This window comes from Streptomyces sp. NPDC004658 (assembly GCF_040609555.1).
GTDB lineage: Bacteria > Actinomycetota > Actinomycetes > Streptomycetales > Streptomycetaceae > Streptomyces.
This window is the reverse complement of the sequence record NZ_JBEXKG010000031.1, coordinates 1-56562: the sequence shown is the minus strand read 5'-3', so window position 1 is coordinate 56562 and position 56562 is coordinate 1. Positions and strand designations below refer to the sequence as shown.

The 56562-nt window shown below is 71.9% G+C and carries 49 protein-coding genes and 2 pseudogenes (1 of these 51 only partly in view); 25 read left to right on the top strand and 26 right to left on the bottom strand.

From position 1 onward, the window contains the following. The 7 genes and pseudogenes from ABZV94_RS14160 to ABZV94_RS14130 form a co-directional block, all read left to right on the top strand. On the top strand, positions 1 to 881 hold the 3' portion of the coding sequence (locus ABZV94_RS14160; protein ID WP_356340525.1) for a PfkB family carbohydrate kinase. 277 nt of this gene lie to the left of the window's left edge; the window shows 881 of its 1158 coding nt (coding positions 278–1158); its start codon lies off the left edge, out of view; it ends in the stop codon at positions 879 to 881. Positions 882 to 1236: 355 nt separating this feature from the next. After that, positions 1237 to 2316 carry a PhoH family protein gene (locus ABZV94_RS14155; RefSeq protein WP_030657027.1) on the top strand — a complete coding sequence of 360 codons (1080 nt, stop codon included), beginning with the start codon at positions 1237 to 1239 and terminating at the stop codon, positions 2314 to 2316. A 12-nt stretch (positions 2317 to 2328) separates the two neighbouring features. Beyond that, positions 2329 to 2826 (top strand): rRNA maturation RNase YbeY, encoded by a 498-nt coding sequence (gene ybeY, locus ABZV94_RS14150; protein WP_030657030.1) that lies wholly within the window; start codon positions 2329 to 2331, stop codon positions 2824 to 2826. Between the two features lie 10 nt (positions 2827 to 2836). Further along, on the top strand, positions 2837 to 4135 hold the full coding sequence (locus ABZV94_RS14145; RefSeq protein ID WP_356340524.1) for a hemolysin family protein: 1299 nt from the start codon (positions 2837 to 2839) through the stop codon (positions 4133 to 4135). Next, positions 4132 to 4491: an MmcQ/YjbR family DNA-binding protein gene (locus tag ABZV94_RS14140; protein ID WP_356340522.1), complete on the top strand. Its 360-nt coding sequence runs from the start codon at positions 4132 to 4134 to the stop codon at positions 4489 to 4491. The genes ABZV94_RS14145 and ABZV94_RS14140 overlap by 4 nt, the downstream gene beginning before the upstream one ends. 47 nt (positions 4492 to 4538) lie before the next feature. Next, positions 4539 to 4892: a cytidine deaminase gene (locus ABZV94_RS14135; protein ID WP_356340521.1), complete on the top strand. Its 354-nt coding sequence runs from the start codon at positions 4539 to 4541 to the stop codon at positions 4890 to 4892. 196 nt (positions 4893 to 5088) lie between these two features. Further along, positions 5089 to 5196 (top strand): annotated as a pseudogene (locus ABZV94_RS14130) (DUF916 domain-containing protein); the annotation flags it as partial. Positions 5197 to 5218: 22 nt separating this feature from the next. Here the strand turns inward: ABZV94_RS14130 and ABZV94_RS14125 are convergent. The 3 genes and pseudogenes from ABZV94_RS14125 to ABZV94_RS14115 form a co-directional block, all read right to left on the bottom strand. Beyond that, positions 5219 to 5428 (bottom strand): annotated as a pseudogene (locus tag ABZV94_RS14125) (DUF916 domain-containing protein); the annotation flags it as partial. Between the two features lie 110 nt (positions 5429 to 5538). Further along, positions 5539 to 5877 carry a P-II family nitrogen regulator gene (locus ABZV94_RS14120; RefSeq protein ID WP_030657043.1) on the bottom strand — a complete coding sequence of 113 codons (339 nt, stop codon included), beginning with the start codon at positions 5875 to 5877 and terminating at the stop codon, positions 5539 to 5541. Positions 5878 to 5880: 3 nt separating this feature from the next. Further along, positions 5881 to 7188 carry an ammonium transporter gene (locus ABZV94_RS14115; RefSeq protein WP_356340520.1) on the bottom strand — a complete coding sequence of 436 codons (1308 nt, stop codon included), beginning with the start codon at positions 7186 to 7188 and terminating at the stop codon, positions 5881 to 5883. Between the two features lie 174 nt (positions 7189 to 7362). Between ABZV94_RS14115 and era the strand changes: the two genes are divergently transcribed. Beyond that, entirely contained in the window at positions 7363 to 8316 is a 954-nt protein-coding gene (era, locus tag ABZV94_RS14110; protein ID WP_356340518.1) for a GTPase Era, read from the top strand. A 9-nt stretch (positions 8317 to 8325) separates the two neighbouring features. Here era and ABZV94_RS14105 read toward each other — a convergent pair whose 3' ends face one another. The 3 genes from ABZV94_RS14105 to ABZV94_RS14095 are packed head-to-tail and all read right to left on the bottom strand — an operon-like array spanning position 8326 to position 11064. Continuing rightward, entirely contained in the window at positions 8326 to 9648 is a 1323-nt protein-coding gene (locus ABZV94_RS14105) for a GH1 family beta-glucosidase (RefSeq protein ID WP_356340517.1), read from the bottom strand. Positions 9649 to 9705: 57 nt separating this feature from the next. Beyond that, positions 9706 to 9972 (bottom strand): protealysin inhibitor emfourin, encoded by a 267-nt coding sequence (locus ABZV94_RS14100; protein ID WP_356340515.1) that lies wholly within the window; start codon positions 9970 to 9972, stop codon positions 9706 to 9708. Positions 9973 to 9993: 21 nt separating this feature from the next. After that, positions 9994 to 11064 (bottom strand): M4 family metallopeptidase, encoded by a 1071-nt coding sequence (locus ABZV94_RS14095; protein ID WP_356340514.1) that lies wholly within the window; start codon positions 11062 to 11064, stop codon positions 9994 to 9996. Between the two features lie 341 nt (positions 11065 to 11405). On the opposite strand from ABZV94_RS14095, the gene leuA reads away from it, so the two are divergent. The 3 genes from leuA to ABZV94_RS14080 all read left to right on the top strand — a co-directional run bounded on the left by leuA (position 11406) and on the right by ABZV94_RS14080 (position 15292). Further along, the gene (gene leuA / locus ABZV94_RS14090) at positions 11406 to 13127 is read left to right on the top strand and encodes a 2-isopropylmalate synthase (RefSeq protein ID WP_356340513.1); all 1722 of its coding nucleotides are present in this window, start codon (positions 11406 to 11408) and stop codon (positions 13125 to 13127) included. A 216-nt stretch (positions 13128 to 13343) separates the two neighbouring features. Continuing rightward, positions 13344 to 14039, top strand: coding sequence for a TerB family tellurite resistance protein (locus ABZV94_RS14085; protein WP_356340512.1), 696 nt, complete (start codon positions 13344 to 13346; stop codon positions 14037 to 14039). A gap of 50 nt (positions 14040 to 14089) precedes the next feature. Then, positions 14090 to 15292 carry a sialidase family protein gene (locus tag ABZV94_RS14080; RefSeq protein ID WP_356340511.1) on the top strand — a complete coding sequence of 401 codons (1203 nt, stop codon included), beginning with the start codon at positions 14090 to 14092 and terminating at the stop codon, positions 15290 to 15292. Positions 15293 to 15361: 69 nt separating this feature from the next. On the opposite strand, the gene ABZV94_RS14075 is transcribed toward ABZV94_RS14080, so the two are convergent. The 6 genes from ABZV94_RS14075 to ABZV94_RS14050 form a co-directional block, all read right to left on the bottom strand. Then, entirely contained in the window at positions 15362 to 16300 is a 939-nt protein-coding gene (locus tag ABZV94_RS14075; protein ID WP_356340510.1) for a dihydrodipicolinate synthase family protein, read from the bottom strand. Further along, complete coding sequence (locus tag ABZV94_RS14070; RefSeq protein ID WP_356340508.1) at positions 16301 to 17305, bottom strand: ABC transporter ATP-binding protein; 1005 nt, start codon at positions 17303 to 17305, stop codon at positions 16301 to 16303. It lies immediately after the preceding gene. Continuing rightward, positions 17302 to 19287, bottom strand: coding sequence for a dipeptide/oligopeptide/nickel ABC transporter permease/ATP-binding protein (locus tag ABZV94_RS14065; RefSeq protein WP_356340507.1), 1986 nt, complete (start codon positions 19285 to 19287; stop codon positions 17302 to 17304). The genes ABZV94_RS14070 and ABZV94_RS14065 overlap by 4 nt, the downstream gene beginning before the upstream one ends. Next, entirely contained in the window at positions 19284 to 20240 is a 957-nt protein-coding gene (locus ABZV94_RS14060; RefSeq protein ID WP_356340506.1) for an ABC transporter permease, read from the bottom strand. The genes ABZV94_RS14065 and ABZV94_RS14060 overlap by 4 nt, the downstream gene beginning before the upstream one ends. Before the next feature lie 4 nt (positions 20241 to 20244). Next, complete coding sequence (locus ABZV94_RS14055; protein WP_356340505.1) at positions 20245 to 21882, bottom strand: ABC transporter substrate-binding protein; 1638 nt, start codon at positions 21880 to 21882, stop codon at positions 20245 to 20247. 259 nt (positions 21883 to 22141) lie between these two features. Further along, positions 22142 to 22564, bottom strand: a complete 423-nt coding sequence (locus ABZV94_RS14050) for a MarR family transcriptional regulator (protein ID WP_356340504.1) — start codon at positions 22562 to 22564, stop codon at positions 22142 to 22144. 173 nt (positions 22565 to 22737) lie between these two features. Here ABZV94_RS14050 and ABZV94_RS14045 point away from each other — a divergent pair, with 173 nt between their 5' ends. The 3 genes from ABZV94_RS14045 (at position 22738) to ABZV94_RS14035 (ending at position 25919) form a co-directional block, all read left to right on the top strand. After that, positions 22738 to 24183, top strand: a complete 1446-nt coding sequence (locus ABZV94_RS14045; RefSeq protein ID WP_356340503.1) for an MFS transporter — start codon at positions 22738 to 22740, stop codon at positions 24181 to 24183. Positions 24184 to 24293: 110 nt separating this feature from the next. Next, positions 24294 to 25040 (top strand): DNA repair protein RecO, encoded by a 747-nt coding sequence (gene recO / locus ABZV94_RS14040; RefSeq protein ID WP_356340502.1) that lies wholly within the window; start codon positions 24294 to 24296, stop codon positions 25038 to 25040. A gap of 30 nt (positions 25041 to 25070) precedes the next feature. Continuing rightward, on the top strand, positions 25071 to 25919 hold the full coding sequence (locus ABZV94_RS14035; protein ID WP_356340500.1) for an isoprenyl transferase: 849 nt from the start codon (positions 25071 to 25073) through the stop codon (positions 25917 to 25919). 85 nt (positions 25920 to 26004) lie between these two features. Here ABZV94_RS14035 and ABZV94_RS14030 read toward each other — a convergent pair whose 3' ends face one another. The 4 genes from ABZV94_RS14030 to ABZV94_RS14015 are packed head-to-tail and all read right to left on the bottom strand — an operon-like array spanning position 26005 to position 29148. Continuing rightward, entirely contained in the window at positions 26005 to 26424 is a 420-nt protein-coding gene (locus ABZV94_RS14030; RefSeq protein WP_356340499.1) for a transcriptional repressor, read from the bottom strand. A gap of 59 nt (positions 26425 to 26483) precedes the next feature. Next, positions 26484 to 27386: a metal ABC transporter permease gene (locus ABZV94_RS14025; RefSeq protein WP_356340497.1), complete on the bottom strand. Its 903-nt coding sequence runs from the start codon at positions 27384 to 27386 to the stop codon at positions 26484 to 26486. Next, on the bottom strand, positions 27386 to 28156 hold the full coding sequence (locus tag ABZV94_RS14020) for a metal ABC transporter ATP-binding protein (RefSeq protein WP_356340496.1): 771 nt from the start codon (positions 28154 to 28156) through the stop codon (positions 27386 to 27388). Before ABZV94_RS14020 ends, ABZV94_RS14025 begins: the two co-directional genes overlap by 1 nt. Before the next feature lie 11 nt (positions 28157 to 28167). Then, positions 28168 to 29148 carry a metal ABC transporter substrate-binding protein gene (locus ABZV94_RS14015; RefSeq protein WP_356340495.1) on the bottom strand — a complete coding sequence of 327 codons (981 nt, stop codon included), beginning with the start codon at positions 29146 to 29148 and terminating at the stop codon, positions 28168 to 28170. Positions 29149 to 29308: 160 nt separating this feature from the next. On the opposite strand from ABZV94_RS14015, the gene ABZV94_RS14010 reads away from it, so the two are divergent. Next, on the top strand, positions 29309 to 30691 hold the full coding sequence (locus ABZV94_RS14010; RefSeq protein ID WP_030652477.1) for a glycine--tRNA ligase: 1383 nt from the start codon (positions 29309 to 29311) through the stop codon (positions 30689 to 30691). A 67-nt stretch (positions 30692 to 30758) separates the two neighbouring features. Here ABZV94_RS14010 and ABZV94_RS14005 read toward each other — a convergent pair whose 3' ends face one another. Together ABZV94_RS14005 and ABZV94_RS14000 are read right to left on the bottom strand one after the other, a co-directional pair. Further along, positions 30759 to 31811, bottom strand: coding sequence for a chitinase (locus ABZV94_RS14005; protein WP_356340493.1), 1053 nt, complete (start codon positions 31809 to 31811; stop codon positions 30759 to 30761). Between the two features lie 113 nt (positions 31812 to 31924). Further along, complete coding sequence (locus ABZV94_RS14000) at positions 31925 to 33352, bottom strand: MFS transporter (RefSeq protein WP_356340492.1); 1428 nt, start codon at positions 33350 to 33352, stop codon at positions 31925 to 31927. 179 nt (positions 33353 to 33531) lie between these two features. Between ABZV94_RS14000 and ABZV94_RS13995 the strand changes: the two genes are divergently transcribed. After that, positions 33532 to 34404, top strand: coding sequence for a helix-turn-helix transcriptional regulator (locus ABZV94_RS13995; protein ID WP_356340490.1), 873 nt, complete (start codon positions 33532 to 33534; stop codon positions 34402 to 34404). A gap of 118 nt (positions 34405 to 34522) precedes the next feature. Here the strand turns inward: ABZV94_RS13995 and ABZV94_RS13990 are convergent, their stop codons facing one another. Then, positions 34523 to 35974: an MFS transporter gene (locus tag ABZV94_RS13990; RefSeq protein WP_356340489.1), complete on the bottom strand. Its 1452-nt coding sequence runs from the start codon at positions 35972 to 35974 to the stop codon at positions 34523 to 34525. Positions 35975 to 36148: 174 nt separating this feature from the next. Here ABZV94_RS13990 and dusB point away from each other — a divergent pair, with 174 nt between their 5' ends. Further along, positions 36149 to 37279: a tRNA dihydrouridine synthase DusB gene (gene dusB / locus ABZV94_RS13985; RefSeq protein WP_356340488.1), complete on the top strand. Its 1131-nt coding sequence runs from the start codon at positions 36149 to 36151 to the stop codon at positions 37277 to 37279. A gap of 63 nt (positions 37280 to 37342) precedes the next feature. On the opposite strand, the gene ABZV94_RS13980 is transcribed toward dusB, so the two are convergent. From ABZV94_RS13980 to ABZV94_RS13970, 3 genes are all read right to left on the bottom strand, one after another. Then, entirely contained in the window at positions 37343 to 38911 is a 1569-nt protein-coding gene (locus ABZV94_RS13980; protein ID WP_356340536.1) for a CDP-alcohol phosphatidyltransferase, read from the bottom strand. A 357-nt stretch (positions 38912 to 39268) separates the two neighbouring features. Then, complete coding sequence (locus tag ABZV94_RS13975; protein WP_356340487.1) at positions 39269 to 41206, bottom strand: glycogen debranching N-terminal domain-containing protein; 1938 nt, start codon at positions 41204 to 41206, stop codon at positions 39269 to 39271. After that, positions 41203 to 42825, bottom strand: coding sequence for a hypothetical protein (locus ABZV94_RS13970; protein WP_356340485.1), 1623 nt, complete (start codon positions 42823 to 42825; stop codon positions 41203 to 41205). Before ABZV94_RS13970 ends, ABZV94_RS13975 begins: the two co-directional genes overlap by 4 nt. 120 nt (positions 42826 to 42945) lie before the next feature. Between ABZV94_RS13970 and ABZV94_RS13965 the strand changes: the two genes are divergently transcribed. Together ABZV94_RS13965 and ppdK are read left to right on the top strand one after the other, a co-directional pair. Continuing rightward, complete coding sequence (locus ABZV94_RS13965; RefSeq protein WP_356340484.1) at positions 42946 to 44166, top strand: ROK family protein; 1221 nt, start codon at positions 42946 to 42948, stop codon at positions 44164 to 44166. A gap of 418 nt (positions 44167 to 44584) precedes the next feature. Next, entirely contained in the window at positions 44585 to 47305 is a 2721-nt protein-coding gene (gene ppdK, locus ABZV94_RS13960; protein WP_356340482.1) for a pyruvate, phosphate dikinase, read from the top strand. A gap of 187 nt (positions 47306 to 47492) precedes the next feature. Here ppdK and ABZV94_RS13955 read toward each other — a convergent pair whose 3' ends face one another. Further along, complete coding sequence (locus tag ABZV94_RS13955; protein WP_356340481.1) at positions 47493 to 47948, bottom strand: hypothetical protein; 456 nt, start codon at positions 47946 to 47948, stop codon at positions 47493 to 47495. 474 nt (positions 47949 to 48422) lie between these two features. On the opposite strand from ABZV94_RS13955, the gene ABZV94_RS13950 reads away from it, so the two are divergent. Then, a complete protein-coding gene (locus ABZV94_RS13950) occupies positions 48423 to 49190 on the top strand; it encodes a dienelactone hydrolase family protein (RefSeq protein WP_356340480.1) in 768 nt (255 codons plus the stop codon). Positions 49191 to 49273: 83 nt separating this feature from the next. On the opposite strand, the gene ABZV94_RS13945 is transcribed toward ABZV94_RS13950, so the two are convergent. Beyond that, the gene (locus ABZV94_RS13945) at positions 49274 to 50224 is read right to left on the bottom strand and encodes a zinc metalloprotease (protein ID WP_356340478.1); all 951 of its coding nucleotides are present in this window, start codon (positions 50222 to 50224) and stop codon (positions 49274 to 49276) included. Between the two features lie 159 nt (positions 50225 to 50383). On the opposite strand from ABZV94_RS13945, the gene ABZV94_RS13940 reads away from it, so the two are divergent. From ABZV94_RS13940 to ABZV94_RS13925, 4 genes are all read left to right on the top strand, one after another. After that, positions 50384 to 50707: a hypothetical protein gene (locus ABZV94_RS13940; RefSeq protein ID WP_356340477.1), complete on the top strand. Its 324-nt coding sequence runs from the start codon at positions 50384 to 50386 to the stop codon at positions 50705 to 50707. 85 nt (positions 50708 to 50792) lie between these two features. Next, entirely contained in the window at positions 50793 to 52043 is a 1251-nt protein-coding gene (locus ABZV94_RS13935; RefSeq protein ID WP_356340476.1) for a sugar ABC transporter substrate-binding protein, read from the top strand. Then, the gene (locus ABZV94_RS13930) at positions 52040 to 52942 is read left to right on the top strand and encodes a sugar ABC transporter permease (protein WP_356340474.1); all 903 of its coding nucleotides are present in this window, start codon (positions 52040 to 52042) and stop codon (positions 52940 to 52942) included. The genes ABZV94_RS13935 and ABZV94_RS13930 overlap by 4 nt, the downstream gene beginning before the upstream one ends. Continuing rightward, positions 52935 to 53768 (top strand): carbohydrate ABC transporter permease, encoded by an 834-nt coding sequence (locus tag ABZV94_RS13925; RefSeq protein WP_356340473.1) that lies wholly within the window; start codon positions 52935 to 52937, stop codon positions 53766 to 53768. The genes ABZV94_RS13930 and ABZV94_RS13925 overlap by 8 nt, the downstream gene beginning before the upstream one ends. A gap of 13 nt (positions 53769 to 53781) precedes the next feature. On the opposite strand, the gene ABZV94_RS13920 is transcribed toward ABZV94_RS13925, so the two are convergent. Together ABZV94_RS13920 and ABZV94_RS13915 are read right to left on the bottom strand one after the other, a co-directional pair. Continuing rightward, positions 53782 to 54549 carry a glucose 1-dehydrogenase gene (locus ABZV94_RS13920; RefSeq protein ID WP_356340472.1) on the bottom strand — a complete coding sequence of 256 codons (768 nt, stop codon included), beginning with the start codon at positions 54547 to 54549 and terminating at the stop codon, positions 53782 to 53784. 75 nt (positions 54550 to 54624) lie between these two features. After that, positions 54625 to 55209, bottom strand: coding sequence for a helix-turn-helix domain-containing protein (locus tag ABZV94_RS13915; protein WP_356340470.1), 585 nt, complete (start codon positions 55207 to 55209; stop codon positions 54625 to 54627). A gap of 105 nt (positions 55210 to 55314) precedes the next feature. Between ABZV94_RS13915 and ABZV94_RS13910 the strand changes: the two genes are divergently transcribed. Continuing rightward, the gene (locus tag ABZV94_RS13910) at positions 55315 to 56298 is read left to right on the top strand and encodes an NADPH:quinone reductase (RefSeq protein ID WP_356340469.1); all 984 of its coding nucleotides are present in this window, start codon (positions 55315 to 55317) and stop codon (positions 56296 to 56298) included. Positions 56299 to 56562 lie beyond the last annotated feature (264 nt).

Here is a 56562-nt window from a genome sequence, read left to right as displayed (position 1 = left end):
CCCTCGCGGCGGCCTTCGGCGACGACCACTACGGCGAGTACTGCTGGGACGCGCTGGAGCAGGGCGAGGGCATCGACCTGTCCGCCTCGCAGACCGTGCCCGGCTGGCACTCGCCGGTGACCGTCTCCATGGCCTACGAGGGCGAGCGGACCATGGTCTCCCACGGGCACGAGCCGCCCGCGGAGGCCGTGCTCCTCCAGGAGGGCGCCACCGCCCGGCCGCCCCGCGCGCGGGCCGCCGTCGCCTCCCTCACGCCCGGCCGCAGCGCGCCCTGGATCGCGCACGCCGCGCGCGCGGGCACCCGCATCTTCGCCGACGTCGGCTGGGACGAGACCGGCGCGTGGGACCTGTCCGGGCTGGCCGACCTGGAGCACTGCGAGGCCTTCCTGCCCAACGCGGAGGAGGCCAAGCGGTACACCGGCACCGACTGCCCGCGGCTCGCCGCGCACGCCCTGACCGAGTACGTGCCGGTCGCCGTGGTCACGCTGGGCTCGGACGGTGCCTACGCGGTGGACCGGCGGACCGGGGAGACGGCGGAGGTGCCGGCGATCGAGGTGGAGGCGCTGGATCCGACCGGGGCGGGGGACGTGTTCGTCGCCGGGTTCGTGACCGGGTCCCTGGCGGGATGGCCGCTGGCCGACCGGCTGGCCTTCGCCGGGCTCACGGCCGCGCTGTCGGTGCAGGAGTTCGGGGGGTCCCTGTCGGCGCCGGGGTGGTCGGAGATCGGGGCGTGGTGGCGGCGCGTGCAGTCCCTGCCGGGGCAGTCGCCCGCGGCGCTTCGGCGGTACGAGTTCCTGGAGGGCCTGGTGCCGGAGGAACTGGACCGGCCGTGGCCGCTGCGGCGGGCGGTGCCGACCATCGGCTTCCGCCGCTCCGGCTGACGCGGGGGGCTCCGCCGGGCCCGCGGTTTCCCACCCGCCACCCGACTCGGCCGGCGAGGAGGCGGCCCGGGGGCGGTGGCTCGGTCGGCTGGGAGGCGTGCGGGGGTGCCGCTCGGCCGGGGGGGGCGGCCCAGGCTTACGGGGGGTGACGTGGGCGGCTGGGAGACGGTTGGCGGGGTGCCGCTCGGTCGGCTGGGTAGCGGGCGAGGGTGTGGTTCTGGTGGGAAGCGAGGGAAACGGTCGTATGAAAAGCCCTACGGCGTTGTCAGCCCCCCGTCGTACTCTGGACAGTGCGAGGCCGCCGTCAGCTGCGCGGCCGTGACGAGGAGGAAGCGCAGGCCTTCAGAGCCGGCCCATGACACAGACACCCACAGCTCACACCCCCGCGCAGGAGCAGGCGAGAGCGCAGTTCACCGTCCCCGCCCAGCACCCCATGGTGACCGTGCTGGGTTCCGGCGACTCCCTCCTGCGTGTGATCGAGAGGGCCTTCCCGGCGGCCGACATCCACGTCCGGGGCAATGAGATCAGCGCGGTCGGCGACCCGGTCGACGTCGCCCTCATCTCGCGCGTGTTCGAAGAGATGATGCTGGTGCTCCGCACCGGGCAGCCGATGACGGAGGACGCAGTGGAACGCTCGATCGCCATGCTGAAGGCGAGCGAGGCAGGGACGAGCGACGGCCTGGAGACCCCGGCCGAGGTGCTGACGCAGAACATCCTGTCCTCGCGCGGCCGGACGATCCGCCCCAAGACCCTCAACCAGAAGCGGTACGTCGACGCGATCGACAAGCACACGATCGTCTTCGGCATCGGCCCCGCCGGTACCGGCAAGACCTACCTGGCCATGGCCAAGGCCGTGCAGGCCCTGCAGTCCAAGCAGGTCAACCGGATCATCCTGACCCGTCCGGCGGTGGAGGCGGGCGAGCGGCTCGGCTTCCTGCCCGGCACGCTCTACGAGAAGATCGACCCGTACCTGCGCCCGCTGTACGACGCGCTGCACGACATGATCGACCCGGACTCGATCCCGCGGCTGATGGCCGCCGGGACGATCGAGGTCGCGCCGCTCGCCTACATGCGCGGTCGCACGCTCAACGACGCCTTCATCATCCTGGACGAGGCCCAGAACACGAGCCCCGAGCAGATGAAGATGTTCCTCACCCGCCTCGGCTTCGACTCGAAGATCGTGATCACGGGTGACGTGACCCAGGTCGACCTGCCGAACGGGCAGAAGTCGGGCCTCAGGCAGGTGCAGGAGATCCTGGAGGGCGTGGAGGACGTCCACTTCTCCCGGCTGTCGTCCCACGATGTCGTACGGCACAAGCTGGTGGGCCGTATCGTCGACGCGTACGAGAAGTACGACAGCAAGTACGGCACCGAGAACGGCGCGCCCAAGGGCGTCCGTGGCAAGTCCGGCGCCAAGGGCACCAAGGGGAAGTAGACCAGCACGACCATGTCGATCGACGTCAACAACGAGTCCGGCACCGAGGTAGACGAGCAGGCGATCCTCGACATCGCCCGCTACGCGCTCGCGCGGATGCGCATCCACCCCCTCTCCGAGCTCTCGGTGATCGTCGTGGACGCCGACGCCATGGAGCAGCTGCACATCCAGTGGATGGACCTGCCCGGCCCCACCGATGTCATGTCCTTCCCGATGGACGAGCTGCGCCCGCCGTCCAAGGACGACGACGAGCCGCCGCAGGGGCTGCTCGGCGACATCGTGCTGTGCCCGGAGGTGGCCGCGAAGCAGGGGGCGGAGGCTCCGACGCAGCACTCCATGGACGAGGAGCTCCAGCTGCTCACCGTCCACGGGGTGCTGCACCTGCTCGGGTACGACCACGAGGAGCCCGACGAGAAGGCCGAGATGTTCGGGCTCCAGGCCGCCATCGTGGACGGGTGGCGGGCCGAGCGCGGTCTGACCGGGCCGTCCCCGGCGCCGACCGTCTCGTAAGCGGGGCCGTATGTCTCCGCAGATCGTGGTCGGCGCGATCGCGCTGGTCGTCGTCGCCTGGCTCGCCGCCTGCGCGGAGGCGGGCCTCGCGCGCGTCTCCAGCTTCCGCGCCGAGGAGGCCGTGAAGTCGGGCCGGCGGGGCAGCGCCCGGCTCGCCCAGATCGCCGCCGACCCCACCCGCTACCTGAACGTGGCCCTGCTGGTCCGCGTGGCCTGCGAGATGGCCGCGGCGGCGCTGGTGACCTACGCCTGCCTGCAGGAGTTCGCCACCTGGCAGGCCCTGCTGATCGCCATCGGCGTCATGGTGCTCGTGTCGTACGTCGCCGTCGGCGTCTCCCCGCGCACCATCGGCCGCCAGCACCCGCTCAACACCGCGACCGCCGCGGCGTACGTGCTGCTGCCGCTGGCCCGGATCATGGGCCCGATCCCGTCCCTGCTGATCCTCATCGGCAACGCGCTCACGCCCGGCAAGGGCTTCCGGCGCGGGCCCTTCGCCTCCGAGGCGGAGCTGCGCGCGCTCGTCGACCTCGCCGAGAAGGAGTCGCTCATCGAGGACGACGAGCGCCGGATGGTGCACTCGGTCTTCGAGCTGGGCGACACGCTGGTGCGGGAGGTGATGGTCCCGCGGACCGACCTGGTCACCATCGAGCGCTTCAAGACCATCCGGCAGGCCCTCACCCTCGCCCTGCGCTCCGGGTTCTCGCGCATCCCGGTCACCGGCGAGAGCGAGGACGACATCGTCGGGATCGTGTACCTGAAGGACCTGGTCCGCAAGACGCACATCAGCCGGGACGCGGAGGGCGACCTGGTGTCCACGGCGATGCGCCCGGCCGTGTTCGTGCCCGACACCAAGAACGCCGGCGACCTGCTGCGCGAGATGCAGAAGGAGCGCAACCACGTCGCCGTCGTCATCGACGAGTACGGCGGCACCGCCGGGATCGTCACCATCGAGGACATCCTGGAGGAGATCGTCGGTGAGATCACCGACGAGTACGACCGGGAACTCCCGCCCGTGGAGGACCTCGGCGACGACCGCTTCCGGGTCACCGCCCGCCTGGACATCACCGACCTCGGCGAGCTGTACGGGCTGGAGGAGTACGACGACGAGGACGTGGAGACCGTCGGCGGGCTGCTCGCCAAGGCCCTCGGCCGGGTGCCCATCGCCGGGGCCTCCGCCGAGGTGGAGCTGCCCGACGGGCGCAGCCTGCGGCTCACGGCGGAGGCCGCGGCCGGCCGCCGGAACAAGATCGTGACGGTGCTGGTGGAGCCGGTGCCCGTGCCCGTCGTCGAGGAGGAGAAGGCCGAGTGACGCCCCGGGAGCTGCGCGCCTTCTGCCTGTCCTTCAACGCGGCCGTGGAGGACTTCCCGTTCAGCCCCGAGATCTCGGTCTTCAAGGTGCTGGGCAAGATGTTCGCCCTGAGCCACCTGGACGCGCGGCCCCTGACGGTCAACCTCAAGTGCGACCCGGAGGACGCCATCCGGCTGCGGGCCGAGCACGAGGGGCTGATCGTCCCGGGCTGGCACATGAACAAGCGGCACTGGAACACCGTGACGGTCGACGGGGGGCTGCCGGACCGGCTGGTGCGGGAGCTGGTCGAGGACTCCTACGACCTGGTGGTGGCCGGTCTGCCCCGGGCCGAGCGGCTGCGGCTCGACCGCTCGTGAGCGCACCCGTGCCGGGCGGGCCTGCCGGGGCTTCGTATGCTCGGGGCATGACCGAGAGCAACGCGCTTGACCCCGAGGACCGCAAGATCGTCACCCTGGCCCGTTCCGCGCGGGCCCGCAACGGTGTGCCCGAGGGCGCGGCCGTGCGGGACGAGACCGGGCGCACGTATGTCGCCGGGTCGGTGGAGCTGGCCTCGCTGAAGCTGAGCGCGCTGCGTACGGCGGTTGCCATGGCCGTGGCCTCGGGGGCGCGGTCGCTGGAGGCGGCGGCCGTGGTGAGCGACGCGGAGGAGTTGCCGGCGGAGGACCTCGCCGCCGTCGCCGACCTGGGTGGTGCCGGGACGCCGGTACTGCTGGCTTCTCCGGACGGCGCGGTGCGGGTCACCGTTTCCGCAGGCTGAGCGATCCGCCCCCGGCCGGCCCGTCGCCGTCGGCCGGCAGGGTGCCGGCCGAACAGCAGGTCGGCCGGAATCCAACCTTGTTGCGGGCCGACTGGAGCGGGTCAATGAGCCCGTACGATCCGACGGGCCGTCAGATCCGCACCCCGGCGCAGCGCGCCCGCACCCGCCTGCGCAGGCCAGGTGAAGGCGAGCGGCGTCCTTCCGGCTGTACGCCGCCGACGCCTACGACACCGCCCGGGACGGCGGGTTCGCGGTGCGGACGCTGAAGGAGAGCATGCGCGGGGTGGGCGCCTGGGCCAGGCCCACGCTGCCCGCGCTCTCCGTCGAGCACGCGCGGTGACGGTGATGTCCCCGCGGTCGAACTGGGGCGCCCCGCGCCAGGTCACGGTGAGCCGCACCCGCTGCCCCTGCAGCAGCTCCGCCGGCACGCGGGTCGAGGAGCGGTCGAGCAGCGTACGGCCGAACAGTCCGCGTGCCGTCAGCCGCACCCTGGGGCTGAGGGTGACGTTCCCGGCGTCGCGCAGCGTGTAGGAGACGGTGAGCGCCCAAGGCACCCGGGAGTCCGCGCGCGCCGCCTTCCTCGCGCTGCCCTGGCTGCTTCTGGCGCTGGTGTCCGCCGCCGGGGCGCTGACCGGGGCGCTGCTGGTCAGAGCGCGTCGGGCCCGCGCTCGCCGGTCCGCACCCGGACGACCGTCTCGACGGGAACGGCCCACACCTTCCCGTCCCCGATCTTCCCCGTCTGCGCGGCCCTGACGATCGCGTCGATGACGTCGTCCGCCGCCGCGTCCTCCACCACGACCTCGATGCGCACCTTCGGCACCAGGTCGACGCGGTACTCCGCCCCCCGGTACACCTCGGTGTGGCCGCGCTGCCGGCCGTAGCCGCTGGCCTCGGTCACGGTCAGCCCGTGCACCCCCAGCTCCTGGAGGGCGGTCTTGACCTCGTCCAGACGGTACGGCTTGACGATCGCGGTGATGAGCTTCATGCCTTAAGTCTTGACCTTCTGGGCGGAGGGGGAGAGGACGGACGAGCTGACCGGGGCGCCGTGGCCCAGGACGCCGTGATCGTATGCGGTCTCGGCGTGCACCGTAAGGTCCAGACCCGTGTGCTCCTGCTCCTCGCTCGCCCGGAAGCCCAGCGCCTTGTCGAGCAGCTTGCCCAGGCCGTACGTCGCCGAGAAGGCGTACACCGCGACGACGGCCACGGCGAGCAGCTGCTTGCCGAGCGGGGCGAGCCCGCCGCCGTAGAACAGGCCCTCCGTCCCGCCGGTCATCGCCTTCTCGGCGAACAGGCCGATCAGCAGGGTGCCGATGATCCCGCCGACCAGGTGGACGCCGACGACGTCCAGGGAGTCGTCGTAGTTCAGCTTGAACTTCCAGCTCACGGCGTAGGAGCAGACGACTCCGGCGGCGAGGCCGACGACCAGCGCGCCGAGCAGGGACACCGTGCCGCAGGACGGGGTGATGGCGACCAGGCCGGCCACCGCGCCGGAGGCGGCGCCCAGGGTGGTCGGGTGGCCGTCGCGCCGCTGCTCGACGAAGAGCCAGCCGAGCAGGCCGGTGCAGCCGGCCGCGAGCGTGTTGAGGAAGGCTGCGGCGGCCAGGCCGTTCGCGCCGAGCGCGGAGCCGGCGTTGAAGCCGAACCAGCCGAACCAGAGCAGACCGGCGCCGAGGACCACCATGGGCAGGTTGTGCGGGCGCATGGCGTCCTTCTTGAAGCCCAGGCGGGGGCCGAGGACCAGGCACAGGGCGAGGCCGGAGGCGCCGGAGGTGATCTCGACGGGCAGCCCGCCGGCGAAGTCGAGCGCGCCGAGCCTGTCGAGGATCCAGCCGCCGGGGCCCCACACCCAGTGCGTCACCGGAACGTATACGAGGAGCGTCCACAGCGGTACGAACACCAGCCACGCCGAGAACTTCGTGCGGTCGGCGACGGCGCCGCTGATCAGGGCGGCCGTGACGATCGCGAAGGTCAGCTGGAAGGTGGCGAACAGGACGGTGGGGACCGTGCCGTGCACGCCGGCCGGGCCGAGCCCGCGCATCCCGGCCTGGTGGAGACCGCCGATCAGCCCGCCGCCGATGTCGTCGCCGAAGGCGAGGGAGTAGCCGGCCGCCAGCCACACCACCGTCACCAGGGCGATCGACACGAAGCTCATCATCAGCATGTTGAGGACGCTCTTCGTGCGGACCATGCCGCCGTAGAACAGGGCCAGGCCCGGGGTCATCAGCAGGACGAGGGCGGTCGCGGCGAGCAGCCAGGCGGTGTCGCCGGCGTTGACATGGGCTGCGGCGAGGGTCACGGGCGTCTCCAACGGGTGGGGGCTGCGTCAGAGGGTCACCGGTGCGCGTTTCCGGTCGCGTACAGGTGTGTTTCCGTGACGTTTCGTTGCGTGCGGGTTTCCGGAAGCTCACGGCCCGGGGTGCGCGGCGGCCGTGGTGCGGCGGCGCTCTGTGGATCAGGGAGAATGGGCGGCATGAGCGTTCGTACCCAGACTTTCGAGCAGCCGGCCGAGACCGTCCACCGCGCCGGCTTCGCCTGCTTCGTGGGCCGCCCCAACGCGGGCAAGTCCACCCTCACGAACGCTCTGGTCGGGCAGAAGGTGGCGATCACCTCCAACCGGCCCCAGACGACCCGGCACACGGTCCGGGGCATCGTGCACCGGCCGGACGCCCAGCTGATCCTGGTCGACACCCCGGGGCTGCACAAGCCGCGCACGCTGCTCGGCGAACGCCTCAACGACGTGGTCCGCACCACCTGGGCCGAGGTCGACGTGATCGGCTTCTGCCTGCCCGCCGACCAGAAGATCGGTCCGGGCGACCGGTTCATCGCGAAGGAACTGGCGGGGATCAAAAAGACCCCGAAGGTCGCCATCGTGACGAAGACCGACCTCGTCGACTCCAAGGCCCTCGCCGAGCAGCTCATCGCCATCGACCAGCTGGGCAAGGAGCTGGGCATCGAGTGGGCGGAGATCGTGCCGGTGTCGGCGGTCGGGTCCCGGCAGGTGGACCTCCTGGCCGACCTCCTGGTACCGCTGCTGCCGGAGGGACCCGCGCTCTACCCCGAGGGCGACCTGACGGACGAGCCCGAGCAGGTGATGGTGGCCGAGCTGATCCGGGAGGCCGCGCTGGAGGGCGTCCGGGACGAGCTGCCGCACTCCATCGCGGTGGTCGTGGAGGAGATGCTGCCGCGCGAGGACCGGCCCGCCGACCGTCCGCTGCTGGACATCCACGCCAACGTCTACATCGAGCGCCCCAGCCAGAAGGGCATCATCATCGGCCCCAAGGGCAAGCGTCTGAAGGAGGTCGGCATCAAGTCCCGCAAGCACATCGAGGCGCTGCTGGGGACGCCGGTCTTCCTCGACCTGCACGTGAAGGTGGCCAAGGACTGGCAGCGCGACCCCAAGCAGCTGCGCAGGCTGGGCTTCTGACCCCGTTCCCTACCGGGGACCGCTCTGCGTCCGCAGCAGCTCGCGGAACCAGTGGTAGGAGGCCTTGGGCGTGCGCTCGAGCGTCTCGAAGTCCACGTGCACCAGGCCGAACCGGCGGGCGTAGCCCTCGGCCCACTCGAAGTTGTCCAGCAGGGACCACACGAAGTAGCCGCGCACGTCGACGCCGGCCTCGATCGCGCGGTGCAGGGCGCGGACGTGCCCGTCCAGGTAGGCGATCCGGTCCTGGTCGTCGACGCCCTCGTAGGAGCAGCCGTTCTCGGTGATGACGACGGGCGGGAGCCGGTCGCCGTACCGCTCGCGGAAACCGGTGAGGAGTTCGGTCAGTCCTTCCGGGACGACCGGCCAGCCGAAGTCGGTCACCGGCCGGCCCTCGATCTCCCGCACCGAGAAGGGGAGTTCGGCCGGCATCGGCAGGCCGCCGAACTCGGTCGCGGTGCCCTGCGGGGCGCCCACCCGTGTCGGGGCGTAGTAGTTGACCCCGTACCAGTCGACCGGCTCGGCGATCACCTCGAGGTCGGCCCCGACGTCCCCCGGCATCAGCTCGCCCATGCCCTCCGGGTAGGCGCCCAGGAGGACCGGCTCGGCGAACAGGCGGTTGAGCAGGAGGTCGTAGAAGCCGGCCGCCTCCACGTCGGGCTGCTCCGGCGAGGCGGGCCAGGTGGGGCCGTGGGAGTTGGCGATGCCGATGTCCGTGGCGCCGGCGGCGCGCAGGGCCCGTACCGCGAGGCCGTGCGCGAGGAGCTGGTGGTGGGCGACCGGGAGGGCGTCGAAGAGCAGCCGCCGGCCGGGGGCGTGGGCGCCGATCGCGTGCCCGAGGAGGGTGTGTTCGGCGGGCTCGTTCAGGGTGATCCAGGTGGGCACCCGGTCGCCGAGCCGGTCCGCGACCACCGACACGTGGTCGGCGAACCGGGCCGCCGTGTCCCGCTCCAGCCAGTCCAGGTCCGCCGGCAGGTCCCAGTGGAAGAGGGTCGGGACGGGCCGGACGCCCGCCGCGCACAGCTCGTCCACCAGGCGGTCGTAGAAGTCCAGGCCGCCGGGGGAGTTCACCCGGGGCCAGGAGACCGAGAAGCGGTAGGCGTCCACGCCGAGACCGGCGAGGAGGGACACGTCCTCCCGGTAGCGGTGGTAGTGGTCGCAGGCCACCGCGGCCGTCGAGCCGTCCTTCACCCGTCCGGGCCCGGCCGTGAACACGTCCCAGACGGACGGCTCCCGTTCCTCGGCCGCGCCCTCGATCTGGTGGGCGGAGGTCGACACGCCCCACAGGAAGCCGGGCGGGAAGCGGGGGATCGCCGTGCCTGCGTCAGTCGCCATGGCCGGATCATCCGTACCCGCGGTAACGGAAGTCAACGCCCTTGCCGCGAGCGGCCGTTACGCACCCTCCTTCAGCACCCGCGAGACCAGCTCCCGCTGTGCCTCGGTCAGCCGGGGATCCGCCGCGTACACCGTGCGGCCGTCCACCGTGATCTCGTAGCTGAAGCCGTCCGGGACGCCCGCCGGAGGGGTGTCCCGGCCGGACGCGAGGGCGCGTTCGGCCAGGGACCGCCACTCGTGGGCGTCGGGCCGGCCCGAGGTGTCCACCTCGGCCCGGCGCTCGATGCCCGCGAAACCGCCCGTGCGCCGCACTCGAATACGCATGGGTCTCTGTGTAGTACGGAACTACAGCGTCCGCACCCCGACCTGTTCCCACGCCTTCTGCACGGCCTGGAGCTCGTCCCCGGCGCCGTACCGCTCCCGGGCCGCCCTCACCGTCAGCGTGGCGAAGTCGGCGAAGAGGGCGTCCTCCTTCAGCCGGCCGCCGGTCAGCACGTCGTACCAGATCTGCCCGGCCTTCTCCCAGGCGTAGCCGCCGAGCGCGGTGGCGGCCAGGTAGAAGGCGTGGTTGGGGATGCCGGAGTTGATGTGCACGCCGCCGTTGTCGCGGCCGGTGCGGACGTAGTCCTCCATCTTCGCCGGCTGCGGGTCCTTGCCGAGGACGTCGTCGTCGTACGCCGTGCCGGGGGCCTTCATCGACCGCAGGGCCGTGCCGGTGACGCGCGGTGCGAGCAGCCCGGCGCCGATCAGCCAGTCGGCCTCGGCGGCGGTCTGGCCGAGGGTGTACTGCTTGATCAGCGAGCCGAAGACGTCGGAGAGCGACTCGTTGAGCGCGCCGGACTGGCCGAAGTAGGTCAGGTTCGCGGTGTGCTGGGTGACGCCGTGGGTCAGTTCGTGCCCGATGACGTCGACCGGGATGGTGAAGTCGAGGAAGATCTCGTTGTCGCCGTCGCCGAACACCATCTGCTCGCCGTTCCAGAAGGCGTTGTCGTAGTTCTCGCCGAAGTGCACGGTGGCGTCGAGGGGCATCCCGTCGCCGTCGATGGAGCGCCGGCCGTAGGCCTTGAGGTACAGCTCGAAGGTGGCGCCGAGTCCCGCGTAGGCGCGGTTGACCGTGGCGTCGGAGCCGGGGTCGGAGCCCTCCTCGCGGACCTTGGTGCCGGGCAGGTCCTGGGTGTGCTCCGCGTCGTAGACGGTGCGGTGCGGCTGGTCGGCGGCGGCACCCGTGGGCGGCGCGACGGAGGGGGCGCCGATCACCGTGGTCAGGCGGCGCTTGGTGCGCTGGTAGGCGTCGTGTTCCAGGGACCGGCGGGCCGGGCCGGAGAGCGCGGGGTCCTCGTTGCGGGCGAGCCTGTCGAGGACGTGCGGCGGCACGATGGTGCAGAAGACGGGCTGGAAGCCCCCGTTGGTCGTCATGGTCCGCACCATCGCACTGTGTGACGCGACTGTCACTAGCTGCCACCATGATTGGTGAAATACCGGGACACGAAAGGCAACGCATTGTGACGATGTGGTAGAGCGATGTGGCACAGCGCACTTTTTGTCCGCTTTTGCCGCGCGGTCCCGCATACTGGGACAGGCCCGCGCACCCGGAACGGCTCGGCTAGGCTGCGGAGCATCATGCGTTTCTGGCTGCTTCTTCTTAGCTGCCGCGGCGAGGGCCTGTAGTCGAGGCCGACTCCCTCCCCGCGGAGCTTGGCGTTGCGTCGTCGGCCGTCCACTCGGATATCCGGACATCCTGAGGAGCCCACGCCACCATGGCCAACCGCCAGCAGCCCAGCCCCATGCCGATCCACAAGTACGGCCGCTACGAGCAGGTCGACATCCCGGACCGCACCTGGCCCGACCAGCGGATCACCACCGCCCCCCGCTGGCTCTCCACCGACCTGCGCGACGGCAACCAGGCCCTGATCGACCCCATGTCGCCCGAGCGCAAGCGGCGCATGTTCGACCAGCTGGTCAAGATGGGCTACAAGGAGATCGAGGTCGGCTTCCCCGCCTCCGGCCAGACCGACTTCGACTTCGTCCGCTCGATCATCGAGGAAGAGGGCGCGATCCCGGACGACGTCACGATCTCCGTACTGACCCAGGCCCGGGAGGACCTGATCGAGCGGACCGTGGAGTCCCTGAAGGGCGCCAGGCGGGCCAACGTCCACCTGTACAACGCCACCGCCCCGGTCTTCCGCCGGGTCGTCTTCCGCGGCTCCAAGGACGACATCAAGCAGATCGCCGTCGACGGCACCCGCCTGGTGATGGAGTACGCGGAGAAGCTGCTGGGCCCCGAGACGGAGTTCGGCTACCAGTACAGCCCGGAGATCTTCACCGACACCGAGCTGGACTTCGCCCTGGAGGTCTGCGAGGCGGTCATGGACGTCTGGCAGCCCGGCCCGGACCGCGAGATCATCCTCAACCTGCCCGCCACCGTGGAGCGTTCGACGCCGTCCACGCACGCGGACCGCTTCGAGTGGATGCACCGCAACCTCTCCCGCCGCGCGTACGTCTGCCTGTCCGTCCACCCGCACAACGACCGCGGCACGGCCGTCGCCGCCGCCGAGCTGGCACTGATGGCCGGCGCCGACCGCGTCGAGGGCTGCCTGTTCGGGCAGGGCGAGCGCACCGGCAACGTCGACCTGGTCACCCTGGGCATGAACCTGTTCTCGCAGGGCGTCGACCCGCAGATCGACTTCTCCGACATCGACGAGATCCGTCGTACGTGGGAGTACTGCAACCAGATGGAGGTCCACCCGCGCCACCCGTACGTGGGCGACCTGGTCTACACGTCCTTCTCCGGCTCCCACCAGGACGCCATCAAGAAGGGCTTCGACGCCATGGAGGCCGACGCGAAGGCCAAGGGCGTCACCGTCGACGACATCGAGTGGGCGGTGCCGTACCTGCCGATCGACCCCAAGGACGTCGGCCGCTCCTACGAGGCCGTCATCCGCGTCAACTCGCAGTCCGGCAAGGGCGGCATCTCCTACGTCCTGAAGAACGACCACAAGCTCGACCTGCCGCGCCGGATGCAGATCGAGTTCTCGAAGATCATCCAGGCGAAGACCGACGCCGAGGGCGGCGAGATCACGCCGAAGGAGATCTGGGCGGTCTTCCAGGACGAGTACCTGCCGAACCCCGAGAACCCCTGGGGCCGCATCCAGGTCAGGACGGGCCAGTCGACCACCGACACCGACGGCGTGGACACCCTCACCGTCGAGGCCACCGTCGACGGCGAGGACCGCGTCCTGACCGGCTCCGGCAACGGTCCGATCTCGGCCTTCTTCGACGCCCTGCAGTCCATCGGCATCGACGTACGCCTGCTGGACTACCAGGAGCACACGATGAGCGAGGGCGCCTCCGCGCAGGCCGCCTCCTACATCGAGTGCGCGATCGACGACAAGGTCCTGTGGGGCATCGGCATCGACGCGAACACCACGCGCGCGTCGCTGAAGGCGGTCGTCTCCGCGGTGAACCGCGCGACACGCTAGCGCTTCGCCCGGGCAGCGTTCCCCGCGGGACGCTGCCCCGCCCGGCGTTCACAGGTCCCCGCCCGCCGCGTCCCGGTGGGCGGGGGCCGCCTGTTTCCGGCCATCGCGCCCCGCAGGTCACAGAAAGGTCTCTTACGGGGTACTGACGCCACCTCGGTGATGTGGCTAACATCACGCCAGCGCGGCGATGTTGCCGTGCGGTTACGGAGGTGCGACGTGCTGCCAGTACGGGGACGAGACGGCCGTGCCGCCAGGGCTGTGCACATCCTGGGCACCCGCACCGCATGGACACCCGTGGGAGACGGCGAGTTCTTCTGCCCCGGCTGCGGCGGCGACCGCAACTACCAGCGGCTCACCGGACGACGCCGGCTCACCCTGCTCGGCGTGCCCGTACTGCCGCGCGGCACGGCCGGACCGGTGGTGGAGTGCGCGGCCTGCGGGCACCACTTCGGCACCGAGGTGCTGGACCACCCCACCACCCGCCGCTTCTCCGCGATGCTCCGCGACGCCGTGCACACCGTCGCCCTCGCCGTGCTCGCCGCGGGCGGCACCTGCTCCCGTACGGCCCTGGAGACGGCCGCCGCCACCGTCCGCGCGGCCGGATACGCCGACTGCACCGAGGACCAGCTGGCCGCCCTCGTCGACGCCCTCGCGGCCGACACCGGCCGGTACTTCGAGCAGCCGTGCGGGGCCGGGCTGACCATAGAGCTGCACGAGGCCCTGGACCCGCTCGCCCCGCACCTGGCCCCGGCCGGACGCGAGTCCCTGCTGCTCCAGGCGGCCCGCATCGCCCTCGCCGACGGCCCCTACACCCCCGCCGAACGCGACGCCCTCGCCACCGTCGGCGCGGCCCTCACCATCCGCGCCGACGACGTGACCCGGCTGCTGGCCGCGGCCCGGACCCCGTCCTGACCACCCGGACGGAGTAAGACCACCCCGGTCACGGTGGGCAGCATCCGGGCGTGACCACGCGCAGCCGCTCCCTCCTCACCGGCCTGGTGCTCCTGACCTCGCTCACCGCCGGGCTGCCCGCCCACGCGGCACCCGCCGCCTGCTCCTCCTCGGTGCCGTACGTGTCCGGGCGGGACGGGTACGCCGTCCACCGCGTCCCGGCCGTGGTGAGGACCAGACAGGGCACCGTCCTGGCCTTCGCCGAGGGCCGGCGCGACGGCGCGGGCGACACCGGGGACATCGACGTCGTCGTGCGCCGCTCCACCGACGGCGGCTGCACCTGGGGTCCGCTGACCGTGGTGGCCGCCGGGCGGGGCCACACGCGGGGCAACCCGGCACCCGTGGTCGACCCGCGCACCGGCGCGGTCGTCCTGGTCACCTGCGCCAACGCCGGGACCGTGACGGAGGCGCAGATCATGCGCGGCGAGGTCACCCCGGAACAGGGCCGCCGGGTCTTCGTGCAGCGCAGCCGGGACGACGGCCGCACCTTCACCGCCCCCGAGGACATCACCGCCCGGGTCACCCGGCCCGGCTGGCGCTGGTACGCCACCGGCCCCGGCCACGCCGTCGCCCTCACCCGCGGCCCCCACGCCGGCCGTCTGCTGGTCCCCGCCAACCACTCCGCCGCCCCGCCCGCCGGCTCCCGGGACACCGGCCGGGAGGCCGCGTACTCCGGCGGACACGCCCTGTACAGCGACGACTCCGGCCGCACCTGGCACCTGGGGTTCGTGGACGCGGACCACGACGGCGTCACCAACGCCAACGAGACCAGCGCCGCCCAACTCCCCGACGGCCGCGTCTACTTCAGCTCCCGCGACCAGCAGGGCACCGCCCCCGGCAACCGCCTCGACACCTACTCCGGCGACGGCGGCCGCACCCTGGACCGTCCCTACGCCGTCCAGCCGTCCCTGAACGCCGTCCCGGTGGTCCAGGGCAGCGTCCTCCAGCCGCGCGGCCCGGGCGCGCCCCTGCTGTTCTCCGCGCCCTCCGTGCCGACCGCCCGCCGCGCCCTGGCCCTCTGGGCGAGCACGGACGCCGGCCGCACCTTCCGCCGGCTGCTCACCCTCTCCGACCACTGGGCCGCCTACTCCGACCTGGTCCAGCTCGCCCCCGACACGATCGGCGTCCTCTACGAGACCGGCGACCGGGGCCCGTACGAGTCCCTGGAGTTCCGCAGACTCCGCCTGCCGCCGGGGACGCGGGCCGGCCGGTGACCGAGGACCCCGTCCGGGCCGCCGCCGAGCGCGGGCGGGCGGCCGGGCAGCAGGGCGAGCCGACAGGCCCTAGCCGTCGAGGCCGAGCAGGCCCGCCGCCGCCAGCAGCTTGCCGATCTGTTCGACCTCCGCGCCGGACAGCGGGACCTGCGGCTCCGCGGTCGCCGGGCAGTCGATGATCCCGCGCAGGTGCAGCGCCGCCTTGAACGCGCCCAGCGCCGCGGAGCTGCCGCCCATCCGCGCCGGGTCCCCGACACCGGTGATCCGGAACAGCGCGCACAGCCGCTCCTGTTCGGCCCGGGCGCCCTCCGTGTCGCCCGCCCGGCACTGGCGGTACAGCCGCACGTAGCCGTGCGGGTCGACGTTGGCCAGGCCCGGCACGGCCCCGTCGGCGCCCAGCGCCAGCGCCGCGTCGGTGATCAGCTCCGAGCCGGTCAGCACGCTGAACCCGGGGTGGGCGCGGGCACCGGTGACCACCTCCCGGAAGGCCGCCAGATCCCCGCTGGAGTCCTTGACCCCGGCCAGTACGCCGTCCCCGGCGAGCCCCAGCAGCAGGTCGGCGGGGAGCTTGGTGCGCACGGCGGAGGGGATGTCGTAGGCGATCACCGGGACCGGGCTGGCGGCGGCGATCCGCCGGTAGTGGTGGACGATCTCGGACGGGTGGGTGCGGGCGTAGAAGGGCGCGGTGACGACCACGGCCTGCGCGCCCGCCGAGGTGACCGCCGCGACGTGGTCCAGGACCCGGGGCGTGGTCATGTCGATGGCCCCGGCGAGGACGGGCAGCCGGCCGCCCACGTGCGCGGTCACGGCCGCCACCACCCGCGCGCGCTGCGCGTCCGTCAGGAACGCCGCCTCCGACGTCGAGCCCAGCAGGAACAGCCCGTGCACCCCGGCCTCCACCAGGAAGTCCACCAGGCGCAGCAGCGAGGGCACGTCCACCTCGCGCTCCGGCGTCAGGGGCGTGCAGACGGGCGGGACGACACCGGTGAGCGGGGTGGGAAGGGTCATTCACGGCTCCTGGCGCGCTAGGTCTCGGGTCGGCTGGTCCTCCTGGACAGGATGGTGGCACCGGTAGCGGTGTCCGGGTCGCGACGCGGCCGAGAAGTCCGGCATCGACCCGGCGCAGACCTCGTCGGCCTTCCAGCAGCGGGTGCGGAAGGGGCAGCCGCTCGGCGGGCGGGTCGCCGAGGGCACCGGCCCGGTCAGCGGGATCGGGTCCAGGGGGTCCAGCAGGCCGGGCGTGGCCGAGAACAGGGCGCGGGTGTACGGGTGCCGGGCCGCGTCGGTGACCCGGTCCGCCGGGGTCTCCTCCACGATCCGGCCGAGGTACATGGTGATCACCCGGTCGCTCATCCGCCGTACCGTCTGGATGTCGTGCGAGACGAACACCAGGGCCAGACCGAGGCGCTCCTTGAGGTCGAGCAGCAGGTTGAGGATCTGCGCGCGGACCGATACGTCCAGCGCGCTGGTCGGCTCGTCGGCGACGACCAGCGCCGGGTCCAGGGCGAGCGCGCGGGCGATGGCGACGCGCTGCCGCTGCCCGCCGGACAGCTGCCCGGGCAGGGCGTCGGCGAGCACCCGGGGCAGGCCGACGAGGGCCATCAACTCCCGCACCCGCTCCTCCCGTTCGGCCCGCGTGCCGCGCCGGTGGACGTCCAGCGGGTCGCGCAGGACCCGGCGGACCGTCAGCCGGCGGTTCAGCGCGGTCGAGGGATCCTGGAAGATCATGCCGGTGCCCGCGCCGACCGTGGTCCTGCGTTCGGCGGCCGGCATCGCCCACAGGTCCCGGCCCCGGAACGCCACCGTCCCGGACACCGGCCGCTGGACGCCCACCAGCACCCTCGCCAGCGTCGACTTCCCGCACCCCGACTCGCCGACCACACCGACGGTCTCACCGGGCGCGACGGAGAGATCCGCGCCGGTCAGGGCGTACACCCGGTCCCGCCGGAACAGGCCGCCGCCGCGCGCCCGGTGGACGACATGCGCGTCCCGCACCTCCACGACAGCGGTCACCGCAGGGCCTCCTCGCTCTCCTCCGGCGTCAGCTCCACCGCCGGGTGGTGGCAGGCGGCCGTGTGGGTGGCGGTGCCCGCCAGGACCGGGGCGGTGGTGTGGCACACCTCGGTGGCGAGCGGGCAGCGGTCGGCGAACCGGCAGCCCGCCGGGAAGTCGGCCGGGGCCGGTACGACCCCTTTGATCTGGGTCAGCCGCTCCTCGGCCGACTCCAGCGAGAGCACGCTGCCGAGCAGCCCGCGCGTGTAGTGGTGGGCCGGTGCCGCCACCAGGTCGGCGGTCACCCCGGTCTCCACGATCTGCCCGCCGTACATCACCGCCACCCGGTCGGTGACGTCGGCGACCAGCGCCAGGTCGTGCGAGACCAGGATCAGCGCGAAGCCCAGCTCGGCCCGCAGCCGCAGCAGCAGCTCCATGACCTGGGCCTGCACGGTGACGTCCAGGGCGGTCGTCGGCTCGTCGGCGACGATCAGCCCCGGATCGCGGGAGAGGGCCATGGCGATGAGCACGCGCTGGCGCTGCCCGCCGGACAGCTCGTGCGGGTAGCTGCGCAGGGTGCGGTCGGGGTCCAGGCCGACCAGCTCCATGAGCTCGCGCGGACCGCACCTGCCGCCGCGCCGGACGAGCTGCTTCAGCTGGGCCCGGACGGTCATGGCCGGGTTCAGGGAGGACAGGGCGTCCTGGTACACCATGGCCATCTCGTGGCCGAGCAGCCGCCGCCGCACCCGCGCCGGCTCGGCCAGCAGGTCCCGCTGCCGGAACCGGACCCGGCCGCCGACCCGGGCGCCCTTCGGCTGGAGCCCCATGACGGTCAGCGCGGTCAGCGACTTCCCACAGCCCGACTCGCCCACCAGCCCCAGTACCTCGCCGGGGTGCACCTCGAAGCCGACCCCGGCCACGATGTCCACGCCCCGGTGCCGGTCCGGGAAGCCGACGGTGAGGTGCTCCACGGCGAGCACCGGCTGCCCGCTCCGGTCCGGCAGCGGCCGGGCCCGCGAGCGCAGCCGCCGGGCGGCCTCGGTGAGACCGGGCAGCGGCAGCACCTCGCCGGTGCCGGGTTCCGGGGTCTCCAGGCGGTCCGCCGGGGGCGCGTCCACCTCGCGGGGCGCGGGCGCCGCCCACGCGTCCGAGACGCCCTCGGAGAGGATGTTCAGCGCCAGCACGGTGAGCAGGATCAGCAGCCCGGGGAAGACGGTCGCCCACCAGCCGCCGGTCAGCACCATGTTCCTGCCGTCGGCGATGACACTGCCCCAGGACGGGTCCGGCGGCCGGACGCCCGCGCCGATGAAGGACAGCGACGCCTCGAACACGATGGCCTCGGCGACCTGCACCGTGCAGAACACCAGCACCGGCGCGGCACAGTTGACGGCCACGTGCCGCAGCACGATGTGCGGGGTGCGGGCGCCGACGACCCGCTCGGCGGTGACGTAGTCCTCGCCGTACTGGTCCAGCACGTTGGCCCGTACGACCCGCGCCACGGGCGGGGTGAACAGGAACGCGATGGCACAGATCAGCACGCCGATGCCACCGCCGAACACGGCCACCAGCACGGCCGCGAGCGCGATGCCCGGGAAGGCCATCACCACGTCCAGGCAGCGCATCAGCGTCTCGTCCACCGCCTTGCGGGAGGTGGCGGCCAGCGCGCCGAGGACGGCTCCGGCGACGAGCGCCAGCGCGGTCGCGCCCAGCCCGACGGCGAGGGACCAGCGGGCGCCGTACATCAGCCGGCTGAGGATGTCCCGGCCGAGGCTGTCCTGCCCCATCCAGTGCGCGGCCGACGGCGCCCCGGTCCCGCCGGCCGGGTCCTGCTGGTCGAGCGGATCGTGCGGGGCGAGGACGGGAGCGAGGACGGCGACGGCGATGACGACGGCCAGGAAGCAGACGGCGATCCTGGACAGCGGCGGCAGCCGGCGCCGGCCGCGCAGCCGGAACCCTCCGGGCCGGGACAGCCGCTTGGCGAGGTTCGCGCGCGTCACCGTCATGCCGCCCTCAAGCGTGGGTTGACCAGCAGATACAGGATGTCGATCACGAGGTTGACGACGACGAAGCCGGTGGCGGTGGTCAGTACGACCCCCTGCACGACGGCCGGGTCGCCGTTCTGCACGGCGTCGATCATCAGTTTCCCCATGCCGGGCAGCGCGAAGATCGTCTCGATGACGACGGCGCCGCCGAGGAGATAGCCGACCCGCAGCCCGAGCACGGTCAGGGGATTGACCAGCGCGTTGCGCAGCACGTTCCGCCCGACGACGACCCGGGGCGGCAGCCCGTTCCCGATCGCCGTCCGGACGTAGTCCTTGTCCAGTTCCTCCACCACGGAGGTCCGCACGATCCGGGTCAGCTGGGCGGCGACCGGCAGGGACAGCGCGAACGCGGGCAGGGCCATGGTCCGCAGCCAGCCGGTGAGGGAGTCGGCGGGGTTGACGTAGCCGCCGGTCGGGAACCAGCCCCGGTCCACGGCCAGGTACTGGATCATCAGCAGCGCCAGCCAGAAGCCGGGCGCGGCCACCCCGACCAGCGAGACGACCCGGATGACCTGGTCCGGCAGCCGGTCCCGGTACACCGCCGCCGTCACCCCGCCCGCCAGCGCCAGCACGACCGCGAGGGCGAGACCGAGGAAGGTCAGCTGGAGGGTGAGCGGCAGTGCGGTGGTGACCTGGTCGGCCACGGGCGCGCGGGTGAGGGCGCTGGTGCCGAGGTCGCCGTGGAGCAGGTCGCCGACGAAGTGGACGTATCGCAGGGGCAGCGGGTCCAGCAGGCCGTTGCGCTCCCGGAAGTCGTGCAGCTGCCCGGGGGTCGGGTCGGCGCCCTGGAAGAACGCGGACGCCGGGTCGACGTCCGAGAACCGCATCACCAGGAACACGAAGAGCACGATGCCGAGGAGCAGGGGAAGGAGCAGGGCGACCCGGCGCAGCAGGATCCGTACGACGGCCGTCATGCCGTCAGGCCCACTTGGCCTGGAGCAGGTTGACGCCCGGGTACGGCTGGGCCCTTATCCCGGTCAGCTCGCGCGGGTCCCAGGCGGTCATCAGCTCGTTGTGGACGACCGGGTAGAGGACGGCCTGCTCGGCGACGACGTCGATGTAGTCCTGGATCATCGCCTTCTTCCTCGCGGGGTCCGGCTCGCGGGTCGCCCGGTCCATGTCCTGGAAGAGCCGCCGGGCGACCGGGTGGCCGTCCCACCGCGTGTACCGCATCCACAGGTTCCCGGGCCCGTAGTTGTAGCGCATGATCAGGTCGGCGTCGCGCCCGAACTGGTTCGGGTTGGAGGCCGCCGCGACCACCTGGTAGTCCTGCTTCTGGTCCAGCTTGGTGAAGACGGCCGTGGTCTCCTGCGGCGCGAGGGTGGTCCGTACGCCGATCGCGTCCCAGCAGGACTTGAGGGTCGGCAGGCAGTCCACGATCCAGCTGACGTTCACCGCCAGGACGGTGATCTCCAGGCCGGTGACCCCGGCGGCCCGCAGCAGGGCCCTGGCCTTGCCGGGGTCGTAGTCGTAGACGGTCCTGGCCCGGCGGTAGCCGGGACTGCCCTCGTTCAGGAACGAGGAAGCGGGCCTGCCGTGGCCCTTCAGCGCGACCCGCACCATCTTCTCGGTGTCGATGGCGTAGTGCAGCGCCTGGCGGACGCGGACGTCGTCGAAGGGCTTGTGCCGGGTGTTGAACATCAGGAAGAGGTTGTTCATGCCGGCGCCGCCGGCCACCTTCAGTCCGCCCTGCTCCAGCCGGGGGATGTTGGCGTAGGGGATGTTGTCGGCGATCTGCGCGCCGGCGCCGGTCCCGGAGATCTTCGCGACGCGGGATGCCGCGTCCACGATGGTCAGCCAGTTCATCTTCCGGAAGGCGGGTGCGCGGGGACCGTTGTAGGCGGCGAACGCCTCGAAGGCGGTGTTCGACTTCGGGTGGTGCGCGGTCTGCCGGTACGGCCCCGAGCCGACGGCCAGACCCTTGATCGCGTCGTCCCAGGCGCCGGGCCGGGAGAAGACGTGCTCGGGCATGATCTTGGCGAGGGTGAGCCGGGAGAGCCCGTCCGGGAAGGGGAACTTCAGGACGAGTTCGACGGTCCGGGAGTCGACTTTCCGCACGGAGTCCAGCCAGGAGGCGAAGAACCCCTTGGCGAGCGTCTGGGTGTCCGGATCGAGGATCCGGTCGAAGACGAACACGACGTCGTCGGCGGTCACGGGCTTGCCGTCGTGGAAGGTGGCGCCGGAGCGCAGCGAGAACCGCCAGGTGGTGGCGGACGGGTCGCCGGGGATCGCGGTGGCCAGCGCGGGATACGGCTCCCGGGTGATCGGGTCCGTGTCCAACAGCCCCTCGTACACGTGGTTGTTGGCGGCCATCGCGAACGCCGACGCGGTCTGCGTCGGGTCCCAGCTGCCGTCGTTGCCGTACCCGATCACGGCGGTCAGCGTCCGGTGCCTGCCGGTGCCGCCGCCTCCGGTGTCGTTCGTGGACTCGGGGCCGGCGGAACAGGCGGCCAGGGCGGGGGACAGGGCGGCGGCCGCGCCGAGCGCTCCCGAGTACGTCAGGAACCGCCGGCGAACAGGTGCCGGTACGCCGGGGTTCACGTCGTCGTCGCGCACGGGTCCTCCAGCAGGGGGTGGGGAGGGGTGGGAGCTGAGGTACGACGTCCTACGTCCGGTCGGTAGCGCGACCATAGGAGGGCGCCCGGGGGTGGTCAAGACGGCGGACACGAATGGCGCATCCGTCAGAGGTCTCACCCATGGGTGTTCTGCGGCGCGTGCCTGAGTCCGGGGCCGCGCGACTCCGTGTACGGAACCGGGTCACCGCCTCGGTGCCCGGCGGTGCCCGCCCGGGCGTCGGTGCGCGGTGCGCGCTCGCTCAGTCGGCGGCGCGGGCCAGCAGGTCGCGCAGGGTCGTCTGCTCCTCGTCGGTGAGCCGCCCGATCGGCGAGTCCACCTGGAGCTGCTTGACGACCTTCCGGCGCAGCGCGGCCCCCTCGGGCGTCAGGTGCAGCAGCTTGGCGCGCCGGTCGGTCGGGTGCGGCCGGCGCTCCAGCAGGCCCATGGTCTCCAGCCGGTCCGCGACGAACGTCGCGTTCGACGCCTCGCAGTGCATCCGCTGGGCCAGTTCCCGCAGGGTCCGCGGCTCGGGCAGTTCGCGCAGGGCGACCGCCTGCGCCGAGGTGAGGCCGAAGCGGTCGGAGACCTGCCGGGTGTGCCGTTCGATCGCCTGCGAAAGGGCGTTGACCAGGCTGCACACGTCGCCGTCTGCGAGCCGGCCGGGTGTGTTCGAGTGCGCCATGGCGCCATCGTACCGGGCGAGCTCGCGCCCTCGGCCGGTCGGATCGTGCGAGTTGAAAACATTCGAGCTCGATTTTCCCTTGCGCGAGTCACCCGTCGGGGCCTAGCTTCGAGCTCGCATAGTTCGAGTTAGCAATATACGAGCGAGAAGTGTGGAGAGGGGTGCACAGAGCCATGACTTCGTCTGGTTCCGCGCGTCACAGAGGGCTCGTCCTGGCGGCCCTGGCGCTGGCCCAGCTGATCATCGCCCTGGACTACAGCATCGTGTTCGTCGCCCTCCCGGACATCGGTTCCGGCGTGGGCTTCTCGGACCAGCAACTCCAGTGGGTGATCGGCGCGTACGCCGTCGCGTTCGGCGGCTTCCTGCTGCTCGGCGGTCGCCTGTCCGACCTGCTCGGCCGGCGCCGGATGTTCCTGACCGGCCTGGCGCTCTACGCGCTCGCCTCCGTGCTCGGAGGCCTCGCCTCGGACCCCTGGGTCCTGGTCGCCGCGCGAGCGGTGCAGGGCATCGGCGGAGCCTTCCTCGCACCGGCCACCCTGTCCCTGCTCACCGGCAACTTCGAGGAAGGGCCCGCACGCAACCGCGCCCTGGGCGTGTGGGGCGCCACCGGCAGCAGCGGCATGGTGGTCGGCTCGCTGCTGGGCGGTGTGCTGACGCAGGCCTTCGGCTGGGCCGCGGTGTTCTTCGTCAACGTCCCCCTCGCCCTGGGTGTCGCCCTGCTCGGACTCCGGGCGATCCCCGCCGACCAGCGGACCGAGCGCCGTCAGGGCTTCGACCTGCCGGGCGGCATCACCGTCACCGGCGGTGCCCTGCTGCTGGTCTTCGGCCTGGTGCAGGGGCCGGAGGCCGGCTGGGCCGCGCCCGTCACCCTGGTCAGCTTCGTCGCCGCGGCGGCCCTGATCGTCGGCTTCGTCGTCATCGAGTCGCGCACCGCCGACCCGCTGGTGCCGCTGCGGGTGTTCTCCTTCCGCAGCCTGCGCCTCGGCTCCATGATCACGTTCGCGTTCATGGCGACCTTCGGTGCGAGCGCGTACTTCATCACGCTCGCGCTGCAGACCGTGCGCGGCTGGAGCGCCCTGGCCACCGGTCTGGCCTTCATCCTGCCGTGCGCCTGCATCCTGGTCGGCACCGTGATCGGCGGCAGGATGTCCACCGCGATCGGCGTGCGCAGCACCCTGGTCATCGGCCTGGTCGTCGGCGCCGTGGGTACGGCCGTGTTCGCCGCCTTCCTCGGCAACGGCTCCACCTACGCGCAGATGGTCCCCGGCATCGTGATCTTCAGCATCGCGCAGGGCGTGATCTGGACCGCCATGTTCTCCGCGGCGACCACGGGTGTCGAGGAGAAGCTCCAGGGCCTGGCGTCCGGCCTGGCCACCAGCGGCCAGCAGGTCGGTGCGGCCGTGGGCCTGGCCGTGCTGGTCGCCGTCTCCAACGCGGTCAGCGGCTCCGACCCGGCCCCGGCCGAGCTGTCCGACGGGCTCCAGGCGGCCACCTTCACCTCGGCCGTGCTGATCCTGCTCACCGTCGGCCTGGCACTCGCACTGCCGAAGCCGGCCGCGGCCGTCAAGGAGACGCCGGTACCGGCCGAGGCCCCCGTCCGGGCCCACGAGACGGTCTGACGCTCCACCGGGGAGGCCGGACACCGGTTCCGGCCTCCCCGGCGTTCCGCCGTGGCTGTGCCGGTGCCACGCGCGACGGCACCGCCCCCGGCATGGGCGAGAATGGAGCCATGAGTCTGTTCCGCGACGACGGCATCGTGCTGCGCACCCAGAAGCTGGGTGAGGCGGACCGGATCATCACGCTGCTCACGCGCGGCCACGGCCGGGTGCGGGCCGTCGCCCGGGGCGTGCGGCGCACGAAGTCCAAGTTCGGCGCCCGGCTCGAACCCTTCTCCCACGTCGACGTGCAGTTCTTCGCGCGGGGCAGCGAGCTGGTCGGGCGCGGGCTGCCGCTGTGCACACAGAGCGAGACCATCGCCCCCTACGGCGGCGGGATCGTCACCGACTACGCGCGCTACACCGCCGGGACCGCCATGCTGGAGACGGCCGAGCGGTTCACGGACCACGAGGGCGAGCCGGCCGTCCAGCAGTACCTGCTGCTGGTCGGGGCCCTGCGCACGCTCGCCCGGGGCGAGCACGCGCCGCACCTCGTCCTCGACGCCTTCCTGCTGCGCTCCCTCGCCGTCAACGGCTACGCGCCCAGCTTCAGCGACTGCGCGAAGTGCGGGATGCCCGGCCCGAACCGGTTCTTCTCCGTGTCCTCCGGCGGCTCCGTCTGCGTCGACTGCCGGGTGCCCGGCAGTGTCGTACCGTCCCCGCAGACCCTGGTGCTGCTCGGGGCGCTGCTTACGGGAGACTGGGAGACGGCGGACGCGTGCGAGGCACGGTACGTCCGCGAGGGCAGCGGGCTGGTGTCCGCCTACCTGCACTGGCATCTGGAGCGCGGCCTGCGCTCCCTGCGGTACGTAGAGAAGTAAGCACGGCACGGGCGAGGAGACGAGAAGCACATGGTCGTACGCGGGATCCTGGGGCGCCAGCGGCGCGAGTACAAGGCGCCGGAGCCGCACCCGTCCGGTGCCCGCGCGCCCAAGCTCCCGGGTGAGCTGGTCCCGAACCACGTGGCGATCGTCATGGACGGCAACGGGCGGTGGGCCAAGGAGCGGGGGCTGCCGCGCACCGAGGGGCACAAGGTCGGCGCCGAGCGGGTGCTGGACGTGCTCCAGGGCTCCATCGAGATCGGCGTCCGCAACATCTCCCTGTACGCCTTCTCCACCGAGAACTGGAAGCGGTCGCCCGAGGAGGTCCGCTTCCTGATGAACTTCAACCGCGACTTCATCCGCAAGACCCGCGACCAGCTCGACGAGCTGGGCGTGCGGGTGCGCTGGGTGGGCCGGATGCCGAAGCTGTGGAAGTCGGTGGCGAAGGAGCTCCAGATCGCCCAGGAGCAGACGAAGGGCAACGACCTGCTCACCCTGTACTTCTGCATGAACTACGGCGGCCGTGCGGAGATCGCCGACGCGGCGCAGCGGATCGCCGAGGACGTGAAGGCGGGCCGGCTCGACCCGTCGAAGGTCAGCGAGAAGACCGTCCAGAAGTACCTGTACTACCCGGACATGCCGGACGTCGACCTGTTCCTGCGGCCGAGCGGCGAGCAGCGCACGTCCAACTACCTGCTCTGGCAGAGCGCGTACGCCGAGATGGTGTTCCAGGACGTGCTGTGGCCCGACTTCGACCGGCGTGACCTGTGGCGGGCCTGCGTCGAGTTCGCCTCCCGCGACCGCCGCTTCGGCGGCGCGGTCCCGAACGAGGAACTGCTGGCGATGGAGGCCGCCATGAAGGGCGACGCCACCTCGTAGCGGCCAGGGCGACGGGGGCGCCCCCGGGGGGTGGGGAACCGCGCGCGGCCATGGCGTGCGCGCGGTCGCCGACCGCCGCGCGGTCCTACGGCGCGCAGCCCCCGGCGCAGTCGGCACACGTGCCGAAGATCTCCACCGTGTGGGCGACGTTGACGTAACCGTGCTCGGCGGCGATGGCCTCGGCCCACTTCTCCACCGCCGGGCCCTCCACCTCCACGGCCTTGCCGCAGGCCCGGCAGACCAGGTGGTGGTGGTGTTCGCCGCTGGAGCAGCGGCGGTAGACGGACTCGCCGTCGGACGTGCGCAGGACGTCGACCTCGCCGGCCTCGGCGAGGGACTGGAGGGTGCGGTAGACCGTGGTCAGCCCGACGGAGTCGCCCTTGTGCTTCAGCATGTCGTGCAGTTCCTGCGCGCTGCGGAACTCGTCGACCTCGTCCAGGGCCGCCGCCACGGCTGCACGCTGGCGGGTCGCGCGGCCCTTCACGGGCGGTCCAGCGGTCGTCACCGTTGCCTCCTCACGTCTGCTGCTGCCCGGGCCATTGTGCCAGCCCGGGCTGTCGGCGGTCAGACGCCGACCTCGTCGCCGGCGCCCCGCGCGGCCGGAATTGCGCACTCCGCGGGGTCTCCGGCGGGCTGGGCCGCGGCTGCCGCGCGGGCGCGTCGCCGGGCCAGCGGGCCGGCCAGCGCGGTCAGCACGAGGAACGCGGCGATGGTCAGCAGGACGATCGTGGCGCCGGGCGGGACGTCCTGGTAGTACGACGTGACCGTGCCGCCGACGGCCACCACCACGCCGATCGCCACCGCGATCACGAAGGTGACGGTGAAGCTGCGGCTGAGCTGCTGCGCCGCCGCCACCGGGACGACCATCAGCGCGGACACCAGCAGCAGGCCGACGACCCGCATGGCGACCGTGACGGTGACGGCCGCGGTGACCGCCGTCAGCAGGTTCAGCGCGCGCACCGGCAGGCCCGTGACCCGCGCGAACTCCTCGTCCTGGCTGACCGCGAACAGCTGCCGGCGCAGGCCGAGCGTGACCAGCAGGACGAACGCGGCGAGCTCGCAGATCGCGGTCACGTCGGACTGGGACACCGTCGACAGTGAGCCGAACAGGTACGACACCAGGTTGGCGGTGGAGCCGCCCGGCGCCAGGTTGATCAGCATCACGCCGCCGGCCATACCGCCGTAGAACAGCATGGCCAGGGCGATGTCGCCGCGCGTCCTGCCGTACCAGCGGATCAGTTCCATCAGGACCGCGCCGAGGACGGAGACGGCCGTCGCCATCCACACGGGGGACGTCGACAGCAGGAAGCCGAGGCCGACGCCCGTCATGGCCACGTGTCCGATGCCGTCGCCCATCAGGGCCTGGCGGCGCTGGACCAGGTAGATGCCGATCGCGGGCGCGGTGATGCCGACCAGCACGGCGGCCAGCAGCGCCCGCTGCATGAAGGCGTAGTTCAGGAAGTCCATCAGCTCAGCAGTCCCGTGCGGATCGGTTCGGCGCCCGCCGGAGCGTGCGGGTGTACGTGGTCGTGGCCGGGCAGCGCGTGCTGGCCGACCGCGCGCGGCGGCGGCCCGTCGTGCAGCACACAGCCGTCGCGCAGGACGACCGCCCGGTCGATCAGGGGCTCCAGCGGGCCCAGCTCGTGCAGCACGAGCAGGACCGTCGTACCGGCCTCGACCTGCTGCTTCAGGGTGCGTGCCAGGATCTCCTGGCTGGCCAGGTCGACGCCCGCCATCGGCTCGTCCATGATCAGCAGCTCGGGCTCGGCGACCAGCGCGCGGGCGATCAGCACGCGCTGGTGCTGGCCGCCGGAGAGCGCGTTCACCGAGTCCTTGGCGCGGTCCTCCATGCCGACCAGCTCCAGGGCCCGGCGCACGGCCTCCCGGTCACCCCTGCGGAAGACACCGAAGCGGGTGCGCGACAGGCGGCCCGAGGAGACGATCTCGGTGACCGTCGCCGGGACCCCGCCCGCGGCCGTCGTCCGCTGCGGTACGTAGCCGACGCGCGCCCACTCCCGGAAGGACCGGCGCGGGGTGCCGAACAGCTCGATCGTGCCGTCGCTCACCGGCACCTGGCCGATGATCGTGCGGATCGCCGTGGACTTGCCGGAACCGTTCGCGCCGAGCAGCGCGACGACCTCGCCGCGGCCGACGGTGAGGTCGATGCCGCGCAGCACGGGGCGCGCGCCGAGCTCGGCGGTCACGCCGCGCAGGGCTATGACAGGCTCGCTGGTCATCTCGTCTCCCGTCACTTGGCGCCCAGCGCCTGCTGGAGCGCCTTGAGGTTGGCCCGCTGCACGGCGAAGTAGTCCGTGCCGCGGGACTTGCCGGTGATGCCCTCGATCGGGTCGAGGACGTCGGTCTTCAGGCCCGCGTCCTTCGCGATGGTCTTGGCGGTCTTGTCGCTGACGAGCGTCTCGTAGAAGACCGTGGAGACGCCGTCGGCCCTGGCCATCTTCTCCAGGTCCCGGACGCGGGCGGCGCTCGGCTCGGACTCGGGGTCGAGGCCGCTCACGGCCTCCTCGGTGAGGCCGTAGCGCTCGGCGAGGTAGCCGAAGGCGGCGTGCGTGGTGATGAAGACCTTGGTCCTGGTGTGCGCGAGGCCGTCCTTGAACGCGGTGTTCAGCTCGTTCAGCTGCTTCACCAGGGCCGCGGTGTTCTTCTCGTAGTCGGCCGCGTGCTTCGGGTCGGCCTTCTCGAAGGCCTTGCCGACGCCCTCGGCGACCTGGGCGTAGCGCACCGGGTCGAGCCAGATGTGCGGGTCCTTGCCGGTGGATTCCCCGCCCTCGTGGCTGTCGTGCTCGGCGGCGTGGCCGCCGACCTCGTCGCCGTGGTCCTCCAGCGTCGTCAGGGAGGCCGCGTCGATCTTCGTCCTGACCGGGGACTGGGCCACCGCGTCGTCGACGGACGGCTGGAGGTTCTTCAGGTACAGGACCGCGTCGGACTCCTCCAGCGAGGCGATCTGCCGGGGGCTGATCTCCAGGTCGTGCGGCTCCTGGCCGGGCGAGGTGAGGGTGGTGACGTGGACGTGGTCCCCGCCGATCCGCTCGGCGAGGAAGGCCATCGGGTAGAACGACGCGACGACGTCGAACTTGCTCGTGTTGGCCGCGACCGCCGTGTCGCCGGAGCAGGCGGACAGCGTGCCGGTCCCGAGGGCGGTGGCCGCGGCGACCGCGGCGGCGGGTATGAGGCGCTGCGCGCGGGACCGGGTGCGTCGTCGTACGTTCATGACAGTCATTTTCAACGAAGATGGAAACCGTTGTCAACAACGCTCGTCATGCGGTCCGGACAGGGGCCGATTTGGTCGTGGGGGAGCCTGCGCCGGTAACCTGAATCATTCGCTGGAAGCATCTCGCTTCAACGCCCGTCGTCGTAATGAAGAGAGCACCGTGGCCGCCGACAAGATCGACACCATCGTCAGCCTGAGCAAGCGCCGTGGCTTCGTTTTCCCTTGTAGTGAGATCTACGGCGGACAGCGTGCCGCCTGGGACTACGGACCGCTCGGTGTCGAGCTGAAGGAGAACATCAAGCGCCAGTGGTGGCGCTACATGGTGACGTCGCGCGAGGACGTCGTCGGTATCGACTCGTCCGTCATCCTGGCCCCCGAGGTCTGGGTGGCGTCCGGCCACGTCGCCACCTTCACGGACCCGCTGACCGAGTGCACCGCGTGTCACAAGCGGTTCCGCGCCGACCACCTGGAGGAGGCGTACGAGGAGAAGAAGGGCCACGCCCCGGCGAACGGCCTCGCGGATGTCAACTGCCCGAACTGCGGCAACAAGGGCCAGTTCACCGAGCCGAAGCAGTTCTCGGGCCTGCTCTCCACGCACCTCGGCCCGACCCAGGACTCCGGCTCCGTCGCCTACCTGCGCCCCGAGACCGCCCAGGGCATCTTCACCAACTTCGCCCAGGTGCAGACCACCTCGCGCCGCAAGCCGCCGTTCGGCATCGCCCAGATGGGCAAGTCGTTCCGCAACGAGATCACGCCGGGCAACTTCATCTTCCGCACCCGCGAGTTCGAGCAGATGGAGATGGAGTTCTTCGTCAAGCCGGGCGAGGACGAGCAGTGGCAGGAGTACTGGATGGAGCAGCGCTGGAACTGGTACACCGGCCTGGGCCTGCGTGAGGAGAACATGCGCTGGTACGAGCACCCGAAGGAGAAGCTCTCCCACTACTCCAAGCGCACCGCCGACATCGAGTACCGCTTCCAGTTCGGCGGCTCGGAGTGGGGCGAGCTGGAGGGTGTCGCCAACCGCACCGACTACGACCTCAGCGCGCACTCCAAGGCCTCCGGCCAGGACCTCTCCTACTTCGACCAGGAGGCGGGCGAGCGCTGGACGCCGTACGTCATCGAGCCGGCGGCGGGTGTCGGCCGCACCATGCTGGCCTTCCTGCTCGACGCCTACGTCGAGGACGAGGCGCCCAACGCCAAGGGCAAGATGGAGAAGCGCACGGTGCTGCGCCTGGACCACCGCCTGGCCCCGGTGAAGGTCGCCGTGCTGCCCCTGTCGCGCAACCCCGAGCTGTCCCCGAAGGCCAAGGGCCTCGCCCAGGCGCTGCGGCAGAACTGGAACATCGAGTTCGACGACGCCGGCGCCATCGGCCGCCGCTACCGCCGCCAGGACGAGATCGGTACGCCGTACTGCGTGACCGTCGACTTCGACACCCTGGAGGACAACGCGGTCACCGTCCGCGAGCGTGACTCCATGAAGCAGGAGCGCGTGTCGCTCGACCAGATCGAGGGCTACCTGGCCCAGCGTCTCGTCGGCGCCTAGTCACACCGCCGGATGCCGGGCGAGCCGCCAGCGCGGACTCGTCCGGCATTCGCGTGTCCGCTCCCGCTCAGCGGCCCTGGAGCGCCTTGACGTTGTCGCCGAAGGTCCAGTTCTTCGATCCGTCCCAGTTGACCGACCACGTCATCAGGCCCTTGAGCGACGTGCCGTAGTGCTTCCAGGCCTGGGAGACCAGGGACGGGGACATGTAGCCGCCGCCCGCGCCGGGCTGCGCGGGCAGGCCGGGAACCTGCTTGTCGTACGGCACCCTGATCGTCGTGCCCTGCACCACCAGGCCCTTGTCCAGGCAGTCGGTCTGGGCGGTGAAGCCCTGCACCGTGCCGGCCGCGTAGGAGTCGCCGGAGCAGCCGTACATGCTGCCGTTGTAGTACTGCATGTTCAGCCACCACAGGCGGCCGTTGTCGGCGTACTTCTTGACGATCGGCAGGTACGCGCCCCAGATGGAGCCGTAGGTGACGCTGCCGCCGGTGACGTACGCCGTCTCCGGGGCCATCGTCAGGCCGAAGCCGGACGGCATCTGCGCGAGGATCCCGTCGATGATCCGGATCAGGTTGGTCTGGGACGTGGACAGCCGGCCGATGGTGCCGCTGCCGACCAGGCCCGTCTCGATGTCGATGTCGATGCCGTCGAAGTTGTACTTCTTCAGGATGGGCACGATCGTCGCCACGAAGCGGTCGGCCACGGCGGAGGAGCTGAGGTCGATCCCGGCCGCCGCGCCGCCGATGGACAGCAGGATCGTCTGGCCGGACGCCTTGGCCGCGCACATCTCGGCCGGCGTGGCCACCTTCACGCCGGCGTCCATGCCGTCCTCCCACAGGGCCGTGCCGTCGGAGCGGATCACCGGGAAGGCCGCGTTGATCACGTTGTAGCCGTGGGCGGGGATGCGCGAGTCGGTGATCGGGGTCCAGCCGAAGGGCGGGTGGACCCCGTTGGCGGCGCCGTCCCAGTTCTCCCAGTACCCCTGGAGCACCTTGCCCGCCGGCCTCGGCTTCACCGCGCAGGTGTCGGCGGCGGACGCGGCGGGCGCGGTGGCGATCGCGAGCGGGGCGAGGACGGCCGTGGTGAGCGCGGCGGTCAGGGCGCGCAGGGTGCGGCGGAGCATGGGGCCTCCCGGTGGGGGTCGGTGAGGGGGCGCGGATCGTGTCGTAGACATGACAGTGCGCGTGGTCCAGACCTGTCGTCAATAGGTCTGGACCAAAACCCCCAGCCGGGTTCTCAGCCCACCGTCCGCGGCAACCGCAGGCTCAGTAGTCCCGTCAGCACGATCCCGCCCAACTGCACCAGCAGCGTGCTGATCAGCGCGTCCCGCATGCCCAGGTGCGGCACCAGGGTCAGGAACAGCGTGCCCAGCGTGGCCACCCCCAGGGCCAGCGCCGACTGCTGCGTGGTGACCATCACCCCGCTGCCGACCCCGGCCCGCGCGGGCGGCACCTCGGACATCACCAGCCGCATGATGTTGGGCAGTTGGAGCGCCTGCCCCGCACCGGCCACCGCCGCGCCCGGCAGCAGGGAGACGACGTCCAGCCGCGGCCAGTCCCGCCACGCGGCCAGGACGATCAGCAGCACACCTACCCCCTGGAGCACGGACCCGGCCGTGACCACCCGGGTGCCGAAGCGGGCGATCAGCCGGGGCCCGGCCAGGGAGACGAACAGGAACGCCACGGCCATCGGCGCCAGCGCGAGCCCCGCCGGCACCGGACCCAGCCCGGCACCCTGCTGCAACGCCAGCGCGATCATGAACATGAACCCGCTGAAGCCGATGGAGAACGGCACCATCAGCTCCAGACCGCGCCGCATGGACGGCACCCGGAACAGACTCGGCGGCACCAGCGGGGTCCGCCCCGACCGGTCCGCCCGCCGCTCCACCGCCCAGAACGCGCCCGCGGCGAACGGGAACGCGGCCAGCGCCAGCCAGGTCCACAGCGGCCAGCCGGCGGCCCGGCCCTCCGTCAGCGGCGCGAGCAGCGTCAGCAGGGACACCGCGAGCAGGACGGTGCCCGGCCCGTCCACGGGCTCGGGGTGCTGCGACCGGGTCTCCGGCACGAACCGCGCGGCGAGCACGAGCCCCAGCACGACCACCGGCACATTGACGAGGAAGATGGCCCGCCACCCGGTCCCGGCGACATCGGCGGCGACCAGCACCCCGCCGAGGATCTGCCCGGCCACCATGGACAGCCCCGCCGTGGCGCCGTACAGGCTCATGGCCCTGGCCCGGCGCGCGCCGCTCGTGGCGGACTGGATGGTGGCGAGCACCTGCGGCAGCATCGCGGCGGCCGAGGCACCCTGCGCCACCCGGGCCGCGACCAGGCTCCAGGCGCCGGGCGCGAGCCCGCAGGCCAGCGAGGTGAGCCCGAAGGCGGCCATCCCGGCGAGGAACAGCCGGCGCCGGCCGAACAGGTCGCCGAGCCGCCCGCCGAGCACGAGCAGCACGGCGTACGCGACCCCGTACCCGGCGACGACCAGCTCCAGCACGGCCTCGCCCGCGGCGAGATCGGCGCCGATGGTCGGCAGGGCGACATTGACGATGAAGAAGTCGACCAGCGGCAGCGCCGCGGCCAGCAGGACGGTGAACAGCCCGGGCCCGCCGAGCGCGGGCGGCGCCGCCGTCGTGCGGACGGCGGGGGCGGTGACGGTTTCACTCATGCTCCCGAGCCTCGGGCATCGCCCAGGCTGGTACCAGAGTCTCCTCATCCTGGTATCAGCACTACCCGGAACCACCCGGCGGCCGGGCCGGCTCCCGGGTCATGCTGGTGGTCGGCCGCCCTTGTCCTGGTACTGGAAGCACCTGGAAACCGGCTGGACCGACCGGCACCCTTGGACGTATGACGACCACGGTCCAGGAAACCCGGACGCAGCCCGTCCGGGGCGCGGAGATCCGTCGGCACGAGCTGGCCGCGTTCCTGCGCAGCAGACGGGAGCGCATCACGCCGGAGCAGGTGGGCCTGCCGCGCGGGGCCCGCCGCCGCACCCCCGGGCTGCGCCGCGAGGAGGTCGCCCACCTCTCCGCGGTCGGCGTCACCTGGTACACCTGGCTCGAGCAGGCCCGTGACATCCAGGTCTCCGTCCAGGTCCTCGACGCCCTCGCACGCGCCCTGCGCCTGGACGCCAGCGAGCGCGCCCACCTCTTCCAGCTGGCCGGCGCGACGGACCCCACCCCCGCCGCGAGCTGCCCGAGCGTCACCCCCGCACTGCGCCAGATGCTGACCGCGCTGGAGCCGATCCCGGCCTGCATCCAGAACAGCCGCTACGACATCCTCGCCTACAACCGCACGTACGGCCGCCTCCTGGGCGACCTCGACGCGGTCCCGCCCGAGGACCGCAACTGCATGCTCCTCGTCCACACCAACAAGGAGTGGCAGGCGGCGGTCGTCCACCTGGAGGAGACCCAGCGCCTGATGGCCGCCCGGCTGCGCGCCGCCCTGGCCGGCCATCTCGGCGAGCCCGCCTGGAAGATGCTCCTGAAGCGCCTGCACGAGTCACCCGCCTTCCGCGCGAACTGGCAGCGCTACGAGGTGGTCGACACCCGCTCCAAGACCAAGGAGTTCCTCAACCCCTACGTGGGCCACCTCAGCCTGGAGCACACCGACCTGTGGCTCGCCCCCGAGATCGGCGCCCGGATGGTGACCTACACACCGAGAAACGAGGAGACCCGGCAGCGACTGGAGAAGCTGTACGAGATCACCGGCGACCACTGACCGCCGGCCCGGCGGCGCTTCGGGCCGCGCCGGCCGACCGGGGCGGAACTGCTGCCGGCGTCGTGAGCCCACCACCCCACCGGCACCGGAAGCGGACGGCGCCCCGCCGGCCCCCCGACTACGCCCGCTCCGCCGTTTCCGCCAGCCGGCGTACCTCCGGGGACCGCAGGCTCTCGGCCGTGCGTTCGGCGGTGCGGCGGGCCCAGTGGCCGCTGGTCAGGAGGCCCAGGGTCAGGACGGCCAGGCCGCAGGCGGTGAGGATCCACCAGCCGGGGCAGGCCGCCGAGACGAACACCTGCCGGTACGGGGAGGAGCCGATGCCGGAGGCCAGGACGGCGCCGACGACCGCGACGCCGAGCGTCTGGCCCAGCTGCCGGCTGGTGGAGGCGACGGCGGCGGCGACACCGGCCTGGGCGCGCGGCATGCCCGAGACGGCCGTGTTGGTGATCGGCGCGTTGACGAATCCGAAGCCGATGCCGAAGAGGACGTAGCCGAGGAAGAGAGTGGTGTTGGAGGTCTCCGCCTCGAACGCGGCGAACAGGACGCCGCTCGCGGTCATCGCCGCCCCCGCCACCAGCAGCGGCAGGCGTGGGCCGCGGCTGCCCACCAGGCGGCCGGACAGCGGGGCGCACAGGAACGTCGGCACGGCCATCGGAAGCATCCACAGGCCGGCGTGCAGGGCGTCCAGGCCGCGCACGTTCTGCAGGTACAGCGTGGACAGGAACAGGAAGCCGCCGAGCGCAGCGAAGGCGCTGATCGCGATCACCGTGGCGCCGCTGAACGGGGCCGAGCGGAAGAAGCGCAGGTCGATGAGGGGTTCGTCGCGGCGGGGCTCGTACCACAGGAGCGCCAGGAGGGCGGCCACGGCGACGACGGCGAACGGGGTCACCGGGCCGGTGCCCGACTCCGGTGCCTCGATGATCGCGTACGTCAGCGAGCCGAACAGGGCGATCACCAGCAGCTGCCCGACCGGGTCGGGGCGGCGGGCCTTGGGCGCGCGGGACTCGGGGACGAAGCGGAGGGTGAGCAGCAGGGCCGCGAGGCCGACCGGGAGGTTGACCCAGAAGATGGAGCGCCAGCTCACCGACTGCACCAGCAGCCCGCCGACGAGCGGACCCGCGGCCATGGAGATGCCGACCACCGCGCCCCACACACCGATCGCGCGGGCGCGTTCCCGGGCGTCGGTGAAGGTGTTGGTGATGATCGACATGGCGACCGGGTTGAGCATCGAGCCGCCCACCGCCTGGACCATCCGGAAGACGATCAGCAGTTCCAGGTTCGGGGCGACGGAGCAGAGCACGGAGCCGGCGGTGAACACCACCAGGCCCGCCATGAAGACGCGTTTGCGGCCGATCCGGTCGGCCGTGGAGCCCGCGAGCATCAGCAGCGAGGCGAGGACCAGCGTGTAGGCGTCGATCGTCCACTGCAGGCCGGAGGTGGTGGCGTGCAGGTCGCGCTGCATCGAGGGCAGGGCCACGTTCAGCACGGTGTTGTCGAGGCTCACGATCAGCAGGCTCATGCAGCAGATCGCGAGCACGAGCAGGCGTCGGCGAGGGCTCAGCTCTGGCATGTGTCCCATCGTACGCCGAACTCAATAGTGCGGCTAACTAATGAGTCATACATGATCCTCGGCGCCGGACGGCGGAGCTGCCGGACGAACCGCGCGACGGGTGAGGGACAATGGGTGCTCGCCCAGTGTTCCTGTGTCCGTCCTGCACCGTAGATCCGTCCCGGAGTCCTGACGATGACCCACCCGCTCTCCATCGGCCCGCACGCCGTGACGCCGCCCGTCGTGCTCGCACCCATGGCGGGGATCACCAATGCCCCCTTCCGCACCCTGTGCCGGGAGTTCAGCGGCGGCAAGGGTCTCTTCGTCAGCGAGATGATCACCACTCGGGCGCTGGTCGAGCGCAACGAGAAGACCATGCAGCTGATCACGTTCGACCCGAGCGAGCAGCCGCGCTCGATCCAGCTGTACGGCGTCGACCCCGCGACCGTCGGCAAGGCCGTCCGCATGATCGCGGAGGAGGGCCTGGCCGATCACATCGACCTGAACTTCGGCTGCCCCGTACCGAAGGTCACGCGCAAGGGCGGCGGCTCGGCCCTGCCCTACAAGCGGAACCTGCTGCGGGCCATTCTGCGCGAGGCGGTCAGCGGGGCCGGCGACCTGCCGGTGACCATGAAGATGCGCAAGGGCATCGACGACGACCGCATCACCTATCTCGACGCCGGCCGCATCGCCGTGGAGGAGGGCGTGACGGCCATCGCCCTGCACGGCCGCACCGCCGCCCAGCACTACGGCGGCACCGCCGACTGGGACGCCATCGCGCGGCTGAAGGAGCACGTGCCGGAGATCCCCGTGCTCGGCAACGGCGACATCTGGTCGGCCGGGGACGCGCTGCGGATGGTGCGGGAGACGGGGTGCGACGGGGTCGTCGTGGGGCGCGGGTGCCTGGGACGGCCGTGGCTGTTCGCGGACCTGGTCGCCGCGTTCGAGGGGCGGGACGATTTCCTGCGGCCCACGTTGCGCGAGGTCGCCGACGTGATGGTGCGGCACGCCACGCTGCTCGGGGAGTGGATCGGTGACGAGTCCAAGGGCGTGGTCGACTTCCGCAAGCACGTCGCCTGGTACCTGAAGGGGTTCGCGGTCGGGTCGGAGATGCGCAAACGGCTCGCGATCACGTCGTCCCTGGAGGAGCTGCGGGCGGGGCTGGACGAGCTGGACCTGGACCAGGCGTGGCCGGCCGGGGCGGAGGGGCCCCGAGGGCGCACGTCCGGCAACAACCGGGTGGTGCTGCCGGACGGGTGGCTGAAGGATCCGTACGACTGTTCCGGGATCACCGAGGAAGCGGAGCTCGACACGTCGGGCGGGTGACCGTCCCCGGGGTTCCGCCCCGGGCCCCGGCGTCGGCCGGCCGGCACCCGACCCGGAGGGGCGTCAGTTCTTCTTCGGGTGGGGAGTCGAGCCGTAGGCCGTCAGGAAGCGGTCCCGGAAGGCGCTCATCTTCCACACCGGGGCGTCGTGGGCCGGGCGGAGCCCGTCCGTCCAGTTCCAGTCGGCGATCTTGTCCAGCATCCTGGGGTCCTTGGCGACGATCGACACCGGCACGTCACGGCTGGCGTGGTTCCCGCTGACCCGGGCGATCGGCTGGTGGTCGCCGAGGAAGACCAGCACGGTGTCCTCGGTGCCGTACCGCTCCAGCCACTCGGTCAGCGCGGTCACCGAGTACTGGACCGACTTGCCGTACTCCTCGCGGGACCTGGTGGTGTCGGCGATGATGTCGGCCGGCTTGTTCCCCGCCGCCTGGATGCCCTCGAAGACCGAGCCGTCACCGAGCTGATCCCAGCCCACCATCTTCGGGATGGGCGCCCAGGGCTGGTGGCTCGACGTCAGGATGAGCAGGGACATCCGTGCCTTGCCGTCGGCCGGCCGCCTGCTGTGCACCCGCTCCTGGTACTGCTGGAGCGCGTACTGGTCGGGCATGGTCGACCAGCTGAACTTCGGCCCCCGGTAGCCGAGCTGGAAGGCGTTGTAGACCTTGTCCAGGCCGTACCACTTCTGCTCCGGCCACCCCTTCTGCACGCCCGGCATGACCCCCACCGTGTCGAACGCGCCGGTCTTCTTGAACGCCTCGGTCAGGCTGAGGTGGTCGCTGGCCATCACCGTGCGGTAGCGCTGCTGATTGCTGATCCACAGGCCCGACATGGTGGTGGAGTGGCCGAGCCAGCTGCTGCCCCCGTACGTCGCCGAGGTCAGCCAGCCGCTCTTGGCGTGGAAGCCCGCCTTGGCCAGCGCCTTGGTGCGGGCGTCGAGGGTCCGGTCCACGCCGGGCGCCATGATCGGGTCCTCGATCGCACTGCGGCCGTAGCTCTCGATGAAGGTGAAGATCACGTCCTTGCCGCGCAGATCGGGGACCAGCTCACTGCCCGGCGTGTTCCCGAACGCGTCGACCCGGGCCACCTTCCGGAACTCCGCCTCGTCCTTCAGCGTGGCCGACACCCGGCGGACCTGGCCCTTCAGCGCGGTCGCGGTGCGGTCGGAGGCGATCGGCACGCCCGCTATCTGGAGCCCGAGCGAGGAGCAGGTGATCCAGACGACCCCGGCGACCAGGGTGCCGCGGGTGGCGGTGCCGGGGTGCCGGGCGAGGAGGTTGCTCAGCCGCACCATGGCCAGCGCCGGCAGGACGAGGAGCAGCAGGACGACGACGATCAGTCCGGCCACGGCGGCGAGGGTGGCCGTCCGCCCGAGGGAGTCCTCCAGATACGACTCCGCGTCGCCGAACAGGCTCCAGTCCAGTACGACGTTGAAGCCGCGGCCGAGGTACTGGTTGAACCCCATGTCCAGCGCGTTGAGCACGGTCATGGCCCCGAGCAGCACCCCGGACGCCGCCGCGACCACCACCCGGGGCCGGCGCGGCAGCGCGAGCAGCACGGCCGCGCCGACGACGGCCTCGGCGGGTATGCGGAAGAACTTCGCGGGACCCAGCCGTACCACCGTGTTGGGCATGACCAGCGCCGCGACGACGAGGGCCGCGGCGAGCACGGTGACGGTGACGGACAGGGCCCGCGCGGCCTCCGGATGCCCTTCCCGCCAGCGCTTCCGCCATGCCGACCATGCGGTCCAGGGACGGCGGAACGTGCGTGCGGCGGGTTCGGTGACCTCTTCGGCGACGTCCTCGGCGGAGGCAGACTGGAGCGCGCTCATGCCCTCCGGTACGGCCCATGGGAAGGCACTGTTCACGCCGGCCGGGCAAACACCTGGTCAACACGGCCGACGGCACGTCAGCCCCCGCAGGAACGCGGGGAACCGCGCGAACACCCCCCGCACCAGCACGCGCCCCACCACCGCACCACTCCGGCGCCCCTAGGCGCCCCCCACCGCCGTCAGCAGTGCGAGCGGCGCGGCGGCCGACCGGGCCCCCCGCCCGCACGCGTGCGGATACGGCACCGGCGACCCGTGCGGAGCCCGCCCGTACCCCGCCAGCACCTCCGGCAACCGGTGCCCGCCCGCCGTCGCCGCGTCGATCAGGGCGTGGGCGACCGTGCGGGCTTCGTCATGCAGCCCGTACCGGGCCAGGCCCAGGGCGATCAGCGCGTTGTCGTGGGGCCAGACGGACCCCCGGTGATGGGACAGCGGATGGTACGCGGCCTGGCCGGAGGCCACCGTGCGGACGCCCCAGCCGGAGAAGAAGTCCGGCTCCAGCAGCCGCCGGCCCACCACCTCGCCGTACTCCTTGTCCAGCAGCCCCGACCACAGCAGGTGCCCGGCGTCGGACGCCAGCGCGTCGATCTGCCGGCCCTGCCCGTCCAGCGCCAGCGCGGGAAAGGACTGCTCCCGCATCCAGAAGTCCCGCTGGAAACGGTCCCGGAGGTCGGCCGCCGCCTGTTCCAGCAGCGCGGCGTACGTCTCGTCGCCCCACACCGTCCGCGCCACCCCGGCCGTGCGGCGCAGCGCGTCGTACGCGTAGCCCTGGGCGCCCGCCGCCATCACCGCGCCGGAGGGCCGGGAGCCGTCGGCGCAGCAGATCGCGCCGGGGGAGTCCTTCCAGTTCTGGTTGGCGAGCCCGCCCTCGTCGGCGCGGTAGACGAGGTAGCCGCGCGAGGTCAGGCCGCCGTGGTCGAGCATCCAGCCGACGGCGGCCCGCGCGTGCGGCTCCAGGCGCCGGGCCGGCTCCGTGTCCCCGGTCTGCTCGACGTACGCGCCGAGCAGGATCAGGAAGAGCGGGGTGGCGTCGACCGAGCCGTAGTAGCGGGCGAACGGCACTTGGCCGAAGTGGGCCAGCTCACCGTGGCGTACCTCGTGCACGATCTTGCCGGGCTGGGCGACCGGGGACCGGCCGCTGCCGGTGGCCTGGGTGGCGGCCAGCGCGAGGAGCGTGGCGGCGGCCGACCGGGGGTGGTACGGCAGGACGAACAGGGAGGTGAGGAGCGCGTCGCGGCCGAGCAGGGTGAGGAACCAGGGGGCGCCGGCCGCCGGTACGCGCAGGTCCTCGCCGTCCGGTCCGGTGGCCGGTACCTGGAGCGCCGCGAGGTCGGCGAGGCCCCGGGCGCAGGCGGCGGCCAGCTCCGGCCAGCCGGTCGGGAAGGCCACGCCCTCCATGAACCGGGCCTCCTCCGCCAGGAGCTGGTTGCGTACGGCGGCGGGGTCGCGGGGCACCCGCAGGGCGCGCTTCTCGCCGTGCGGGCGGGCGATCACGCGCAGCAGCAGCTCGGTCGTGCCGTGGGGTGCGAGGTCGAGGGTCCACACCAGGCGGCGGGCGCCGGTGCCCGTCTCCTCCACGGCGTCGGGGGCCGGGTCGGCCGTGATCGTCGTACAGGACCGCCATTCGGCGCGCCGGTAGGTGAACTCGATGCCGTCGGGGAGGACTTCCCGGGAGCGCAGGGCGCCGGTCTTGGCGTAGGTGCGGTGGTCGGAGCGGAGTTCGAACTGGTCGGTGAAGTCGGCGTCGACGGTGAGCGCGAGCCGTGCGGTGGTGGGCACCGGGCGGTTGCTGGTGACCTTCAGGGACTCGACGAACGAGCTGTCCCCGACGGCCTGCTCACGGAAGAGGGTGTACGCCGGGGGCTCCTGCCGGCCGCCGCGCGGGACCAGCACGCAGTGGGCCTCGTCCCCGTCGTTGACCGGGGTGAGCACCTCGGGCACCGCGCCGTCGAGGGTGAGCTGCCAGCGGCTGAGGTGCCGGGCGTCCCGGACGAACAACCCGTCCGGGGAGTTGCCGCCCCGCACCCCGCTGATGTCGCCACGGTCGCCCACGGCGGCGAAGGTGGCGCCGTGCACGAGCAGATGATGCCGGTCCGTCATCCCCGGTCCCCTCCTCTGTCACTGCTGTCGAACGTTCCGGTGTCCGTGGGGGGTACGACTCTTTGTGCGCTCTTGTCCAGGTTTTGACGCTCGTGGGGCGCGGGTGGCCGGTGGCACAGGTCGAGGGCGAGGGCCGCCGTCCAGCTGAAGCCGGTGGCTCCGCAGGGCTCGCCGGTGTACGGGTCGACGTACTCCGCGAAATCGGTGGCGTCGGCGAGGTCCAGTACCGCCCCGCGCAGGGCGTCGGCCGCGGCCGTCTCGCCGTGCGTGCGCAGCCCGCGCTCCAGCAGCCAGCTCGTGTTGAACCAGGCCGGGCCGCGCCAGTAGCGGTGCGGGTCGAAGGCCTCGCCGAGGAGGTCGTAGCTGGGCACGAGCCGGGTGCGCTCACCGACCGAGAAGTGCGGCCCGCGCAGGGTGCGGACGAGGGCGGTGGCGGTGTCGCGGGGGAGCCCGGGGAGGATCAGCGGCACCAGCCCGGAGACACTGCGCTCGGGGAGGAGGGCGGAACCGTCGGAACGGCACCCCGGAGCGGAGGCACGGCGCCCGGCGGCCGGGCCCGGCCCGGCGGCCCCGCGCCCGGAAGCGGAGGCGTCGCGCCCGGAACCGTGGGCGCCGCGTTCGGCGAGGGCGCCCCCGCCCGCGCTCCCGCCCCGCAGGTCCCGGCACAGGAACATCCCCGCCTCCGCGTCCCACAGCCGCTCCACCAGCGTCGCCGTCAGCCGCCGCGCGCGGGCACGGCGGGCGGAGCCGGTCGCGCCCAGTTCCTCGGCGATCCGGGCGAGCGCGTACTCGGAGGCGATGAGGAGGGCGTTGAACGCCGGGTCCTCCACGGCGAACTCCCCGCCCCCGTCGGCGTACCCGGCGTCCCGGTAGTCCGCGGCCAGCCGCACGTACCGCCCGTAGTCCAGGTCCGTCGGCCGGTCCTCGGCCGCGCCGTGGTCGAGGTCGGCGCGGCGGAAGGAGCGGGCGGGGGCCGGGGTGATCCGGACGAGCGGGGCGTCCCAGCAGGGGCTGTTGTCCATGCCCTGCTCCCAGGGGTGGACCACGGACGCCAGCCCGGCGCCGCCCAGGTCCCGGCGGTGCAGCAGGTACCGGTGCCAGGCGGCCAGCCGCGGGTGGAGCCGGGCCAGGAAGCCGCGGGCCCGGGACAGCCCGGGGTCGGCGCGGTGCACCAGCCAGGCGGCCAGGGCGTGCACCGGTGGCTGCACGATGCCGGAGGTCTGTACCGTGCGCGGGGCGCCCGCCGTGCGCCCGGCGGTGGAGGAGCGCCAGAAATCGGGGCTGGGGAAGTACGCGTCGAGCGGTACGGAGGGGTTGAAGACGATGTGCGGGACGCGGCCGTCGGCCCACTGGGCGGCGAGCAGCGTCTCCAGCTCCGTCTGGGCCCGCTGCGGCGAGACGTGCCGCAGCCCGATGGCGATGAACGCGGAGTCCCAGGACCATTGGTGCGGATACAGGTCGCGCGAGGGCACCGTCGACGCGCCGGTCCAGTTCGCCTCCAGCACCCGGGCGGCCCGCAGGGCCAGGGACGTCCGCGCGGCCGGGGCGGCGGAGGGCGGTGGACCGGGTGCCGTCCCGTACGGGTCCAGGCGGGCAGTGAGCTGGGCGGTGCGATCCACTCGGGGCTCCCCGAAAACGTCCGGCCGACGCGGTTCGGCTCCGGCCACCCTAGGGTTACGTCTATTTAACATGCAAAACTCAATATGTAAGGCAAAGTGGAGAAGCACAAGGGGGTGCGCATGACCGGACGTCCGGGGAGGACCGGCAAGAGCGGAAGCCAGGCGGGTGCCGGCGATCTGCTCGAACTGGTGCGCAGCGGACGGGCCGTGACCCGCGGCGCGCTCCAGCAGGCCACCGGCCTGTCCCGGGCCACCGTCGGCCAGCGCCTGGACCGGCTCTTCCGGGCGGGCTGGCTGCGCGAGGGCGCCGGCGGCCCGGTCGACTCGCCGCTCGGCGGGCGCCCCTCCATCACCCTGGAGTTCGACGACTCCCACGCGGTGGTCCTCGCCGCCGACCTGGACACCCGGCACGCCCGCGCGGCCGTCCTCACCCTGACCGGCGAGATCCTCGCCGAGCACGCCGGGACCCTGCTGGTCGAGGACGGTCCCGACGCCGTCCTGGGCGAGCTGGGCCACTGGTTCGCCGAGCTGCTGACCAAGGCCGGGCACGGCGCCGAGGAGGTGTGCGGGATCGGGCTGGCGGTGCCGGGTCCGGTGGACAGCGAGACCGGCCGGGTGGTCCAGCCGCCGATCATGCCGGGCTGGGACGGCTACGACATCCGGGGCCGCCTCTCCCGCGCCCTCACCGACCGCACCGGGGCCCCCGCGGTCCCGGTCCTGGTCGACAACGACGCCAACCTCATGGCGTACGGCGAACAGCGCAGCGGGTATCCCGACTGCACGGCCTTCGTGCTGGTCAAGGTCTCCACGGGCATCGGCGCCGGGGTGGTCGTGGGCGGCTCGATCTACCGGGGCGTCGACGGCGGCGCGGGCGACATCGGGCACATCCGAGTCGGCGCCGACGCGCTGTGCCGGTGCGGTTCGTACGGCTGTCTCGCGGCGGTCGCGAGCGGGGGTGCCGTGGCCCGGCGGCTGGCCGCGTCCGGGGTGCCGGCCGCCTCCGGCTCGGACGTGCGGGACCTGCTGGCCGCCGGGCACCCGGAGGCCGCCGCGCTGGCCCGGGAGGCCGGGCGGCAGGTCGGGGACGTCCTGGCGACGGTCGTGACCCTGCTCAACCCGGGCGTACTGATGATCGCGGGCGACCTGGCCGGCACGCCCTTCCTGACGGGCGTGCGCGAGCTGCTCTACCAGCGGGCGCTGCCCCGCTCCACGGCCCACCTGGACGTCGTCACCTCGCGGCTCGGGGAGCGGGCGGGGCTGATAGGCGCCGGCGCGCTGGTGGTGGAGCACCTCTACGCCCCGGACCGGGTCGAGGAGCGGCTGTCGGAGATGGGTGTGTGACGGGGGTGTTTCCGTCTCCGACCGGTGTCCGCGGAGCGGTCCGCATGGTGAAACCAGGCGGTCTGTGGCAGCGTGATTCTCGCCACCCTTGATAAGGGTTGCGCTCAGATGAGCGGATCAAGCACGACTGCACTTCCTCAAGGGGTGGCACTCGGTGCCACCCCTTGATCGTTCATCGATCGAAATCAGTCGTGCCGCGGCCCGCTCATCTGAGCACAAAACAGCGCCTGTGAACCCTTCCGTCTTCAAGAAGTGAAAACATACGGCCGGCTTCGCTTGCCAAGCCTTGACTTTCGATCCGCTGGCGGACGAGTGGTTACAGGCGCATGACGCGCAAGTGGACGTACCCAGGCACCTTCGATCTGGGTATGTTCCTCGCCATCAGGGCAGCCACCGTGGCCTCAAGGAGTCGAGACCCGTGTCGGAAAACAAAGAACCCCAGGCAGCGAAGTTCGTTTACGACTTCACCGAGGGCAACAAGGACCTCAAGGACCTGCTCGGCGGCAAGGGTGCCAATCTCGCCGAGATGACCAACCTGGGTCTCCCCGTCCCCCCCGGCTTCACGATCACCACGGAGGCCTGCAAGGTCTACCTGGAGAGCGGCGAGGAGCCCGCGGCACTCCGTGACGAGGTGAGTGCGCACCTCGAGGCCCTCGAAGCGAAGATGGGCAAGAAGCTCGGCCAGGCCGACGACCCGCTGCTGGTCTCCGTCCGCTCCGGCGCCAAGTTCTCCATGCCCGGCATGATGGACACGGTCCTGAACATCGGCCTGTCGGACACGTCCGTGCAGGGCCTGGCGGCCCAGGCCGGCGACGAGCGGTTCGCCTGGGACTCCTACCGCCGCCTCATCCAGATGTTCGGCAAGACCGTCCTCGGCGTCGACGGCGACCTCTTCGAGGAGGCCCTGGACAAGGCGAAGGCGGCCAAGAAGGTCACGGTCGACACCGACCTGGAGGCCGCGGACCTGAAGAAGCTGGTCACCACCTTCAAGAAGATCGTCAAGAAGGAGGCCGGCCGGGACTTCCCGCAGGACCCGCGCGAGCAGATGGACCTCGCCATCAAGGCGGTCTTCGACTCCTGGAACGGCGACCGCGCCAAGCTCTACCGCCGTCAGGAGCGCATCCCGCACGACCTCGGCACGGCCGTCAACGTCTGCTCCATGGTCTTCGGCAACCTCGGCCCCGACTCCGGCACCGGTGTCGCCTTCACCCGCGACCCCGCCTCCGGCCACCAGGGCGTCTACGGGGACTACCTGCAGAACGCCCAGGGCGAGGACGTGGTCGCGGGCATCCGCAACACCGTGCCGCTCGCCGAGCTGGAGCAGATCGACAAGAAGTCGTACGACCAGCTCATGCAGATCATGGAGACCCTGGAGAACCACTACAAGGATCTCTGCGACATCGAGTTCACCATCGAGCGCGGCCAGCTCTGGATGCTCCAGACGCGCGTCGGCAAGCGCACGGCGGGCGCGGCCTTCCGCATCGCCACCCAGCTGGTGGACCAGGGCCTCATCGACGAGACGGAGGCGCTCCAGCGCGTCACCGGCGCCCAGCTCGCGCAGCTGATGTTCCCGCGCTTCGACGAGCAGGCGAAGGTCGAGCAGGTCGCCCGTGGCATCGCGGCCTCGCCGGGCGCGGCGGTCGGCAAGGCGGTCTTCGACTCGTACACGGCGGTCAAGTGGTCCCGCTCGGGCGAGAAGGTCATCCTGGTCCGCCGGGAGACCAACCCCGACGACCTGGACGGCATGATCGCGGCCGAGGGCATCCTGACCTCGCGCGGCGGCAAGACCTCCCACGCGGCCGTCGTCGCCCGCGGCATGGGCAAGACCTGTGTCTGCGGCGCGGAGGAGCTGGAGGTCGACACCAAGCGCCGCCGCATGACGGTCCCCGGCGGACACGTGGTGGAGGAGGGCGACCTGATCTCCATCGACGGCTCGACCGGCAAGGTCTACCTGGGCGAGGTCCCGGTCGTGCCCTCCCCGGTCGTGGAGTACTTCGAGGGCCGCATGCACCCGGGCGCCGACGACGCCGACGAGCTGGTCGAGGCGGTCCACCGCATGATGGCCTTCGCCGACCGCAAGCGCCGCCTGCGGGTGCGCGCCAACGCGGACAACGCCGAGGACGCGCTGCGCGCGCGTCGCTTCGGCGCCCAGGGCATCGGCCTGTGCCGTACGGAGCACATGTTCCTCGGCGACCGCCGTGAGCTGGTCGAACGCCTCATCCTGGCCGACACCGAGGAGGAGCGCGAGGCGTCCCTGAAGGCCCTGCTGCCCCTGCAGAAGAAGGACTTCGTCGAACTCTTCGAGGCGATGGACGGCCTCCCGGTGACGATCCGTCTCCTGGACCCGCCGCTGCACGAGTTCCTCCCGGACATCACGGAACTCTCCGTCCGCGTGGCCCTGGCCGAGTCCCGCCAGGAACCGCACGAGAACGAGCTGCGCCTGCTCCAGGCCGTGCACCGCCTGCACGAGCAGAACCCGATGCTGGGCCTGCGCGGCGTACGCCTGGGCCTGGTCATCCCCGGCCTGTTCACCATGCAGGTGCGCGCCATCGCGGAAGCGGCGGCCGAGCGCAAGGCGGCCAAGGGCGACCCGCGCGCGGAGATCATGATCCCGCTCGTCGGCACCGTCCAGGAGCTGGAGATCGTCCGCGAGGAGGCGGACCAGGTCGTCGCCGAGGTCGAGGCGGCGACCGGTACGAAGCTCAAGCTGGCGATCGGCACGATGATCGAGCTGCCGCGCGCCGCGCTGACGGCGGGCCAGATCGCCGAGGCCGCGGAGTTCTTCTCCTTCGGCACGAACGACCTGACGCAGACGGTGTGGGGCTTCAGCCGGGACGACGTGGAGGCCTCGTTCTTCACGGCGTACCTGGAGAAGGGCATCTTCGGCGTCAGCCCCTTCGAGACGATCGACAAGGACGGCGTCGGCTCCCTGGTGAAGGCGGCGGCCGAAGCGGGCCGTCGGACCCGCCCCGACCTCAAGCTCGGCGTCTGCGGCGAGCACGGCGGCGACCCGGAGTCGGTCCACTTCTTCCACGAGGCCGGCCTGGACTACGTCTCCTGCTCCCCGTTCCGCATCCCGGTCGCCCGCCTGGAGGCCGGCCGCGCGGCCACGCAGTCGGCGGGCAGCGACCACCGCTGACCCACCCCGGTCCCCGGAGCCGCCGCTGGTCCCCGACCCTCACCGATCGGCGACGGCTCCGGCGCACGAAAGAGGAGGGGCGACATCCCGGTGCGGGGGGTGTCGCCCCTCTGTGCGAGGCCCCACCTGTCTTGGCAGGGGGTCTCGTCCGGCAGCGGCGCGGGCGGAGTTGCTGCCCTTCGCGGGCTCAGCCGCTCTTGTACATCATGACCGTGAAGCTGACCTTCTGGCCGTTGTGGTAGTCGGTGCTGTCCCACACCGAGATGTGAGACGTGTCCCGCATCCGCAGCTGCAGCACCTCATCGGCGTTGCTCCAGTTGTATCCGACGAACTGGAAGTTCGGCTCGGGACTGTCGCCCGTTCTCCTGGTTCCCCAGCTGCAGATATGCGACGAGTCGTTCTCGCATACGGACCAGGCCTTGGCGTACAGGTGGCAGTCCTCTCCCTGCCACAGGTCGATACGCTTCAGCCTCGCGTCGGACGAGCGCCACGTTCCGCTGAACCGGCTGGCGGAGCACGAGGCGGCCGCTTCTTTCGACGAGGTGACGGTGAGCACCACCGAGAGGGAGAGCGTCAGGGCGGCCGTCAAGAGCACGGCCATGATCTGGCGCAGGGGAATGCGGGCAGAAGAGACCTGTGTCATCGTGAACCTCCGATAGCGGGTGAACGCCACCCATTCGGGCCCGGATCATTCAGCCCTTTACCCCCTGCCTATTTCCAGAGCAGCACTCCGCAATCCTGATCGCAAGTCGGCAGGATTTTATATTTTTCGCGCACGATTCAATGATGAATGCGGTCCAAAGTGGATCGGTCAATTTGCAGACATGCCGGTTGGCTCCTCCCGGAGCAGAGCGCAATTAGCGAAAGCTGTGCGGGCGGTAATGGAAACGCCCCCGCGATCCACTCTGCGCTGCCGTTTGCCCGGTGGGCTATGCTCGCGGTCATGAATACCGGGACGGCCTCGCGCCACACACGGACAGGTGACCCGGTGCTCCTCTGAGCGCCGTGCGGGCCGGTGCGGGCCCGCTGTTCGATCGAGGATCCGCCGCTGCCGCGCGCGCTCCGCCTCCGTCGTGTTGATCACAGGCTCGACACATCGACCACGACAGGAGAGTTCATGCCCACCAAGACGCTGCGGATTCCCACCGCGGACGGCCAGGCCGACGCCTTCGCCGCCTTCCCCGACCGTGGCGAGCGGCACCCGGGGGTGCTGATGTACGCGGACGGCTTCGGGATCCGGCCCGTGGTGCGGGAGATGGCCCGCGAACTGGCCGGGCACGGGTACTACGTGCTGGTCCCCCACTTCCTCTACCGGCACGGCCCGGCACCGCTGATCGACCTTCCCGCGCACATCGCAGAAGAGGTCCGGCCCGCGCTCATGGCCCAGCTGATGCCGTTGATCGAGGCGCACACCGCCGAACGCGCGCTGCGTGACGCCGACGCCTACCTCGGGTTCCTCACCGCCCAGCCGGAGGTCGCCGCCGGACCGGTCGCCGTGACCGGCTACTGCATAGGCGGACTCCTGGCGACGCGCACCGCCGCGGCCCACCCCGGCCGGGTGGCCGCACTCGCCGCGTTCCACGGCCCCGTGGGCGCGGCCGGGCCGGGTGCCCTCGCCGCCGTCAGCGCCCGGATTCACTTCGGTCATGCCGCAAGCGACCTGACGCCCGAAGCGCTGGGCGAACTCAACCGGGCCCTGGATGCCGCGAAGGCGGACTACACCTCCGAGATCTACCCCGGCACCGTCCACGGGTTCACCATGTCCGACACCGACGCCTTCGACCCCGCCGCACTGCGGCGCCACTGGGACCGTCTGCTCCCCCTTCTGGAGGGCGCGCTGGCACCAGCTGACTCAGCCGGTGGTCGGGAGGCCGGTCGGCGCTGATGCCTCGCGGACCCCGGAGTCGCCGTCCGTCCCCGACCCTCACCGGTGGGCGGCGGCTCCGGTGTGTGGGAGGTGTGGTGAGGTCAGACCAGGACGGCCTGCCGGGTCAGGGGCAGGCGGGCGTGGTCCAGGGCCGCGTCCATGCGGGCGGCCTGGCCCTTGGTGAACATGAACATGGCCGCGTCGTCGGTGTAGTCCATGTAGTTCATGAACATGTCGCCGTTGGGCGCGTTGCCGCACGTCACGTGGGGGAACGCCGGCGAACCGAGGTTGGGGCCGGCCTGGTTGGGCGTGTCGGCCACGAAGTCGCTGCCGCTGCAGCCCTCGTCGTCGTCGCCCCAGATGTGCCGCAGGTTGAGCCAGTGCCCGATCTCGTGCGTGGCGGTGCGCCCGCCGTTGAACGGAGCGGTGGCCGTGCCGGTGGTGCCGAAGGCGGAGTAGGTGATGACGACTCCGTCGGTGGAGGCGGCACCGCCCGGGAACTGGGCGTACCCGAGCAGACCGCGGCGCAGTTGGCACACCCAGATGTTGAGGTAGGTGTTGGCCGGCCAGGCGTCCATGCCCCCGCTGAGCGAGAACTTGACCATGTCGTCCGTGTCGAAGTCACGGTGGGGTGTCTCGGTGCGGGTGATGCCGTTGGTGGGACGCCCGAGGGAGTCGGTCCTGGCGAGGTGGAACTCGACGCGGGTGTCGGCGACGAGGTCCTTCCACACGTCCGGCACCCGGCTGACATCCGGGTTGGCGGCCCGGTAGTCCTTGTTGAGAACGTCGATCTGGCTCTGGATCTGAGCGTCGCCGATGTTCTGCTCAGGGGTGTTGAACACCACGTGCACGACGACGGGGATGTCGATGACGCCCTGCCGTGCCGTCGTCTGCTGCGCCTGTTCGTAGGCGAACGCGGTGTTCTCGATGGTCACGCGGTTCCCGGCGTACTCCGGGTTCCGGTCGAGGAGTCTGCGGTGTACCTCCATCGCCCCGCACCAGCGGCTGTACTCGGCTGAAGTGGCGCGGAGGTACGACTCTGCGTTGGACATGGCTTGCTGCCTTCTGGAAACGCCTGCAGAGGATCGCTGTCAAGCGGGGAAGCGGTCACCCGCTGAGTGGCTTCTTCTACACTAGACACAACATGGCAAATCGGGCAATTTGTGATAATTGATAGGGCGATAAGGGCGGGGCAGAGAGGTGGGTTGATCATGGGTGCGCTTCCCCCGAGCCTGTTCCGCTCCTGGGTGCACTCCTTCGAGGAGGACACCGAGGGCGTCACCGTCTACCGGCCCGAAGACCACCCCTTCCCGCCGGCCCGTGGCCGCGGCGGCATGGAGTTCGCCCCGGACGGTGTCTTCGTCAACCACCCGGTGGGCCGCGGTGACGCACCCGATGCCGTGCCCGGCCGCTGGCGCCTCGTCGGCGACCGCCGTCTGGCCCTCTCCTACCCCCGGGGGGACCGCCCGGAGCGTGAACTGGAGATCGTGCACTGCGACGAGCGGGTCCTGCGGATCCGCTGGCTCCCCGCCTGACACACGGCCGCAACCGCCCTTTCGTAATCGGCCCGCATCGTTGATCGTTGAGCCGTGCATCGATGACGGACGTCTGGGGGCACCGATGGGGAGTTTCAGTCGCAGGGACCTGCTGGCCGCGGCGCTGGGCGCCGGACTGCTCGCGGCATGCGGTTCCAACACCGGGCGCGGTGGGGGGAGTTCGGGTACGTCGCTGGCGCAGTGGTACCACCAGTACGGCGAGCCCGGTACCGAACGGGCCGTCCAGCGCTACGCCGCCGCGTTCACGAAAGCCCGCGTCACCGTGCAGTGGCGGCCGGGGAACTACGACCAGCAGACCGCCGCCGCGCTGCTCACCGACTCCGGGCCGGATGTGTTCGAGGTCAACGGGCCCACCCTCGACCAGATCCAGGGCGGCCAGGTTCTCGATCTCACCGAGCTGGTGGACCCGGTGAAGGACGACTTCAATCCGGCCGTGCTCGGACCCAAGACGTACCGGGGGAGGGTCTACGGCATCCCGCAGGTCATCGACATGCAGATGCTCTACTACCGCAAGAGCCTGCTGGAGGACGCCGGCGTCGAGCCGCCCGCCACCCTCGACGCCCTCGTGGACGCCGCCCGCGCGCTCACCGGCAGCACGACGAAGGGGCTGTTCCTGGGCAACGACGGGGGAGCGGGGGTGCTCGGCGGAACCCCCCTGTACGCGGCCGGACTCCAACTCGTGAGCGAGGACGGCAAGGTCGGCTTCGACGATCCCGCCGCCGCCCGCACCCTCGGCAAGCTGCACCGGCTCCACGCCGACGGGTCCCTCCTCCTCGGCGCGCCCAGCGACTGGTCCGACCCGTCCGCCTTCCTCCAGGGGCTGACCGCGATGCAGTGGTCGGGCCTGTGGGCGCTGCCGCAGGTGCACAAGGAACTCGGTGACGACTTCGGGGTGCTCCCCTTCCCGCGGGACGGGAGCCAGGGGCGGCCCTCCGTGCCCGTCGGCGCGTACGGCGCCGCCGTCAGCGCCCGCAGCCGGCACAAGGAGCTGGCCAAGGAGTACGTGAAGTGGCTGTGGGTCGAACGCACCGACTACCAGGAGGACTTCGCGCTGTCGTACGGGTTCCACATCCCCGCCCGGATCTCCCTCGCCCGGAAGGCCACCGCGCTCAAGGACGGGCCCGCCGCCGACGCCGTCCGCTTCACCACCGACCACGGCTACGCACAGCCGCTGCTGTGGACCCCGGCGAGTCAGACCGCCTACCAGGACGCGCTCAGCCGGATCATCAACAACGGTGCGAGTCCGGAACGGGAACTGCGGGCGGTCGTACGGAAGGTGTCGGCCGAACTCGACCGCGTGAAGAAGACGTCGTGAGGCGCAACAGAGCCCTCTGGTTCTGGGTGTTCGTCGGGCCGTTCGCGCTCGGGCTCGCGCTGTTCACGTACGTCCCGCTGCTGTGGAGCGTGGCGCTCAGCTTCTTCGACGCGCACAACACGGTCACGCCCACGCACTTCGTCGGGCTGGACAACTACACGGCCATGCTGCGGGACCGGGCCTTCGTCGACAGTCTGAGGACCTTCGTCGTCTTCACCGCCTTCATCGTGCCCGTCACCTACGTGTGCTCCCTGTCCCTCGCCCTCATGGTCAACCGCCTTCGGCGCGCCCAGGCCTTCTTCCGGTCCGTGTTCTTCCTGCCGGCCGCCTGCAGTTATGTCGTGGCCGCGCTGATCTGGAAGATGTCGCTCTTCAACGGGGTGCGGTTCGGGCTGGCCAACACCGTGCTGGGCTGGTTCGGCGGCGATCCCGTCGCCTGGCTGTCCACCACCGACCCGCCCTGGTACTGGCTGGTCGTCGTCACCGTACGGCTGTGGCTCCAGGCCGGGTTCTACATGATCCTGTTCCTCGCCGGACTCCAGCGGATCGACCCGGCGCTGTACGAGGCGGCGGCCGTGGACGGGGCCCGGCCCGGCTGGACGGTCCTGCGGCACATCACCCTGCCCCAGCTGCGGGCCACCTCGGTCGCGGTGGTGCTGCTGCTCGCCGTCAACGCCTTCCAGGCCTTCGACGAGTTCTACAACCTGCTGTCCGACGCCCGGGGCTATCCGCCGTACGCCCGGCCGCCGTTGGTCTACCTGTACTACACCGCCCTCGGGCAGGGGCAGAACCTCGGGCTGGGCAGCGCGGGCGCGGTGATCCTCGCGCTGGTCGTCGCCGTCGTCACGGTGGGACAGGCGCGCTGGCTGCGACTGGGAAGGACGGACGGCGATGGATGACGCCCTGGTGCGGGCCGGGCGTGCGCTGCGGCTTGCCCTGCTGACCGCGCTCGCCCTGCTCTTCCTGATCCCCTTCTACCTGCTCGTGCGCAACGGGCTGGCCAGTGACAAGGACATCACCTCCCCCGAGTGGACCTTCTTCCCCCGGGAGGTGCGGTGGGACAACGTCGGTGAGCTGTTCGGCGATCCGTCCGTGCCCTTCGCCCGGTCCCTGCTCAACTCGGCGCTGATCGCGGTCGCCACCACCGTGGGCACCCTGCTCCTCGCCTCCCTCGCGGGCTACGGCCTCGCCCGCATCCCCTACCGGCACGCGAACAAGGTGTTCTACGGCATCCTGGGCACCCTGCTGGTCCCGGCGGCCGTCACCTTCGTGCCCAGCTTCGTGCTGGTGTCGTCACTGGGCTGGATCTCCACGCTGCGCGGGCTGATCGTCCCGACCCTGTTCCCGGCCTTCGCCTGCTTCGTCTTCCGGCAGTACTTCCTCGGCTTCCCCCGGGAGCTGGAGGACGCGGCACAGGTGGACGGGCTCGGCTACTGGCGGACGTACTGGCGCGTCGTCGTGCCCAACGCCCGGCCGGTGTTCGCCGCCGTCGGGGCCATCGTGTTCCTCGGCGCGTGGAACTCCTTCCTGTGGCCGCTGGTGATCGGGCAGGACCGGAACGCCTGGACGGTGCAGGTCGCCCTGTCCTCGTTCACGACCGCCCAAGTGGTGCGGCTGCACGAGCTGTTCGTCGCGGCGGCCGTGTCGGTCCTGCCGTTGCTGCTGGTGTTCCTGTGCTTCCAGCGGTGGATCGTGGCCGGGGTGGAGCGGTCCGGGATCGACTGACGGGAGCCGGGGCTCAGGCCGTGGAGCCGCCGTCGACCACCAGGTCGGCGCCGACCACCGAGGCCGCGTCGTCCGAGGCCAGGTACAGCACGGCGGCGGCCACCTCCTCGACGGTGGAGACCCGGCCGAGCGGCACCTCGGTGCGCATGCGCGCGGCCCGGCCGGCCTCGGTCTCCCCCTGCCGGAACGACATGTCGGTGGCGGTGGGGCCGGGGCTGACGGCGTTGATGCGGACGCCGTCGGCGATGTGGTCCAGGGCGGCGGCGCGGGTGAGGACGGAGACGGCCGCCTTGCTGACGGCGTAGCCGGCGGTGCCGGGCACCCGGCTGTGCACGCCGATCCGGGAGGCGATGTTCACGATGGCGCCGCCGTCCGGCTGGGTGCGCATCCGCGCGATCTCGGCCTGGAGGGCGAGGAAGACGCCGGTGACGTTGACGTCGAGCATCCGGCGCCAGTCCTCCTCGGCCAGGTCGCCCACGGACCGGCCCCGGCCCTCCAGCACACCGGCGCTGTTCACCGCGACGTCCAGCGAGCCGAACCGGTCCACGGCGGCGTCCACCAAGGTCTGCAGGTCCTCCGCGCGGGAGACGTCGGCGGTGACGGCGAGCGACTTGCCGCCCTCGGCCTCGATCAGCGAGACGGTCTCGTCCAGCGGGTCCCTGCGCCGCCCGGCGACGACGACCTGGGCGCCCTCGCGGGCCAGGGCGCGGGCCACCCCGCGGCCGATGCCGGAGCCGGCGCCGGTGACGAGGGCGGTCCGGCCGGAGAAGCGGTGCGTCATGGTGAGGTCCCCTTTTCTTGACCGAACGGTTCAGTATGAGGTGTGCGAAAACGGCCGGACCCGTGAGGGCGCGGCTCAGTCCAGCAGGGCCAGGGCCTGCTCGGCGGCGTCCCTGACCCTGGCCGGGTCCGCCGAGGCCTTTCCGACCACCCGCAGGCCCTGGAGCAGGACCAGCAGCATGCGCGCGAGCGCCAGCGGGTCCCGGTCCCCGGCCAGCTCGCCCCCCGCCCGGGCGCGGACGAGGGCGGAGTGCAGCAGGGTCTCGACGGTGTCCCAGCTGCGCTCCACCCGGTGGGCCGCCTCCCGGTCGTGCGGGGCCAGTTCGACCGCCGTGTTGGTGACCAGGCAGCCCTGCTCCCGGGTGGCCTCGGCGGTGGCCTCGGCGGCGAACCGCCGGACCAGCGCGCGCACGGCCGGCAGCACCGGGCCGGGCCGGGACAGCTCGTGCGTCAGGAGCGGGTCCTGGACCTGCCCGTACCGGTCCAGCGCGCGCAGGTACAGCTCGTGCTTGCTGCCGAAGGTGGCGTACAGGCTGGCCTTGCCGATGCCCAGGTGCTCCACCAGGTCGGTCATCGACGTCGCCTCGTAGCCGCGCCGCCAGAACAGCTCCAGGGCCGACTGGAGGGCCGCGTCGGGATCGAATTCCTTGGTCCTGGCCATGGGGGGAGCCTAGGGCTATCTGAAACGACCGGTCAAGAAAGAGGGGGTGGCCGGCCCGAGCGGCGCCCGCGCGCGGTCCGGCCCCCGGTGGCAGCATGGGATGCCATGCGTGCCGCGTACATCCAGGAGCTGGGTCCCCCGGACGTCATCCGGTACGGCGAGCTGCCCGCGCCCCGCCCCGGCCCGGCCGACGTCCTGGTGGACGTCCTCGCCACCGCCGTGGACCCGGTCGACGCCTACGTCCGCTCGGGGGTGTTCCGAACGGACGTGGACTTCCCGTTCGTCATCGGCCGCGACCTGGTGGGTACGGTCGCAGGGACGGGACCGGGCGCGACCGGCTTCCGTGCCGGTGACCGCGTGTGGTGCAACAGCCTCGGGCACGAGGGGCGGCAGGGGGCGGCCGCCGAGCAGGCGGTGGTGGCGGCCGACCGGCTCTACCCCCTGCCCGACGGCGTCGACCCCGACCTCGCCGTGGCCGCGCTCCATCCGGCCGCCACCGCGTATCTCGCCCTGTTCGTCCACGGCCGCCTCCGCCTCGGCGAGACCGTGCTGGTGGCGGGCGCCGCGGGCAACGTCGGCAGCGCCCTCGTGACGTTCGCGGCGCGGGCGGGGGCCCGGGTCCTCGCCACGGCCGCCGCACGGGACGCCGGGTACTGCGCCGAGACGGGTGCGGCCGAGGTGTTCGACTACCGCGACCCGGACCTGCCCGGGACGATCCGCCGGGCGGCGCCGGCCGGCATCGACGTCTACGTGGACACGGCGGGCGTGAACGACCTGGAGACCTCGGTCGGTCTGCTCGCCCGCCGCGGCCGGGTGGTGCTGCTCGCCGGCGCCGGTACCCGGCCCGTGCTGCCCGCCGGACCGCTGTACATGAACGACAACTCCGTCGTGGGCTTCGCCATCTCCCACGCCACGACCGTCGAACTCGCCGCCGCCGCGACCGCCGTCAACGACCTGCTGCGGCAGGGCCTCCTGCACCCCAGAAGCATCGAGGTACTCCCGCTGACCGCCGCCGCCGAGGCACACGCGCGGCTGGAGAACGGAGAGCTGCGGGGCCGCCGGGTGGTGCTGCGCACGGACCTGACCTGATCCGGCCCCGAGCCGCGCTTATGGCGTCCGGCCGGCCGGGGGCCGGGGTCCTGCGTACGGGCCTGGCCTGGGCCGCCCCGGGGCGGGGCCCGTGGCGGGCGGTCGGCGGGGGGTCCCTGCGCACGGATCTGGCCTGGGCCGGCCCTGGGGCCGGGTCTGTGGCGTCCGGCCGGCCGGGGGTCGGGGTCCTGCGTACGGGCCTGGCCTGGGCCGGCCCGACCGGCCGACCGGTCGCGCACCGCGTCGAAGCCGTCCCGCGGCGAC

Excerpts from the sequence above, each read along its gene's own strand:
- ABZV94_RS14045 (WP_356340503.1), top strand. The coding sequence starts at position 22,738 with ATGACTTCGTCTGGTTCCGCGCGTCACAGAGGGCTCGTCCTGGCGGCC.
- ABZV94_RS14075 (WP_356340510.1), bottom strand. The coding sequence starts at position 16,300 with ATGACCCTTCCCACCCCGCTCACCGGTGTCGTCCCGCCCGTCTGCACG.
- ABZV94_RS14095 (WP_356340514.1), bottom strand. The coding sequence starts at position 11,064 with ATGACGACCAACGGGGGCTTCCAGCCCGTCTTCTGCACCATCGTGCCG.
- ABZV94_RS14105 (WP_356340517.1), bottom strand. The coding sequence starts at position 9,648 with ATGGCGACTGACGCAGGCACGGCGATCCCCCGCTTCCCGCCCGGCTTC.
- ABZV94_RS14120 (WP_030657043.1), bottom strand. The coding sequence starts at position 5,877 with ATGAAGCTCATCACCGCGATCGTCAAGCCGTACCGTCTGGACGAGGTC.
- ABZV94_RS14135 (WP_356340521.1), top strand. The coding sequence starts at position 4,539 with ATGACCGAGAGCAACGCGCTTGACCCCGAGGACCGCAAGATCGTCACC.
- ABZV94_RS14005 (WP_356340493.1), bottom strand. The coding sequence starts at position 31,811 with ATGCTCCGCCGCACCCTGCGCGCCCTGACCGCCGCGCTCACCACGGCC.
- ABZV94_RS13995 (WP_356340490.1), top strand. The coding sequence starts at position 33,532 with ATGACGACCACGGTCCAGGAAACCCGGACGCAGCCCGTCCGGGGCGCG.
- ABZV94_RS14155 (WP_030657027.1), top strand. The coding sequence starts at position 1,237 with ATGACACAGACACCCACAGCTCACACCCCCGCGCAGGAGCAGGCGAGA.
- ABZV94_RS14025 (WP_356340497.1), bottom strand. The coding sequence starts at position 27,386 with ATGGACTTCCTGAACTACGCCTTCATGCAGCGGGCGCTGCTGGCCGCC.
- ABZV94_RS13925 (WP_356340473.1), top strand. The coding sequence starts at position 52,935 with ATGGATGACGCCCTGGTGCGGGCCGGGCGTGCGCTGCGGCTTGCCCTG.
- ABZV94_RS14020 (WP_356340496.1), bottom strand. The coding sequence starts at position 28,156 with ATGACCAGCGAGCCTGTCATAGCCCTGCGCGGCGTGACCGCCGAGCTC.
- ABZV94_RS14000 (WP_356340492.1), bottom strand. The coding sequence starts at position 33,352 with ATGAGTGAAACCGTCACCGCCCCCGCCGTCCGCACGACGGCGGCGCCG.
- ABZV94_RS13975 (WP_356340487.1), bottom strand. The coding sequence starts at position 41,206 with ATGACGGACCGGCATCATCTGCTCGTGCACGGCGCCACCTTCGCCGCC.
- ABZV94_RS13955 (WP_356340481.1), bottom strand. The coding sequence starts at position 47,948 with ATGACACAGGTCTCTTCTGCCCGCATTCCCCTGCGCCAGATCATGGCC.
- ABZV94_RS13935 (WP_356340476.1), top strand. The coding sequence starts at position 50,793 with ATGGGGAGTTTCAGTCGCAGGGACCTGCTGGCCGCGGCGCTGGGCGCC.
- ABZV94_RS14145 (WP_356340524.1), top strand. The coding sequence starts at position 2,837 with ATGTCTCCGCAGATCGTGGTCGGCGCGATCGCGCTGGTCGTCGTCGCC.
- recO (WP_356340502.1), top strand. The coding sequence starts at position 24,294 with ATGAGTCTGTTCCGCGACGACGGCATCGTGCTGCGCACCCAGAAGCTG.
- ABZV94_RS13940 (WP_356340477.1), top strand. The coding sequence starts at position 50,384 with ATGGGTGCGCTTCCCCCGAGCCTGTTCCGCTCCTGGGTGCACTCCTTC.
- ABZV94_RS13945 (WP_356340478.1), bottom strand. The coding sequence starts at position 50,224 with ATGTCCAACGCAGAGTCGTACCTCCGCGCCACTTCAGCCGAGTACAGC.
- ABZV94_RS14065 (WP_356340507.1), bottom strand. The coding sequence starts at position 19,287 with ATGACGGTGACGCGCGCGAACCTCGCCAAGCGGCTGTCCCGGCCCGGA.
- ABZV94_RS14035 (WP_356340500.1), top strand. The coding sequence starts at position 25,071 with ATGGTCGTACGCGGGATCCTGGGGCGCCAGCGGCGCGAGTACAAGGCG.
- ybeY (WP_030657030.1), top strand. The coding sequence starts at position 2,329 with ATGTCGATCGACGTCAACAACGAGTCCGGCACCGAGGTAGACGAGCAG.
- ABZV94_RS13965 (WP_356340484.1), top strand. The coding sequence starts at position 42,946 with ATGACCGGACGTCCGGGGAGGACCGGCAAGAGCGGAAGCCAGGCGGGT.
- ABZV94_RS13915 (WP_356340470.1), bottom strand. The coding sequence starts at position 55,209 with ATGGCCAGGACCAAGGAATTCGATCCCGACGCGGCCCTCCAGTCGGCC.
- dusB (WP_356340488.1), top strand. The coding sequence starts at position 36,149 with ATGACCCACCCGCTCTCCATCGGCCCGCACGCCGTGACGCCGCCCGTC.
- leuA (WP_356340513.1), top strand. The coding sequence starts at position 11,406 with ATGGCCAACCGCCAGCAGCCCAGCCCCATGCCGATCCACAAGTACGGC.
- ABZV94_RS14050 (WP_356340504.1), bottom strand. The coding sequence starts at position 22,564 with ATGGCGCACTCGAACACACCCGGCCGGCTCGCAGACGGCGACGTGTGC.
- ABZV94_RS13920 (WP_356340472.1), bottom strand. The coding sequence starts at position 54,549 with ATGACGCACCGCTTCTCCGGCCGGACCGCCCTCGTCACCGGCGCCGGC.
- ABZV94_RS14060 (WP_356340506.1), bottom strand. The coding sequence starts at position 20,240 with ATGACGGCCGTCGTACGGATCCTGCTGCGCCGGGTCGCCCTGCTCCTT.
- ABZV94_RS13990 (WP_356340489.1), bottom strand. The coding sequence starts at position 35,974 with ATGCCAGAGCTGAGCCCTCGCCGACGCCTGCTCGTGCTCGCGATCTGC.
- ABZV94_RS14015 (WP_356340495.1), bottom strand. The coding sequence starts at position 29,148 with ATGAACGTACGACGACGCACCCGGTCCCGCGCGCAGCGCCTCATACCC.
- ABZV94_RS13910 (WP_356340469.1), top strand. The coding sequence starts at position 55,315 with ATGCGTGCCGCGTACATCCAGGAGCTGGGTCCCCCGGACGTCATCCGG.
- era (WP_356340518.1), top strand. The coding sequence starts at position 7,363 with ATGAGCGTTCGTACCCAGACTTTCGAGCAGCCGGCCGAGACCGTCCAC.
- ABZV94_RS13950 (WP_356340480.1), top strand. The coding sequence starts at position 48,423 with ATGCCCACCAAGACGCTGCGGATTCCCACCGCGGACGGCCAGGCCGAC.
- ABZV94_RS13980 (WP_356340536.1), bottom strand. The coding sequence starts at position 38,911 with ATGCCCAACACGGTGGTACGGCTGGGTCCCGCGAAGTTCTTCCGCATA.
- ABZV94_RS14100 (WP_356340515.1), bottom strand. The coding sequence starts at position 9,972 with ATGCGTATTCGAGTGCGGCGCACGGGCGGTTTCGCGGGCATCGAGCGC.